This is a genomic window from Mammaliicoccus sp. O-M54 (assembly GCF_022386035.1).
Classification (GTDB): Bacteria; Bacillota; Bacilli; order Staphylococcales; family Staphylococcaceae; genus Mammaliicoccus; species Mammaliicoccus sciuri_A.
Genome location: NZ_JAJNJE010000001.1, coordinates 692,059 through 749,729 on the forward strand (window position 1 = coordinate 692,059; position 57,671 = coordinate 749,729).

A 57,671-nucleotide genomic window follows, 5' to 3' on the forward strand; every position below is an offset into this window, starting at 1 on the left:
AGAAGCGGGATTAGATATTGATAAAGTATTCAGTTCTATTGAACATGGTGCAGCGGGTAGTTGGTCATTATCCAATTTAGGACCAAGAATGGTTAAAGGAGATTATGCACCAGGATTTTATGTTAAACATTTCATTAAAGATATGAGAATTGCGATAGAAGAAAGTGAAAAAAGAGGCTTATATATGCCTGGATTATTAAAAGCAAAAGAAGTATATGAAGCATTAAGTGAAGCAGGTTTTGAAGATAATGGTACTCAATCTGTAATTCAATTATTAAAAGATCATATTAAAAAGGGGTAAAACAATGGATTTAAATGAATATCAAAATCTTGCATTAAGAACTATGTCTGATGTTAAAAGAGATCCAGATAAAAGCTTAATTAATGGCGCATTAGGTTTAACAGGAGAATCTGGTGAAGTTGCAGATATTGTTAAGAAATACGTATTTCATGGTCATGACCTAGATAAAGAAGCATTAAAGAAAGAACTAGGGGATGTACTTTGGTATATCGCATGTTGCGCTTCTGCTCTTGATGTAGATCTGGATGAAATTGGTCAGCTAAATATTGAAAAACTTAAAAATAGATATCCAAATGGATTTTCAAAAGAAGATTCACTAAATCGTAAAGAATAATCAACAATTATCTATTGGATAATAATGACAAAACTGTTAGAATGAAAAGGAGTGAAAACGCTTACGTAGGAGGTAGCTATATTGGAAGGAAACGAACAATATTTATCTATAGATGAACTAAAACAGTTAATGTCTGACTACCCATTTCAATATATTGTTTGTGGACAAAGTGCGATTGATTTATTTTTGAACGAATATACGCACACTAAAGAAATCATGAGCATAACAGTAAGCAGAGAAGAAGAGCTTGCTTTAGCAAACTACTTTTTAGAACGCCATTATCAAATAGTAGTTGAGACACCATTGAATGAACTAAAAGAAATTACTGTTGAAGAACTTAGAGATTATAAGAAATATTATATTTATAATAAGAAGAGCGAATGTAAAATTCTTAAAGTTTATATATATGAAACGAAAGATGAGAAATGGCAATTTAGTCATGATCACAATATAGAAGTGGAAGATTACAAAATATACTTTCATAGCTTAGAACATGATGTGAAGTATTTGCGACCAGAAATCCAAATGATGTACAAGTTATATCATGAGCTAAGACAAGATGATATTTATAAATATCAAAAATTAATACAACATTTAAGTTATTATCAATTCTTTATGCTTAGAAAAGTAATAGGTAAAGATAAACTCAATCAGATTATTTTATCAGATACATAAAAGAAGCCGACGATTTAATCGTTGGCTTCTTTTAGTTACTTATAGTTACTATGCGAGTTGTGTTGTTTTATTTGCGAAGTATTCGTCATAAATCGCTTGAACGGCTATATCAGAATATTGCTCATCAATACCAAACATCATAGAAATTTCAGATGATCCTTGGTTAATCATATTTAAGTTAACATTTCTCTTACTAAGTGCTGCAGTTGCTCCAGCTGCTGTTCCAACTGCTTTATTCATTCCTTCTCCGACAATCATTAAAATAGCTAAATCATAGTCAATTGTTAACTCGTCTACAGGAATATTTTCTCGAATTTTATTTAAAACTCTTTCTTCTTTTCCTTTAATTTGAGTCGATCTCATAATAATACTAATGCTATCAATACCAGATGGGATATGTTCGATTGAAATGTTTTCTTCTTCTAAGATACTAAGTACTTTACGTGTAAATCCAACTTCTCTATTCATTAAGTACTTTTTGACGTTGATAATTGTAAAACCTTTATCACAGCTTACGCCAGAAACGATATGAGATAAGTTAGAAATGTTACGTTCACTTACAATGTATGTTCCTTTATCAGTTGGTCTATTTGTATTCTTGATCACAACTGGAATACGATCTTTATAAAGTGGCTCTAGTGCCTCATCATGAAATACGCCAAATCCGGCATATGATAATTCACGCATTTCTCTATATGTGATTTCTGGAATTACTTCTGGTTGAGATACGACTGTTGGGTTTGCTCTAAAGATACCTGATACATCCGTAAAGTTCTCGTACAAGCTTGCTTTAATACCTCTTGCTAAAATAGCCCCTGTAATGTCAGATCCACCTCTAGGGAAAGTCACGATATCACCATTTTCGGAATAACCAAAGAATCCAGGAATGATTAATTTCTCATCATATTCACGTAATTTATAAATCTTCTCATACGACGATTCTAATATCATTGCGTTTCCTGGTTCATCTGTGACGATGATGCCTGCATCTTTAGGCGATAAGTAACGTGTAGGGAAACCTAACTGACTATTATATTGTGCGATAAGTTGCGCATTGAAATCTTCTCCACAACTTTTTAAACCATCTAGTAAGCGTTCAGGTTTATCGTGATACACGTTTATCAAATTTAATAAGTGGTTTTTAATTTCATCTAAAATAGAACGATCCATGTTCAATTCAGTCACAATTTCTTCATAACGACCAACGATTTGGCTGAGTTTGTTTGAATAATCTAATTGATTAATAACTTTTTCATATAAGCGTATGAGCAAATCCGTTGTTTTAATGTCTTCTTTAAATCTTTTTCCAGGTGCAGATACGACTACAATTTTTCTTTCATCATCAGCGTTAATGATGTTAACGACTTTTTTAATTTGCTCACTGTTAGCGACGGAACTTCCGCCAAATTTTGAAACTTTCATTTTATCAGTCCTTTTACTGGGGGTAATGTAATTGTAGCTCTTTACAAAGCGAGAAATAATGATAATATTACTATTAATTCTAATTATTCAAACTTTACAAAAAACTTTAATGAATTTATACTATAATAAACTTGAGTCTATTTCAAGTAGACATTTGTATTTTTAACAAGAACAATATATTTAAGGTGAGTGAGGAAATGAAAGTATTAAATGTAGCAGTATTAGGTCTTGGCACTGTTGGAACAGGTGTCGTAAAGATTGTTGAAGAAAATAAAAAGCAAATAGAAGACACGATTGGGAAATCTATACATATTAAACATATTCTTGTGAGTTCTATTAACAAGAAACGTGCAATTAATACTTCTAGCTATCATTTAACTGAAAATATTAACGAAATTTTAGAAGACGATGAATTGGATATCGTTGTTGAAGTAATGGGTGGTATCGAACCAACAGTAGAATGGTTGAAAGCATTTCTTTCTAAAGGTATACACGTCATTACTGCAAATAAAGATTTATTAGCCGTACATTTAAGAGATTTAGAAGATTTAGCTGAGAAAAATAAAGTTGCGCTTAAATATGAAGCGAGTGTAGCAGGTGGTATTCCGATTGTGAATGCGATTAATAATGGATTAAATGCCAATAATATTAATCAATTTATGGGTATCTTTAATGGCACATCTAACTTTATTCTTAGTCAAATGACGCGCGAAGGAAAATCATATGATGAAGCATTACAGCTTGCAACCGATTTAGGTTATGCAGAAGCGGATCCAACTGACGATGTTGAAGGAATTGACGCAGCTCGTAAAGTCGTAATTACGAGCTATTTATCATTTAATAGAGTCATTTCGTTAAATGATGTTGAAAGAGTAGGTATTTCTGATGTTGAAATAGAAGACATTAAAGTTGCAGAAAAATTAGGCTATAAAATTAAATTAATTGGTCAAGGTAAATATGAGAATGGCCGAGTTATATCAAGTGTTAAACCAACATTATTACCAAACAGTCATCAAATGGCGCATGTTGAAGATGAATATAATGCTATATATGTTATTGGTGATGCTGTTGGGGATACAATGTTTTACGGTAAAGGTGCAGGTAGTTTAGCTACTGGTAGTGCAGTTGTATCTGATTTATTAAACGTTTCATTACAATTTGAATCAGATTTACATACGTTACCGCCACACTTTGAACTTAAAACAGAACGTACGAAAGAAATCGTTGAAGATGAAGTGGTTAAATTCCCACTGAAAAATAGTCATTTTATCATTGTTGAAAGTGACAAAGATGAAGATGTCTTAAGAGATGACATTAAAGCGACAATCGAATTTCATAGAAGTGTTAAAGTAGAACAACGAACTGAAAATACGTATGGTATTGTCATCAGAGGTATTGATGAATTACCAGTTGAACAATTAAAAGAAAATGGCATTAATATTTTGAAATATTATCCAATTGAAGGAGATAAGTAATATGGGCAGATGGCAAGGATTAATTCATAATTATAAAGAATATTTACCAGTAAACGAAGGAACACCTCAACTGACATTAAATGAAGGTAATACACCATTAATTCATTTACCTTATTTATCAGATAAATTGAATATTAATTTATTTGCTAAATTTGAAGGTCTTAACCCTACAGGTTCTTTTAAAGATAGAGGTATGGTAATGGCAGTCGCAAAAGCGAAAGAAGAAGGTAAAAAGATTGTAATATGTGCTTCTACTGGTAATACATCAGCTTCAGCTGCCGCTTATGCTGCAAGAGCAGGCTTAAAAGCAATTGTTGTTATTCCTGAAGGTAAAATAGCACTTGGTAAATTAGCACAAGCAGTTATGTACGGTGCTGAAATTGTATCAATTAAAGGGAATTTTGATGAAGCATTAAATATCGTTAAAAAAGTAGCAGAAAAAGGTGAAATAGCACTTGTAAACTCTGTAAATCCTTATAGAATTGAAGGTCAGAAGACTGGTGCTTTTGAAATTGTTGAACAATTAGATGGTAAAGCGCCAGACTTATTTGCGATACCAGTAGGAAATGCTGGAAATATCACAGCATATTGGAAAGGTTTCAAAGAATATCATCAATTAAATCAATCAGGTTTACCTGTTATGTGTGGTTTCCAAGCTGAAGGTGCGTCTCCAATTGTACAAGGTAAAGTTGTCACAAATCCAGAGACAGTAGCGACTGCTATTAGAATCGGAAATCCAGCAAGTTGGAAATTAGCTGAGGCAGCACGTGATGAGTCAAATGGACTAATTGATAGTGTGACAGATGAAGAAATCCTTAAAGCGTACAAACTTATGACAAGTAAAGAGGGTGTCTTCAGTGAACCAGCTAGTAACGCTTCAATTGCAGGTTTGTTGAAATTGCATGAGCAAGGTAAATTAGAGCCAAATCAAACTGTTGTCGCAATTTTAACAGGTAATGGATTGAAAGATCCTGATACTGCAATCGATTTACTTGATTCGCCAATTACACCTTTAGAAAATGACGAACAAGCAATTATTGATTATATTGAGCGTGCATTACAATGAAGAAATTAAAGCTGAAAGTACCAGCCTCAACTGCTAACCTTGGGGTTGGTTTCGACTCAATCGGAATGGCTCTAGATAAATATTTAGAAGTAGAAGCACATCTTTCCGAAGATGGTAAATGGCATTTTGAGCATATTGGACCTCATCTTCAAGGTTTACCTGACAACGAGAACCATTATATTACTAAAATTGCACAAACTGCTACAAAGAAATTTTCTAAAGAAATGCCTGCATTAAATTTAAAAATGTATAGCGATATTCCACTTGCGAGAGGATTAGGTAGTTCAGCATCTGCGCTTGTAACAGGTTTATTTCTTGCTAATTATTTTGCAAATTTAAAGTTATCTAAATATGAACTACTACAACTTGCAACTGAAATTGAAGGGCATCCAGATAATGTTGCACCAACAATTTATGGTGGTTTAGTCTTAGGGGTATATGATCCAGAAGCTAAACATACGGATGTCTCATATATTGATATACCAAAAGTCGATGTAATTGCTACAATACCAGCGTATGAGTTATCAACAGAGAAAGCGCGTAAAGTATTACCAGAAACATTATCTTTAAAAGATGCCGTTAAATATAGTGCGATAAGCAATACAATGATTAGTGCGTTAATTCAACATAATTATGAATTAGCTGGAAAGATGATGATGAAAGATGGTTTTCATGAACCTTATCGTCAACATTTGATACCTGATTTTGAACATATTAAAGCATTAGCTTTAGAACATGGTGCGTATGCGACAGTCATTAGTGGTGCTGGTCCAACTGTATTAACGCTCGTCAAAAAAGAATTGAGTGGTAAGCTTGTGAGAGCCTTACAAGACGAATTCGAAGATTGCGAATCAGAATTGGTAACCATTAATCGATATGGTATTAGCCAAAAAATTATAAACTTATAATTAAAAATGAGATGCTTATATTCTATGTATGATAGAATATAAGCATTATTATATTTAAGGAGATAAACATGACATATAAATACATCGTAATGGATATGGATGATACACTTTTAACTTCAAAGAATGAAATAAGTGAAGTGACATATCGATACTTAATGGAAAAACAAAAAGAAGGCATGAAATTAATACTAGCTTCAGGGCGCCCAACTGCAGGTATGGTTAAACATGCAGAAGCACTTGATTTAAAAAGCTATGGAGGCTATATCGTAAGTTATAATGGTGCTTTTGTCATTAAGGCAGAAGATCAAAGTATCGTATTTAATCAAACAATTAGTCAAAAAGATGCACACGATATTATTGATTATTGTAGAAGTCATAATTTCTTTTATTTAACGTATTTAAATGATCAAATTATTCATGATACAACACATGATTATATGAACATTGAAAGTGAATTGACTGGTCTTCCAATGAAAAAAGTCAATGATATTAAAGAAGCTATTATTGATGACGTTCCAAAAATAATGGGTGTCGATTTCGAGGAAAACATTGCAAGTGCAAATCAAGAGCTGAATGGCAAATTCAATGACCAAGTGTCATCAACAATAAGTAAGCCGTACTTTTTAGAATTTATGAATAGAGAAGTATCTAAAGGGAAATCATTACAAAGGTTGTTTGATCAAATTGGAGCGGATTTCTCAGAAGTGATCGCTTTTGGTGATAGTTTAAATGATTCTGACATGTTAGAAAGAGCAGCAGTTGGTGTTGCAATGGGAAATGCTAACGATACGATTAAAGGTATTGCAGATGTCGTTACAGACGACCATGACCATGATGGTATCGTAACAGCACTAGAAAAAATATTAAAAGCATAAAAATAAAGCAGTTCAAACCTTAAAATTTAAGATTTGAGCTGCTTTTTATTATTCGTGACGATCTTCATTAAACGCAATTGAAGTCATTTCAATTACGAGAATTGATTTTGCCCCAAGTATTTTTAATTGTTGTACAATATCATCAATTTCAGTTTTATGTCTTAGTCTTTCAACAAATACGATGATTTGTTCGTATTGATCAATCTCTAAATTATATAAATAATGAGTGATTGTTCTTTCTAAAGGCGACATAAAACTAATCTTTTTATTAGAATGGCTTAATGTACTAGAATCGAAATTAAAGCGTGTTGTACCTTGTACACGTATTTCTTTACCAGGTAAATAACGAGCAATTTGAAGTGGAACGTACATGAATTCTCCTATACCAATGACGAATTTAGGTGAATCATCTAAAAAGTCATTCAATAATTCTCCCATACGTTGAAACAAGTCTTCAGAAACTTGTTGTTCTTTACCATTTAAAGTAAATCTTCCTGTTGAAATAAAGTATGGATTATCGTGAATCGTACCATCACGTAGCATGTTTTGAGCTTTTACAATGAAATGATCATTGATGACATTTCTTAAAGAGTAATATTGAACTTTCGTCTCATGTTTTTGATTATCTAGTAGTTCATTTTGAATTAAATCTTTCGTTTCATGCTCAATAGCTGTGATTTCTACATCAAATGACATGAGTGAAATGATGTTGATTTTAATATTTAAAGATTTTTCCAAACTTGAAAATGCCTCTTTAACACTTTGAGATCTTAAATCAATAGGTGTTAAAACTGTAAACGTTTCTCTTTCAGGACATTTATCATAAATCTTTTTAATGAGATTTAGTACAGAATTACCATTTAATAAATGATTATCAATAATTGCGACACGTTCATCATTATCAAAGAAGTCTTTATCTTTCGTATAGAAAAATAAGCGTTCTTGAGGGTCAACAATATCGCTATGGTCTAATAATGGTGGATGAGAAATAATCTTATCTCGTGTAGAAGCTAAGAACATGACATCATCATCAAATAAACTAAAAATCGATTGTCCTAAATTGACAGCACGTTCACTTAAACCTAGAAATCTCGTTGGTGGATAGTGACCAAGTTTATTTGATTCAACCATATTTAAAGCTTGAATCATTTTACTGCGATTTTTGCTATTAATAGCTTTAGCAATCGTTTGAATGCGTTCATCCGTTTCGCCTGTTAAAGACTCATGGTATAAGAATCCTAACAATAAACCAACGAGTAAAGGATGCTCTGGATATAACCCTCTAGAATATCCTAAACATGGAGATACAGGTATAAATGGAAATTCTGAATGTTCTTCTTGTGTAATTGCGAGCATTTCATCTATTTCAAAATCAAATCTATTTTCTTTAACTTTCACTTCAACTTGCTGTTCATTATCTAAAGGAAAAACTTTACTTACTTGGGACATGTGATTACTCCTTTATTTACTTGTGTGCGTCCATTCATGGCTGAATTTCTTTCTTTTAATATGCGCATAAATTTGGTCCGCTGCATAGTCTTGGTTCGTATAAACAGTAATATCAAAAAATGCTTGATTCTCTTCAAATGGTTCATTTAAATATAAATCTTTAAGATGATCAAATAATGATTGCATCTGTTCCCGAGTTAAACTTGTATATTCTCTAAGTGTTTTCTTAACGAGTTGAGCATGTGTGTCATAAATACTTTGAACAACAATGACAAAACGTTCATCTTGTTCCATAACATCATCAAATAAATTAGTTTGACCTGTCATATTTACACCTTCTTTATTCTAAAATTATCATTAATATTTATTATACTATATATATTGCAATATGAAAAAGTAGATTATAGTTAGCAAATTTTTATAAATGTTTTGAATGAGGTAGTAAGAGAATATGGTAATGATATTTTATGAAGGATTTATCGTTACAAAAGTAGTTGGAAGTGTAAATAAGAGGTGCCATAGTAACAAAAGTCGGTGGAAATGTAACTAAGGGGAGCAATAGTAACAAAAGTCGGAGGAATTGTAACTAAGGAAGCCGTTAGTAACAAAACTAGGCAAAAGTGTAAATAAGACAAGCGTATACAGAAAAACAAAATAAAAATAACGCCACTCAATCAACTTGAGTGGCGCTTTTAATAATTATTTCTTATATTGGTGTTTTGTTAAATCGATGTCTTCTAGTTTGATAATTTTAGATTTCGTTGAGAATTTATGAATAAAGTATACTACCAAACCTAATATAATCGGTAAGAATGATTCGATTAATACTGGGAAGTTCAATGTCATAATGCTATCAAATGATTGACCGATTAATAAGAATGCTATTACAGCGATTACGATGATTGGCCCTAATGGATATAAAGGTGCTTTATATTCAAGTGTATCTGTCGCTGATTTGCCTTGTTTCTTAATGGCCATTCTTAATCGAATATGACTGATTATACTCATAAGCCAAACTAAAGTAACAAGTGCGCCTAACATATTCAATAATCTATAATAACCATCAGCGTTAATCGTTGCATATACGATAGAAACGAATATTAATACGATTGTGACACATAATGAAACGAATGGCATATTGTTTCTATTTAAGTTATTGATAAACTTAGGTGCTTGCTTATGTTGAGCAAGTGAGTAAAGTAATCTACTTGTAGCATATAAGCCTGAGTTACCAGCTGAAATGAGTGCTGTTAAAATAACTGCATTAATAATTGAAGCAGCAAATGCTATACCAACTCTATCAAATACGATTGTAAACGGACTTTGTGTTACAGTGTTTGATTTATTTAATAACAATGGATCAGTATATGGAATAATTGCTGCAATCACAGCGATTGCTAAAATATAAAATAGTAAAATTCTCCAGAATACTTGTCTAATTGCTTTTGGCATGGATTCTTTAGGATTTTCTGATTCACCAGCTGTTACGGCTACTACTTCTGTACCACCGAAGCTAAATCCAGCAACAAGTAGTACGCCTAAGAAACCAGAAATACCATTTACGAATGGTGCTTCTTTATAAGTGAAGTTTGATAGTCCAAGTGGTTCGTTACCACCTAATATTCCAAATATCACAAGAACACCAACTATTAAGAAGATGATAATAGTTGCGACTTTAATAAAACTTAACCAATATTCAGCTTCACCAAATGCTTTAACAGTAAATGCATTGAGTAAGAATAGAATAACTAAGAAAATAATGCTCCATACAAACGGGTTAATATTTTGGAATATATCCCAGTATGTAATAATTTTTGCTGCAGTTAATATATCGACGCTTGTTACAAGAGCCCAAATCACCCAATAAAGCCAACCAACAGTAAACCCTGCTGATGGATCAATAAATCTACTTGAGTATGCACTAAATGACCCAGACACTGGATAAAAAGTTGCAAGTTCTCCTATAGCTGTCATTAAAAAGTAGAGCATAACACCAATAATAGAATAAGCTATAAGTGCACCACCAGGTCCTGCTTGAGTGATGACTGCACCACTGGCCATAAATAAACCAGTACCAATCGAACCACCAATGGCGATCATTGATATGTGTCTAGTCTTTAATCCTCGTTTCATTTCTTCCATATAATTCACCTTGCTTTCTAATAGTACAATTTATCTGTAAATAAAATATACATATTATTTTATTAGTATTTCAGTAAATAAGCAACAAAAACTTTTAACGCATAAATGCTTTAAAGTCATAAAGCAACAGTATATAAAAATAGAAGTCATTTCAAATGTATGAATTGACTTCTTTGTCGTATATTTTCTTAATAATAAGAAATTATTTAGTTTCGCGGTGTAAAGTGTGGCGACCTAATCTTGGACAGTATTTTTTCATTTCAATACGTTCAGGATTTGTACGTTTGTTTTTAGTTGTAATATAATTTCTGTCGCCACATTCAGTACATGCTAACGTGATATTGACACGCATGTTCATCAGCCTTTCTATTCAGTAATCGTTACGTTTTATAATTTTAGCACAATACAAATGAGTTTTCAATGCAAAAATATGTGTATTATATAATTGCGATATGATGTGTAAAAGCGTATATTGTTATAATTAAAACAAATAATAACGTAGGAGTTAAAATATGAAAAAAATATATATTATAGTTGGTGCTTTATTAACGATGGCACTCATCCTTTCAGGTTGTAACAACCAAACATCATCAAATGACAAAATCAAAATTTATGCAACAAACTTTCCTTATGAAAGCTTTGCTAAACAAATTGGTGGAAAATATGTAGATGCAAATTCTATTTACCCAAACGGTACGGATTTACATAATTATGAGCCAACACAAAAAGAAATGCTTAATATTGCTAAAAGTGATTTGTTTATATATTCTTCAAATGAATTAGATCCAGTAGCTAAAAAAATTAGTTCTACTATTAAAAGTGATGATCACAAATTAGAAGCAGTAGCTAATTTGAAAGAAAGTCATATTTTAGAACATCATCATGAACACGGTGAAGAAGAGCATGAACATGAACACGAAGATGAAGAAAGTGCTAATGATCCTCATATTTGGTTGGATCCAATTGTTAATAAAGAAGCGGCTAAGTCTATTAAAGATAAACTCGTTAAAAAGGATCCTGAGCATAAAGAATATTATCAAAAAAATTATCAAAACCTCATTAAAGATATAAACGAGATTGATGAAAGTTTTCAAAACGTTACGAAAGATACAAAAAGAGATACTGTATTTATTTCTCATGATTCTCTAGGGTATTTAGCTAACAGATATCACTTTAAACAAAAAGGTGTCACAGGCATGAATAATGAAGAACCAACTCAAAAAGAAATTCTAGAAATCATTAAAGATATTAACAACTCGAAATCACCATATATTTTATATGAGCAAAATGTTAGTTCAAAAATGACAGATATTATAAAGAAAGATACGAAAAGTAAACCACTAAAATTTCATAATTTAGAAGTATTAACTAAAGATGAAGCCAAACAAAAAAATATTTCATATCAGTCTTTAATGGAAGAAAATATCAAAACTCTTGATAAAGCTCTAAATAAATAACATTTATAGTATTATTTCGTTTACTTTTACTACTTAACCATGTATAGTAACTAATGGATTATTATTAATAGTTGTGAAAGAGGTTATTGATATGAAAATTTTTGATTATGAAGATGTACAGTTAATACCAAATAAATGTATAGTAGAAAGCCGTTCTGAATGTGATACTACTGTGAAATTTGGTCCAAAGACATTTAAATTACCAGTAGTACCTGCAAATATGCAAACAGTCATGAATGAAGAACTAGCTGAATGGTTTGCTAGTAATGATTATTTTTATATCATGCATCGTTTTGATGAAGAAGGACGTATTCCATTTATCAAAAAAATGCAAAGCCAAAACTTATTCGCCTCAATTTCTGTAGGTGTTAAAGACAATGAATATACTTTTATAGAACAACTTTCTAATGAAGGGCTTGTTCCTGAATATATAACAATAGATATTGCACACGGTCATTCTGAGCAAGTTATAAGAATGATTAAACATATTAAACAACATATCCCTGAATCATTTGTAATTGCAGGTAATGTTGGTACGCCTGAGGGTGTTCGTGAACTTGAAAATGCGGGTGCTGACGCAACAAAAGTTGGTATCGGACCAGGTAGAGTATGTATTACTAAAATTAAAACTGGATTTGGTACTGGTGGATGGCAATTAGCTGCAATTAATGCTTGTAGCAAAGCTGCTAGAAAACCAATGATCGCTGACGGTGGTATTAGAACGAACGGTGACATTGCTAAATCTATTAGATTCGGTGCAAGTATGGTAATGGTTGGTTCATTATTTGCTGCACATGAAGAATCTCCAGGTGAAACAGTTGAATTAGAAGGTAAACTATATAAAGAATATTTCGGTAGTGCATCTGAATTTCAAAAAGGTGAACGTAAAAATGTAGAGGGTAAAAAGATGTTTGTTGAACATAAAGGCTCTCTAAAAGATACGTTAATTGAAATCGAACAAGATTTACAAAGTTCTATTTCTTATGCAGGTGGAAAAGATCTACATTCTATTACAAAAGTAGACTATGTAATTGTTCGTAATTCAATATTTAATGGTGATAGTGATCGCGGCTAAAACAAGTGAGGTGACGACTTGAGAAAAGTATTCTTTTTATTTATGTTGCTATTATGCTTAACACTTATCAAGCCAGTCCCAGAATCAGATTTGTCTAGACAAATTGGGCAAAAAGTATTGAACGTTCAACAAGGATTACAACACGAAGAAACAGCTAAGAAAGTTGAACTGAAGACACCAGATGACCAAGAATTTGCGATTAATAATATTCAAATCAATCAAACAAAGAACGAAGTAGAAAAGAAACTTGGTAAACCTAAGCGTATAACTGCTAATGAATATAACGAGAAATGGCATGTGTATCATAACGACTATCATGAATTTGTGATGGTAAGTTATGATCATGACAAAGTAACTGGTTTATATACAAACCAAGACCTTATAACTTCTAAAAAAGGTATCACAAGTAAAATGAACAAAGATAAAGTTCGTTCTATACTTGGAGAACCTGAAAAAGCAATAGAAAAAGACAAAGTGAAACTCATACAAAATGATGAAGATTATGATGTTTTCAAATTTGATAACATCTATACAACCGTGTTTTATGATAAACATGAAAATAATCAAATTAAAGGTATCATGCAGATTGCATCATCAACTGAAGATAAACGAACGAATCAGTATCATGCAGCTTCTGATGAATACAAAAAAGCTTTAGAATTACAAAACTTTGATCTTGTAAATGCTGAACGCGTACAGTTTGGACTACCTACATTAGCTTATAATGAGCGTGTTAGTGAAACTGCAAGAAAGCATAGTCAAGACATGGTGAATAATGATTATTTTGATCATAATAACAAACAAGGTATGTCTCCATTTGATAGATTAGATCGAGATGGTTTTAATTATGTTACTGCTGGGGAAAACTTGGCTTATGGTCAAATCAGTAGTATATATGCACATCATGGTCTTATGAATTCACTTGGACATAGAAAAAACATTTTAAATAAAGATTATAAAGAATTAGGTGTAGGTGTCGATATTGGTGAAGAATTACAGCCATATTGGACGGAGAACTACATCACGCAACAATAGAAAAGAGATAAATGATATTATCTTATCAACGTTGATATAATTAAATCGAGAAAAGTCAATATTTCATATTTCCTTAAATGTTTAACACATGTTGTTTCTAGTAATTTTGATTGGTGAAATAACATATAAAGGGGTAGTTTTACATGGAAAATAAAGAAATAAAACGAAAAGATTTAGATGTCTTAGAACGTATTAAAGAATTATTAAATAAAAAAGATGTATCATAAATATATGACAAGTAAAGAAAGAACTCGATAAAGGGAATATGAAAAAAGGAGATGCAATCGCATCTCCTTTTTGTTATGTTACATTTCTCTAAACAAACCAACAACTTTACCTAATACTGTAACGTTATCTAAATAAATAGGTTCCATTGTACTGTTCTCTGGTTGAAGTCTATATCTCGTTTCTTCTTTGTAAAAACGTTTAACTGTAGCTTCATCATCTTCTGTCATTGCAACTATGATATCACCATTCTCAGCGATTGATTGACTACGTACGATTACTTTATCGCCGTCTAGTATACCAGCTTCGATCATGCTATCACCGACAACATCTAATATAAAGATATTGCTATTATGCGTTGATGTGAAATGTGCTGGTAATGGGAAGTATTCCTCTACATTCTCTACAGCTGTAATAGGTATACCTGCTGTAACTTTACCGATAACTGGAACGTGAATGGTGTTCTCTTGGTTAATGTTCTCTCCAACTGTTTCTGTAATTTCTATAGCTCGTGGTTTAGTTGGATCACGTTTAATGTAGCCCTTTTCTTCTAGTCTTGATAAATGACCATGTACTGTAGAGCTTGACGCTAAGCCGACTGCTAAACCAATTTCACGTACGCTAGGCGGATAGCCTTTCGTTTGTACTATATGTTTGATGAATTGATATATTTCAGATTGACGTTTAGTTAATTCTTTCATAGTCGCACGCTCCCAATTAATTATTTAAATTTATTATAGCACATACGTTTCCTTTGAACAAACATTTGTTCGTATTTTTATTGACTACGAACAGTTGTTCTGTTATTATGATAATACAAACAAACGTTCTAGGAGGAATTGAGTATGACAATTACAATTAAGAAGACAGTATTAGTGTATATAGCAGTATTCTTAATGACTCTATTAATTGGATATTTATATTTAGCTCAGTCTAATGATCTTTATAATACAGAACAAACGTACGAAATGACCGATCATCAAATTAAACAACAAAGCGATAAACAACATAACCATATATCTGATTCCAATACATTAGTAGGGTCAATAGATTGAATTTAAACACGAGTAAATCCATTTGGATTTACTCGTGTTTTTTGGTATCTTTTATGTATAAAGAAAGTGGGGATATTATGCTAGAAAAAGCAAAAATAGAAAGAATCAATGAATTAGCGAACAAAAAGAAATCTGAAGGTTTAACAGATAGTGAAGCTAAAGAACAATCAAAATTACGTGCTGAGTATTTACAAGCTTTTCGCGGTAATTTTAAAAATACAATCGAGAATACTAAAATCATAGATCCAGAAGGTAATGATGTAACTCCTGATAAGGTAAAAGAAATTCAAAAAAATAATAATATAAGAAAGTAAGTATAAATTAAGTAATAATAATTAATTTTTGAAAAAATATCATGTATAATGAAAAGGGATTACAAGAATAAAGGAGACTACATTTATGTTTAACGAAAAAGATCAACTTGCAGTAGATTCAATCCGTGCTTTAAGTATAGATGCTATTGAAGCAGCTAACTCAGGACATCCTGGTTTACCAATGGGTGCTGCGCCTATGGCATATGCATTATGGACTAAGCATTTAAATTTCAATCCTCAATCTAAGAACTATTTTAATAGAGACCGTTTTGTATTATCTGCTGGTCATGGTTCTGCATTACTATATAGTTTATTACACGTTTCAGGTAGTTTAGAACTTGAAGAAGTGAAGAACTTCAGACAATGGGATTCTAAAACACCTGGACATCCAGAATTTAGACATACTGATGGTGTAGAAGTTACAACAGGACCTTTAGGACAAGGTTTTGCAATGAGTGTTGGTATGGCAATGGCTGAAAAACACTTAGCAGGTAAATTTAATAAAGATAAATACGATGTAGTAGATCATTACACATATGTTTTAGCAAGTGATGGTGACTTAATGGAAGGTATTTCTCATGAAGCAGCTTCATTAGCAGGTCACTTAAACCTTGATAAATTAATCACTTTATATGATTCTAATGATATATCATTAGATGGTGAATTAAATAAAGCATTCTCTGAAAATGTTAAAGAAAGATTCATATCATATGGTTGGAGCTATATCTTAGTTGAAGACGGTAATGACTTAGAAGCTATTGATAAAGCGATTACTGAAGCGAAAACATTAGAAGGTCCAACATTAATCGAAGTTAAAACAGTTATCGGTTATGGTTCACCTAACAAAGCGGGTACTAATGGCGTGCATGGTGCACCATTAGGTGAAGAAGAACGTGAATTAGCATTAAAAGCATACGGTTTAGATCCTTCTAAACGCTTTAATGTACCGCAAGAAGTATATGATATCTTCAGTGAAACGATGCTTAAACGTGCAAATGAAGACGAAGCAGCTTGGGAAAAATTAGTTGAAGCTTACTCAAATGAATATCCTGAATTAGGACAAGCATTTAAACAAGCTATTTCTAATGAATTACCAGTTGATTACGATAAAGAATTACCAGTTTATGAAGCTGGAAATAGCAGTGCAACACGTGCGGATTCAGGTGAAGTGATTCAAGCATTAAGTAAATCAGTACCTGCATTCTTTGGTGGTTCAGCTGACTTAGCATCTTCAAACAAATCAAATGTTAAAGGTGAAGCTGACTTTAGTAGCGAAACTCCAGAAGGACGTAACGTTTGGTTTGGTGTTCGTGAATTCGGTATGGCTGCTGCAGTTAATGGTATGGCAGTTCACGGTGGTGTTAAACCATATGGTGCAACATTCTTCGTATTCAGTGACTACTTGAAACCAGCTGTAAGACTTTCAGCAATCATGGGTGTACCTTCAACATTTGTATTCACACATGATTCAATTGCTGTTGGTGAAGATGGTCCAACACATGAACCAGTTGAACAATTAGCTGGATTAAGAGCGATTCCTAACTTAAACGTTATTCGCCCTGCAGATGGAAACGAAACAAGAGTAGCATGGAAAGTAGCTTTAGAATCTGAAACAACACCAACAGCTTTAGTATTAACAAGACAAAACTTAACAGCATTAGATGTTGAAGAATCAGTATTAGAAGAAGGCGTTCGTAAAGGCGGATATGTTGTATATCGTTCTGAAATTGAACCTGAATACTTATTAATCGCATCTGGTTCTGAAGTTTCATTAGCTGTAGATGCAGCTAAAGATATAGAAGCACAAGGTAAAGGTGTACAAGTTGTATCATTACCTAACTGGCATGCATTTGATCAACAAGATGCTGAATATAAAGCATCAGTATTACCAGCATCAATCACAAAACGTGTAGCTATCGAAATGGCATCTTCTCTAGGTTGGCATAAATATGTTGGCCTTGAAGGTAAAGTCATTACAATTGATACATTCGGTGCAAGTGCGCCTGGCGACTTAGTAGTTGAAAAATACGGATTTACAAAAGAAAATGTATTAAACCAAGTATTAAGCTTCTAAAGAATGTTAAAAAAGCCTCATCCAAGAAACTTGGCTGAGGCTTTTTCATTTTAAACATTAAGTTTCATCTTGATAAAATGTAATGAATTTAGTAAACTTTTATAGGATACAGAAAGTGGGTGAAATAATGGCAACGTGGTTAGCAATATTATTAATCGTCGTGGCATTAATCGGTGGGCTTGCACTTGGATTCTTCCTTGCACGTAAATATATGATGGATTACTTGAAAAAGAATCCACCAATTAACGAAGAAATGTTACGTATGATGATGATGCAAATGGGTCAAAAACCATCTCAAAAGAAAATTAATCAAATGATGACAATGATGAATAAGAATATGGATCAAAAAATTAAATAATCTTATATTAATCATAAGTAAAAATAAAACGTATAACCGTGATATTTTTAAACGAGTCTCAGACGTATACAATAGTCTAAGGCTCGTTTCTTATTTTGTTTAAGTTTTCACTTATTGTTCAAATAAAGGTGTTTTAACTTAATTGTTATTTGATAAAATAGAATATGAGTGAGAGGGGGATCATTGTGGAAATCACAGTATTTGTAGCTTTTGGTGCAGGAATATTAAGTTTCGTATCTCCTTGCGTATTACCTATTTATCCAGCGTTTATTTCTTATATAACAGGCATGAGTTATGACGACATCAAAACTAAAGGACTTAGTCGTAATGCAATTTTACATACGATTATCTTTTTGCTTGGATTTAGTGTTATATATATGATACTTGGAATGGGTATAGGATATATTTCTGGTATGCTGATTAATTACCAAACGCTAATCAGGCAATTAGGTGCCATTATTATTATAGTATTTGGTCTCATTATATTAGGTGTATTCCAACCACAATTTTTAATGAAAGACCGTAAAATAAATTTCAAGACGAAACCCACAGGTTATATAGGTACTTTTCTTATAGGTATGGCATTTGCTGCAGGATGGACACCTTGTAATGGTCCGATTATTGCAGCGATTGGTACGTTGGCTGCTACTAATTCATCACAAGCATTACTTTATATGTTGTTATATGTATTAGGATTCAGCATTCCATTTTTCGTACTGACATTCTTTATAACTAAATTACAAATTATTAAAAAGTACAATGTTGCTATCATGAAGTTTGGTGGTATAATTATGATAATTATGGGAATATTACTGTTCTTTGATTTATTAACGGAGATCACGATATTCTTCCAATCATTAGGTTTAAATTAAATATTATTGATATTTCGTACTTATAAGGGGTTTTAGATATGTATTTCCTTTTTTCATTTGTAATAGCAGCTTTAATGGGATTGGCAGTTATTGTTGTTAGAATGAAAGCACAAAATTATCCAACGAATGCTAAAAAGATTGTATTACCGCCATTTTTTATGGCTACAGGTGCATTGATGTATGTTGTACCGTACTTTAGATTAAATGGCAGTGAAATTATAGAAGCAATTTTAGTTGGTTTGTTCTTTTCTCTATTTCTTATCTTTACTTCTAACTTTGAAGTTAAAGGAACAGAAATTTATATGAAACGTTCTAAATTATTTCCGGTTATTTTAATATCGTTATTAATCATTAGATCAGTCGGTAAATTTTTCTTAAGTGATTCAATCGATCCGGGTCAATTAGCAGGTATGTTTTTCTTACTTGCATTTAGTATGATTGTACCTTGGAGAATTGCTATGTATGTTAAATATAAAAAATTAAAAGACCGTATGCCAATTGTAAATTAAAAAAACAACGCACATCTCAATTATTGAGTGTGCGTTGTTTTTGCATTTGAAATTTCTTCTCTATGATCAAAGATAGAAAATTTATTCTTCTCATCATCAGCTAATTCGAACAATTTTAAATATGGTGTATAATCTATATTAAGTTCGGTTAGCTTTTTCTTCATGAATTTGTGATCTCTTTTTGGTGTTGCTACGATATATCCTCTCATGATATGGTCAAGTTCGATTGTTGTGGCATGTTCTTCTAATGCAATTTTAGAAACACGTCCACCTATCTTTTCTTTCGCAACATCCCTAAATAATTCTGGAACAGGTGAAACGAGTTCGTTTAATAAACTTCGCGCTTCATCATTCCATAATGGTAAAGCTTTATTAATGTAGTAGTCTTGCCAATCAAGTTCACTCATACCATTATCTTTAGGCATACGTTTTAAGAATTTACGAAACATAAAGAATCCACCGATTGCAAGTAACGAAATAAATACGATGCACCATAAAATAATAAAAAATATAAATGCGTTACTCAATGAAATCACTCCTTAGATTTAGTATAAATGAAGCGTTTCAACCTGTCTAATAAATATTATAAAAGGAGCTATAAAATGAAAATTTTACATACTGCTGATTGGCACATTGGTAAAACCATCAATGGTCAATCCTTAATAGAAGATCAAAAGTTTATACTTTCAAAATTATTCGATGCAATTAAAGAACATCAACCAGATATTGTTGTGATTAGCGGTGATTTATATGACTTACACTACCCTAATAAAGAGGCAATGGTTGTACTTGAAGATGCCCTTTCAACAATCAATTTAGAACTTAACACGCCAGTAATAGCCATAAGTGGTAATCATGATGGTAAAGAACGTTTAAACTACGGAGAAAGATGGTTTGAAAAAACTGGTTTAAAAATTATAACAGGTTACGATCAGTTGTTTGAACCTATTAAAGTCAATGATGTCAATATATACGTGATGCCTTACTTTACACCTGCTGATATTAGACATGTATTTGAAGTAAAAGATATTCATACACATCAAGAAGCGACTGAATTTATTGTTAATAAAATGAAAGAAGTTATAAACGAAGATGAAACGAATATTTTAATAGGTCATTTATTCGTTGCTGGTGGTGAATCGACAGACTCTGAAAGACCTTTATCTATTGGGACTATAGAAACAGTCAGTGCGCAAACCTTTGATATATTCGACGCTGTATTATTAGGGCATTTACATCACCCGTTTGCAATACAGTCCGATTACATATTTTACTCTGGAACGCCAATGCAATATTCATTTTCAGAGGCAAACCAAGCTAAAGGATATAGACTATTTGATTTTGGTCATAAATCATTTAAACAGTCATTTATACCAATAGAACCTAGAAGAGCATTTCAAGTGATACAAGCAAGCTATGAAGATGTCATACATGAAAAATTAGACATCAAGCATAGAGATGATTATTTTCACTTTAAATTATCTGATATGGACCATGTGACAGATCCGCTCATGAAGATAAGAAGTATATATCCGAACACACTTCAAATATCTAGGCAAGATTATGAAGTTGCAAATGATGAAATAGATGTAGATGTTCATACTTTGACGGATCTAGAGATTATTGAATCTTTTTACGATCATGTAACGGGTGAACCGTTAGAAGGTATAAAAAAAGAGAAAATTATCGCATTGCTAGAAAATGATTTAAATAAGGGGGCACAAGAATAAGATGAGACCTTTATTATTAAAGATGCAATATTTTGGACCATTTATAAATGAGCAAGTGGATTTTACACATTTATCTAAATCACAATTGTTTTTAATATGTGGTAAGACAGGGTCAGGAAAGACGATGATCTTTGATGCGATGGTTTATGCTTTGTTTGGTAAGACATCGACAGAATCGCGTGAAGAAGTTGATTTACGAAGCCATTTTGCTGATCCTAAGTTACCAACAAAAGTAGAATTTGAATTCGAAATTAAAAATGAGCAATATAGCGTCGTTAGAACTGTGAAATACATTAAAGAAGGTAATAAAAACCCAACGAATGCGACAGTTGAAGTTTATAAAAAAGTAAATGATAAGTGGTCATTAGAAACGAAAAGTATTAATACCAGTAATGATTATTTAAAAGCATTATTACATATGAATGTTAAACAGTTTAGACAAATATTGATTCTTCCACAAGGTGAATTCAAACAGTTTCTCGTATCGAACAGCACAGATAAAAGAAGTATATTAAGAACACTATTCGATAGTAATCGTTTTGAGAAGTTACAAGAACAATTAGAACTAGAAATGAAGAAAGAAATTGCACTAATCGAAAGTCACTATCAAAAAATCACACAGTATATAAATGATATGCATGATTTTGATGATGAAACGTTACAAGAACATAAACAAGTTGAAGGCTATCGTTATAAAGTGATTCAAGAGGCATTATCGTCATATGAAGCGGTAGGACAAGAAAAGTTAAAAGAACTAACAGATTTGAAATCTAAACAACAGCAACAAGTTAGTGAACTTGAAAGTGCCTTTGAAAGAGAGAAGACATTAAAAGAAAACTTTGAAACGTTAAAAGTTAAAGAAGCAGAATTAAATCAGTTGAAAAGTGAAGAAAAAGAAATCAATGATTTAAAGAAACAAGTCAAATACTTAAAAAGTGTACAGTCTTTAACTTATCAATATCATCAACTTAAAGATAAGGAAATCAACCATACAAACGAATTACAAAATGAAGAAGTACTTCAAAAACAAATAAGTGACAATGCGCAAAAATTAGAAGCAATTGTACAACAAATAAATGATCTGCATAAAGAACATGAACAAATTGAAGAATATAGAGCATTTGTTCAAAATACGAAGCATATAAAAGTAAATATTGAAAAATATATAGAAGCAGAACAAGACATAGTAAAACAACGAGAAAAACAAGAAACTTTAAAAAGGGCAATTGAACAAAATAAGCAAGAAACAGATGAACTTCATACTAAGCTTGGAGAAATAACATATGACGAACAAGATGAGCAAACACAATTAAAAGAACAAGAAACAATGAAGTTAACATTACAAGGTCTAGAAACAACACAAAAGCTGTATGCAGATAAACAAGCATTAGAAGAGAAAATACAAGCATATAATCGTCAATTAGTAGAATATGAAAATGAAAAAACATCACTCGAACAACATAAAGATGCCGAAAAGTCATTTGATATTTTGAATGTTGAAGATGAAATATTAAAAATTCAAAAGCATGTTCATAAAGGTGAAGATTGTCCTATATGTGGATCAATCATAGAAACAATTAATGGAGATGTTGATTTTGAAAGCTTAAAACAAGAAAAAGCGAAACAATTAGAAGTTGAAAACCAGTTGCAAGAAGTGAATCAACACATTACGACTTATCAAGAAAGAATTAATTTAACGAATGAACAATTGAACAAGCTAAGTGATGTTAAGGATGTGCAAAAGGATATAGCATCACTGAATGAAAGACTTGAACAAATAGTGAGTACTTTAAAAACATATCAAGAGAATCGTCAGCATATTCAACATCTAAAAAAAGAAATAAGTGCAGCAGAAAAGCAGATGACAGAACACACATTACAATTAAATGATTTAAATCATAAAGTATCGACATATGAGAATGATTTAGCGTACTTTAAAAAAGAGACGGGATACAATGAAGTATCATCATTTGTTGAACGAGTGAATACGCTAGAACACACATTATCTAAGTTTGATCAAAGTATGAAACAATTGAACGAACAACAAGAACAATATCAAAAAGATAAGCAAACATTACAAATGCAACATGCTACAGTAAAAGAACGTTTATCAATGATTGAAGAACAAATTAAATCTACAAAAGATTATTTAAACACTGAAATGAACAAACATGACATTTCATCATATGTTCAGTTAGATGAATTGTTGTTACAAGTAGAGGATATTGATCGATTAGAAGAAAGTGCTCAGCAATATGATAAAAAATATATAGAAGTTGAAGCGGTCGTTAAAGAACTTAGTAAAAAAGTGAAAGATCAAGAAATGCCTGATATCGCTAATAGAGAAGAACAATTAGTAAGTGCTAAAGATTCTCTAAACAATTTAGTTAAACAATTGAATCAACTGCAATTAAAGGTTGAACAAAATGATCAAAAATCTAAAGCAATTCTTAATGTGATTGATAAGATTAATCAAGACCTTAAAGAACAAGAAGAAATGATTGATTTATCGAGAACGATGAATGGGAAGAATAGCCAGAAATTATCATTGGAGAACTATGTGCTGATTTATTATTTAAACCATATATTAGATAATGCAAATAGACATTTTCTTAAAATGACGAATAATCGTTATCAACTCGTGCGTAGAAAAGAGAAATCACAAGGATTAAGTGGTTTGGAAATTGAAGTGTTTGATAGATTTTCAAATAGAACGAGACATATTACGTCATTATCAGGAGGAGAAACATTCCAAGCGTCGTTGTCATTAGCGATAGGATTGTCGAATGTTGTGCAGCAAGAAGCGGGTGCTATTCATTTAGAATCGATGTTTATCGATGAAGGATTTGGTACGTTAGATGCTGAAACTTTAGAAACTGCGCTCGATACACTCGTTAATATACAAATGTCCGGTCGTTTAGTAGGTATTATTTCTCACGTATCTGAATTAAAGACAAGAATTCCTACCATTTTAAATGTAAACAAGAATGGATTTTTAAGTACAACAGCATTCTCAAATAATTGAATGACACATCAAAGACATAATTAGATTAAATTGTGTATTTAAGTTGTGATTTTTATTTGATATATTTTAACTAACAGAGTTATGGGAGTGTTAGGATGAAAAAGGGAATATTTCTAATATTGGTTGCAAGTATGATGATGATAATGAGTGCATGTAGTAATAATGCGATTGAACCGGACAGTCAATTTGGCAATAAAATGCAGTCATTCAATGTAACTGATCAAGATGGTCATAAATTTTCACAAAAAGATATGAAAGGGAAAGTGTATATAGCTGATTTTATCTTTACGAATTGTGAAACAGTTTGTCCACCAATGACATATAATATGAGTACTGTTATTGATCAACTTGAAAAAGATGGCGTTAAAAATTATGGGGTATTAAGTTTTAGTGTAGATCCAGAAAATGATACACCGAAAAAACTTAAAGATTACGTTAAACAATATAATGTACCAGATAACAAATGGACGTTATTAACAAATTATGATTTTAAATTTATTAAACAATACGCACAAGATAACTTTAAATCAATCGTGGCGCCACCACCAAAAGGTAGTACACAAGTTACACATGGTACAAGTTTCTATTTAATAGATCAGAATGGAAAAATCATTAAATCATATAGCGGACAGGATGCTGGGGATAAAAAATTCCCTAAATCAGAAATTGTAGCTGATGTTAAAACATTAGTAGAAGAAGGTCCAGTTGAAGATTAATAAAGATATCAAAAAAACCATCGATTATTGAACAATCAATAATCGATGGTTTTTTAAATATGTAAAACTTACTTTTCGCGTAAAGCGTCGCGGATTTCTGTAAGTAATACAGTTTGTTCGTCAACTTCTTCTTCTTCTTCGCCTTTTTTCATAACAGTATTTGCAATTTTGATGAATACAAATAGTGCGAATGCGACGATTAAGAAGTCAATGATAGATTGGATGAATAGACCGTACTTGATACCCATTAATGACCATTTTTCAGCGAAGTCTACTTCTCCAAAAATTAATCCAATAAGTGGCATTATGACGTTCTCAACTAAAGATGTAACAATTTTGTTAAAGGCAGCACCAATAACAACGGCGATTGCTAAATCTAAAACGTTACCTTGCAAAGCAAAGTCTTTAAATTCTTTTAATAATGACATATTAAACACCTCCTTATCGAATTTTATCATACATGAATATGGCATAAAAAGAAATAGTCAATTTGATTTTAGGTGTAATATTTGTTAAAGTGTTGAATGTTGCTGTTTTCATATATCACTTATTTGAAAATATCACGAATAAAATAAGTTAAAACGGGAATACATATTTTAAAGTTTGTTATTTTGAAAGGAGAATTATAATGGCCAATATTCCAACGTATCCAAATGGAAGAAAAGTTTCAAATGTTTTTACAATTAGTGCCATAGTTGTTGCAATCATTGTTGCACTTGGTGTTATTTTTCCAACTCAGTTTGGTGAGATAACTGGTAATATCAGTGCATGGATTTCAAAATACTTTGGTTGGTATTACATGATTATTACAATTGGTATGGTATTTTTCTGTGTTTTCATTATATTTAGCCCAATTGGAAAGTTAAAATTAGGTAGACCACATGATAAACCAGAATTTAATACAATTTCTTGGTTTGCAATGTTATTCAGTGCTGGTATGGGTATCGGACTTGTATTCTACGGTGCAGCTGAACCAATGTCTCACTTTGTTTCACCACCGAATGCTGATCCAGAGACGAAAGCAGCGATGACTGAATCAATGCGTTCTACATTCTTACATTGGGGTTTCCATGCTTGGGCAATTTACGGAGTAGTTGCTTTAGCATTAGCATATTCTCAATTTAGAAAAGGTGAACCTGGTTTATTATCTAAAACATTAAGACCAATTTTAGGTGATAGAGTTGATGGTCCTATAGGTATCATTATTGATGTGTTATCAGTATTCGCAACTGTTGTAGGGGTTGCCGTATCATTAGGTATGGGTGCTTTACAGATCAATGGTGGATTAGAATATTTATTTGGAATCCCAAATAATATCGTTATACAAGGTATCATCATCGTTATTGTAACGATTTTATTCTTAATGAGTGCATGGAGTGGACTAAGTAAAGGTATCCAATATTTAAGTAACTTAAATATTGTTTTAGCTTCACTATTACTTATTGTCACTTTAATTATCGGTCCAACAATTTTAATTGCAAATATGTTTACATCATCAACAGGTGCGCTATTCGATTCATTCTTATTCAATAGTTTTGATGTAGCACCATTAAATCCTCAAAAGAGTGAATGGTTAAATTCATGGACACTTTATTATTGGGGTTGGTGGATGAGTTGGAGTCCATTCGTAGGTATATTCATTGCCCGCGTTTCTAGAGGACGTTCAATTCGTGAGTTTATTTTAGGTGTTATGCTTGTACCAACAATCATTAGCTTTATTTGGTTCAGCGTATTTGGCGTAACAGGTATTGAAGTAGGTAAGAAGACACCAGAAGTCTTCAAAATGACTACTGAAACTCAATTATTTGGTGTATTTAATGAATTACCAATGGGTGCGATTCTATCAATTATTGCATTAGCATTAATATGTACATTCTTTATAACTTCTGCAGACTCTGCTACATTCGTTCTAGGTATGCAGACAACTTATGGATCATTAGAACCATCAGGTAGAGTGAAGATTGTATGGGGTGTTGCACAATCACTTATTGCATTCGTGCTATTATTATCTGGTGGAGATACTGGATTAAATGCATTACAATCAGCAGCAATCATTTCAGCATTCCCGTTTAGTTTCATTATCATTATGATGATTGTCGCTTTCTATAAAGATGCAAACCAAGAAAGAAAATATCTTGGATTATCGATTACACCGAATAAGCATCGTATGAAAGAATATGTAGAAAAATCTAAACGAGAATATGAACAAGAATTAAAAGAACAACGTCGTTTAGCAAGAGAAATGGAAGATTAATAAGTTAAAGACTGAGACAAATTGATGTCTCAGTCTTTTTTTAAAATTATAGTTGATAATCATTATCAATTAATAACTAAAAATTATGTATATTTGAAAATACATAAGAAAAACTTATAGTATCCTATTATAAACTTGAATGGTAAATATATTCATTTTTAAGCGCAATGTATTGTTTTACTAAAGTATTGATTATACAATTGTATATGAAGCATTAACTTGCACAATTTTAAAGGGGGAACTAATAATGAGCTCAAGTTTAAAAGAACAATCTAAAAAATCTTTTGAATTGAACGGCAAAACATACACGTTTTATAGCTTAAAAACATTAGACGAATTAGGTTTATCTAATGTTGATAAACTACCTTATTCTATTCGTGTATTATTAGAATCAGTATTAAGACAATTTGACGGACGTGTCATAAAAGAAGAACATATTATGAATTTAGCAAAATGGGGTAAATCTAACGATGCTAATGCAGAAGTACCATTTAAACCATCACGTGTTATTCTACAAGACTTCACAGGTGTACCTGCAGTTGTAGACTTAGCTTCTTTACGTAAAGCGATGGATGATGTTGGTGGAGATGTTTCTAAAATCAACCCTGAAGTACCTGTTGATTTAGTTATTGACCACTCTGTACAAGTAGATAGCTATGCATTACCAAATTCATTAGAAATGAATATGAAATTAGAATTTGAACGTAATATCGAGCGTTACCAATTCTTAAACTGGGCAACAAAATCATTTGATAACTATCGTGCTGTACCACCAGCTACTGGTATTGTTCACCAAGTTAACTTGGAATACTTAGCAAGTGTTGTACACATTAGAGAGGAAGAAAATGAACTTGTAACTTACCCAGATACTTTAGTAGGTACTGACTCACATACAACAATGATCAACGGTATTGGTGTATTAGGTTGGGGTGTAGGTGGTATTGAAGCCGAAGCAGGTATGCTTGGTCAACCTTCATACTTCCCAGTTCCTGAAGTTATCGGTGTTAAATTAACAAACGAATTACCACAAGGTACAACAGCAACTGACTTAGCTTTACGTGTAACTGAAGAGTTACGTAAAAAAGGTGTTGTAGGTAAATTTGTTGAATTCTTTGGTCCTGGTGTAGAAAAATTACCATTAGCAGACAGAGCAACAATTGCTAATATGGCGCCTGAATATGGTGCTACATGTGGTTTCTTCCCAGTAGATGATGAATCATTAAGTTACTTACGTTTAACTGGACGTTCTGAAGAACAAGTTAATGTTGTAGAGAAATACTTAAAAGAAAACAACATGTTCTTCAATGCTGAAAATGTAGAACCAACATACACAGATGTTGTTAATCTAGATTTATCAACAGTTGAAGCATCATTATCTGGTCCTAAACGTCCACAAGATTTAATCAAATTAAGCGACATGAAAAAATCATTTGTTGAATCAGTGACTGCACCAGCAGGTAACCAAGGTCATGGTTTCGATAAATCAGAATTTGATAAATCTGTAGATATTGAATTACAAGATGGTACGAAGACTTCAATGAAGACTGGTGACATCGCAATTGCAGCCATTACTTCATGTACAAACACTTCTAACCCATATGTAATGTTAGGTGCAGGTTTAGTTGCGAAAAAAGCAATCGAAAAAGGCTTAAAAGTACCAGATTACGTTAAGACTTCATTAGCACCTGGTTCAAAAGTTGTTACAGGCTATTTACGTGACGCTGGATTACAAGAGTATTTAGATGATCTTGGATTCAACTTAGTTGGTTATGGTTGTACAACTTGTATCGGTAACTCAGGTCCATTATTACCTGAAATTGAAAAAGCGATTGCTGACGAAGATTTACTTGTTACTTCAGTATTATCTGGTAACCGTAACTTCGAAGGTCGTATTCATCCATTAGTTAAAGCGAACTACTTAGCATCACCACAATTAGTTGTTGCTTATGCATTAGCTGGTACTGTTGATATCGACTTACAAAATGATCCAATCGGTAAAGGATCTAATGGTGAAGATGTATTCTTAAAAGACATCTGGCCATCAATTGAAGAAGTTAGAGACACTGTATTATCAGTTGTTACACCTGAATTATTCAGAGAAGAATACAAAACAGTATTTGAATCTAATGAAGTTTGGAATCAAATTGAAACGACAGATCAACCATTATATGACTTTGATCCTAATTCAACATATATCCAAAACCCTACATTCTTCCAAGGTTTATCTAAAGAACCACAAGATATTCAACCTTTAAGTGATTTAAGAGTAATGGGTAAATTTGGTGACTCAGTTACAACTGACCATATTTCTCCTGCAGGTGCAATCGGTAAAGATACACCAGCTGGTAAATACTTGCAAGACCATGATGTAGCAATTAGAGACTTTAACTCATACGGTTCTCGTCGTGGTAACCATGAAGTTATGATGAGAGGTACTTTTGCGAACATTCGTATTAAGAACCAATTAGCACCTGGAACTGAAGGTGGATTCACAACTTACTGGCCAACAGAAGAAGTAATGCCTATCTTTGATGCTTCAATGAAATATCAAGAAAATGGTATTGGTTTATGTGTACTTGCTGGTAATGACTACGGAATGGGTTCTTCTCGTGACTGGGCAGCTAAAGGTACAAATCTTTTAGGTGTTAAAACAGTTATTGCTCAAAGTTACGAACGTATTCACCGTTCTAACCTAGTTATGATGGGTGTATTACCTTTACAATTCAAAAAAGGTGAATCAGCAGATAGCTTAGGTTTAACTGGTAGAGAAGCCATTTCAGTAGATATTCATGAAGGTGTTAAACCACGTGATATTCTTAAAGTAACTGCTACTAGCGAAGATGGTAAAGTTACAGAATTTGAAGCTTTAGCTAGATTCGACTCAGAAGTAGAAATTGACTACTACAGACACGGTGGTATTCTACAAATGGTATTAAGAAACAAATTAGCACAATAATATAAAGCTAATTCATATACGAGCAGTAGATATTCTTTGTAAATTGAATGTCTACTGCTTTTTATATGAAAATTAAATATATGTATTTAAAAGAATATAATCACAGGCGTAATTATATTTATGTTATGATTAGGTTAAGGAATTTAGAAAGAGGGATTGAATCATGATTTATAGTGAAACACCAATAGATGTTAGATATGCAGAGACGGATAAAATGGGCGTTGTTTATCACGCAAATTATGCGATTTGGTTCGAAGTAGCGAGAACAGATTACATTTATAAAGCGGGATTTAGTTACGCAGATATGGAGAATGCGGGGATTATATCTCCTGTAGTTGATTTGAATATTACTTATAAAAAGTCTATAACATACCCTGAAAAAGTTATCATTAAAACGTGGATTTCTCATTATTCACCTATAAGATCAATTTATTCTTATGAGATATTAAATGAACAACGAGAAGTCGTATCAACAGGATCAACAACGCATGTATGCTTGAAAAAAGGTTCAAACAGACCAATTAGATTAGATAAGAGTTTCCCTGAATGGCATAAAGCATATTTAAAAATTCATGAAGAAACTGAACAAGGTGTAGATCGTAAACTATAATAAATAAGCAGATGTGTTTCGCTAAATACACGAAATACATCTGCTTTTATAGTTTATCTTGAAGCTTTGACTTCATATTTAATTTCTCCATTATCATTTAAATCAATTACTAAGTCATTATCATCAAAGTACCATAAATCTTTTTCATCAATAAAAAATGGAATATCGTTTTTCTCGTCTTTAAAACCAACTTCAGAAGAACTTAATTCTTCTACAGTAAATGCGGGTGAGAAGCCTTGTTTTAACTGAAATTCACCGCCATAACGAACGAAAAATCGTAAGGCTTGATCATCATTGAATTCTAATTCGTCTTTAAACCATTCGATAGCTTTTTCAGTAATTTCTAGATTCATAGTGCATTCTCCTTTACATCCATTTGATTTTTGGTTCTTGTCCTTTGAATATTCTTACGATATTTGATTGGTGTCTGACGAGCAGTATAACCAATATTGCAATAGATACGATTAAGAAAGGTATATCACCAATGATAATTGCACCTATAAAACAACTTATACCCGCTACAATACTAGATAATGATACATATTTAGTTAAATATAGAATTACAAAGAATATAATAGCTAGTATAATTAATAGTATCGGATGTACACCTAGAACAGCACCTGCACTTGTTGCAACGGCTTTTCCACCTTTGAATTTCAAAAATATTGGAAATACATGTCCGACTACTGCACAAATACCTACAAATATGCTAGGAATATCTACATTAAACCATATTGGGAAGAAAACTACAATAAATCCTTTGAAGATATCTAAAAACATCACGATAAATCCAGCTTTTTTTCCTAATACTCTAAATGTATTTGTAGCACCTAGGTTGCCACTTCCAAATTGTCGAATATCTTTTTTATAAAATAACTTACCTAACACAAGGCCACTTGGGAAACATCCAACTAAGTAGCTAAGTATAATAACAACAAATGTCATTATTGAAACACTCCTTTGATAGCAGGTACTAATAGTTTACCATAACTGTATATCGGTTACTATTTAAAAATATGATATTGTCTGTACAATGTAAAGGGAAATTGTACCACAATTAGGGATAGGGCTTGCATTTTCTAGGGATTTATAACAAAATAACTATTGTAAAGTAAAAGAAACGAACGTACGTTTGTAGGAGGAGAAATATTGAATAAACAAGCAAAAGTTCAATATGGTGAAGATTCAATACAAGTACTCGAAGGTTTAGAAGCAGTAAGAAAAAGACCTGGTATGTACATTGGTTCAACAGATGTCCGCGGACTTCACCATTTAGTATATGAAATAGTAGATAACTCTGTTGATGAAATTTTAAATGGCTTCGGTACGGAAATCGAAGTAACAATTCATAAAGATAATAGTATTTCTGTTCATGATAACGGTAGGGGGATGCCTACAGGACTACATAAGACTGGTAAACCGACACCTGAAGTAATATTTACTGTCCTTCATGCCGGCGGTAAATTCGGTCAAGGTGGCTATAAAACATCTGGAGGACTACACGGTGTAGGTGCTTCAGTTGTTAATGCTTTGAGTGAATGGTTAGAAGTAACGATTTATAGAGAAGGTCATATTTATAAACAAAAGTTCAAAAACGGTGGCGTACCTGTTACAACATTAGAGAAAAAGGGGAAAACACGTAAAACGGGTACAACGGTTCATTTCAAACCAGATTCAAAAATATTTAAAGCTTCAACACATTTTAACTTTGAAACGTTATGTGAAAGACTTCAAGAATCAGCATTTTTACTGAAAGCACTAAAAATAAAAGTAACGGATTTAAGGGGAGAAGAACCTAGAGAAGTATTTTATCATTATGAAGATGGTATTAAAGAATTTGTTAATTATTTAAATGAAGGCAAAGACGTGTTGCATGACGTTGCTATGTTTAGTGGCGAATCAAATGGAATTGAAGTAGATATTAGTTTTCAATTTAATGACCAATATTCTGAAACGATTCTAAGTTTCGTAAATAACGTCCGTACTAAAGACGGAGGTACACATGAAACAGCCTTAAAGACAGCATTTACTCGTGTATTCAATGAATATGCACGAAAAATCGGTGAACTTAAACAAAAAGATAAAAACCTTGATGGTAGTGACATTCGTGAAGGTTTGACAGCTATAATTTCTGTAAGAATTCCAGAAGATTTATTACAGTTTGAAGGACAAACTAAGTCTAAATTAGGTACAACAGAAGCACGTGCAGCTGTTGATTCCGTTATGTCAGATCAACTGCCTTTCTACTTAGAAGAGAAAGGTCAATTATCAAAGGCATTACTTAAAAAAGCGATTAAAGCATCTCAAGCACGTGAAGCAGCAAGAAAAGCGCGTGAAGAAGCTAGAAATGGTAAGAAAAACAAACGTAAAGAAACTTTATTATCTGGTAAATTAACGCCAGCACAAAGTAAAAATACAGAGAAAAACGAACTTTATTTAGTCGAAGGGGATTCTGCCGGAGGATCAGCTAAATTAGGGCGTGATCGTAAATTCCAAGCAATTTTACCGTTAAGAGGTAAAGTTATTAATACAGAAAAAGCTAAACTTGAAGATATCTTTAAAAATGAAGAAATCAATACGATTATTCATACAATAGGTGCAGGTGTTGGTGCAGACTTTAATATTGAAGATAGTAATTACAACAAAGTGATTATTATGACAGATGCCGATACAGATGGTGCACATATTCAAGTATTACTATTAACTTTCTTCTTCAAATATATGAGACCGCTATTAGAAGCAGGTAGAGTATATATTGCGTTACCACCTTTATATAAATTAGAAAAAGGTAAAGGTAAATCAAAACAAGTTGAATATGCATGGACGGATGAAGATTTAGAAGTATTAATGAAGAAAATTGGTAAAGGGTTCACACTTCAACGTTATAAAGGTTTAGGTGAAATGAATGCCGATCAACTATGGGAAACAACAATGGATCCTGAAACAAGAACGTTAATTCGAGTAAGTATTGATGATGAAGTACGTTCACAACGAAGAGTGACTACATTGATGGGTGACAAAGTTGAACCACGTAGAGAATGGATTGAAAGACACGTTCAATTTGGTATGCAAGAAGATCAAAGTATACTTGAAAGTGATGACATTCAAGTACTTGATGATGAAGTAGAATCATTAGAGGAGGAAGTTAAATAATGGTTGAACAAATTCAAAACCTTCCTTTAGAAGATGTAATTGGAGATAGATTTGGTAGATATAGTAAATATATCATCCAAGACCGTGCACTGCCTGATGTACGAGATGGATTAAAACCTGTACAACGTAGAATATTATTTGCGATGTATAAAGACGGGAATACGTATGATAGAAACTTTAGAAAAAGTGCTAAAACGGTTGGTAACGTAATCGGTAATTATCATCCACATGGTGATTCTTCTGTATACGATGCAATGGTTCGTATGAGTCAAGATTGGAAATTGAGACACGTACTAATAGAAATGCATGGTAATAATGGTAGTATTGATAATGACCCTCCTGCAGCGATGCGTTATACTGAGGCTAAATTAAGTAAATTAGCTGAAGTGTTATTACAAGATATTGATAAAGAAACAGTTGAACATGTACAAAACTTTGATGATACAGCGATGGAGCCTATGGTATTACCAGCTAGGTATCCTAACTTATTAGTCAACGGATCTACAGGTATTTCTGCTGGTTATGCAACTGATATTCCACCGCATAATCTAGGAGAAGTCATTGATTCGACATTAAAGCTTATCGATAAGCCAAGTACATCTGTAGATGAATTAATTGAACATATAAAAGGACCAGATTTCCCAACAGGCGGTATTATTCAAGGGTTAGATGGTATTAAGAAAGCCTATAAAACAGGTAAAGGTAAAATCGTTGTTAGAAGTAAAGTAGAAATAGAAAAAATTAGAGGCGGAAGAGAACAAATCGTCGTAACTGAAGTACCATTTGAAGTTAACAAAGGTACGCTAGTTAAGAAAATTGATGAACTTAGAGCTGATAAGAAAATTGAAGGTATTGTAGAAGTTCGTGATGAAACAGATAGAGAAGGTTTACGAATTGCGATTGAACTTAAGAAAGATATTAATAGTGAAGGTGTTCTGAATTACCTTTATAAGAATACAGACTTACAAGTGCTTTATCATTTTAATATGGTAGCAATAAATAATAGAAGACCTGAATTATTAGGCCTTAAATCAATTCTTGAAAGTTATATTGAACATCAAAAAGAAGTCGTAACAAGACGTTCTCAATATGAATTATCTCAAGCACAAAAACGTATGCACATCGTTGAAGGTTTAATTAAAGCATTGTCTATTTTAGACGAAGTTATTGAAACAATTAGAGCTTCTAAAAACAAACGTGATGCGAAAGAAAATTTAATTGCGAAATTTGAATTTACTGAAGAACAAGCTGAAGCAATCGTAATGTTACAGCTTTATAGATTAACAAATACAGATATTGTTTCATTAGAAAATGAATTTGATGAACTTAAACAAACTATCGAACGCTTAAAAGATATTTTACAAAATGAAAAATCATTATTTAAAGTGATTAAAAATGAGCTTAGAGCAGTTCGAAAAGAATTTGCAGATGAACGTTTAACTGAAATCGAAGAAAAAATTGAAGAAATAAAAATTGAAAAAGAAATTTTAGTTCCAAGTGAAGAAACTATCGTTTCTGTTACGCATGATGGATACATTAAACGTACTTCTAATAGAAGTTATATCGCAAGTGGTGTTGAAGAAGTAGGACTTAAAGACGGTGACTACTTATTAATGCACGAAAAAATGAATACGCAAGATACTTTAATTGTATTCACAAATAAAGGTAATTACTTATTTATACCTGTACATGAAATTGTGGACTTAAAGTGGAAAGATCTTGGTAAACATATTTCACAAATGATTCCAATTGATGATGACGAACGTGTCATTTCTGTAAATAAAGAAACTGATTTCAAGCCATCATCTAATTATATTATCGCGACGAAAAACGGCATGATCAAAAAGTCTACAAATGATAAATTTAAAGCGAGCAGAATTACAAAACCACTCGTTGCCATTAAACTTAAAGGTGACGATGAAGTTGTGTCCGTACTGAAAATAGTAAATGATGAACTTATAACAGTGATTACTGAAAAAGGTATGAGCTTAACTTACGATACGGATGAATTATCCGACATTGGTTTGAAAGCGGCTGGCGTTAAATCTATCAACTTAAAAGATAATGATAGAGTTGTAATGACAGATAAATTACCAAATGATCAATCTGTCTTTATTGTGACGGATCGTGGTTCAGTTAAAAGAATGAAAGCAGAACAATTTGTACCTGCTAAAAGATCTCAACGCGGCTTAATGATTTTGAAAGAACTAAAATCAAAAGCGCATAGAATTGTATTTGCTAGAACCGTTTCAGAAGATGAAACATGCGTTATCATTTCAGAAAAAGATCAAGTCAAAGTGAATACTAAAGACTTTAACTTTAGTGAACGATACACAAATGGTCGATTTGTTGTTGACGAGAATGACTTTGGTCAAGTTATCGATGCATATTTTGAAGAAAAAGCTATAGATTAAAAAAATATAGTCATAATGAATGGCACATGGTAAAATCATGATAGCAATTTATTATGACTATATTATTAGAATTGAGGGATTTCTTTGAAAGATTTTGATAGTTATATCCCAGATTGGTTTCATAATTTTGTCCAATGGGGTAATGATTTAATTTGGACTCAAAACTTAATTTTCCTATTACTACTAGCTGGTGTATTCTTTACAATAAGTTCTAGAGTAGTACAACTTAGATGGCTACCAGAAATGTTTAGAGTCATTTTCGAAAAACCTGAAACGTTAGAAGATGGAAGAAAAGGTATATCTTCTTTCCAAGCATTTGCTATAAGTGCTGCTTCTCGTGTTGGTACTGGTAATATCGCAGGTGTTGCAACAGCGATTGTACTAGGTGGCCCAGGTGCAGTATTTTGGATGTGGGTTATTGCATTCATTGGTGCAGCAAGTGCATTCTTTGAAGCAACATTAGCACAAGTGTATAAAGTTAAAGATAAAGAAGGTGGGTTCCGTGGTGGACCAGCTTATTACATAGAACGTGGTTTAGGTCAGAAATGGCTTGGTGTTGTGTTTGCAATACTTATAACAGTAACGTTTGCATTTGTATTTAACACAGTTCAATCTAATACGATTGCAGCTTCTTTAAATGAACAATATGAATTTTCAAATGTGATAACTGGAGTTATCTTGGCTATTATTACAGCATTAGTTATTTTTGGTGGTGTAAGAAGTATCGCAACAGTATCTTCATTTATCGTGCCAATTATGGCAGTTGGATATATTGGTTTAGTTGGTTATATCTTATTTATGAATGCTGATCAAATTTGGCCAATGATTCAAAATATCGTAAGAAGTGCATTTGGTTTACATCCTGCATTTGGTGGGGCAATGGGATTTGCAATTATGCAAGGTATTAAACGTGGCTTATTCTCTAACGAAGCTGGTATGGGTTCTGCAGCAAACGCAGCAGCAACAGCAGCCGTAAGTCACCCAGTTAAACAAGGTTTAATCCAAGCGTTAGGTGTATTCTTTGATACTATGATTATCTGTTCAGCAACAGCAATCATGTTATTACTTTATACTGATTTACAATTTGGAGCAGATGCGCCTCAAGGTGTGGCTGTAACGCAACAAGCACTTACAACACATGTAGGTGAATTCGGTGGTATATTCTTAACATTAGCTGTATTTATGTTCGCATTCTCTTCAATTATTGGTAACTATTACTACGGTCAATCAAATATTGAATACTTAACAAAAAATAAAATCGTAATGTTTATCTTTAGAGCATTAGTAGTAGCTATGGTCTTTGTAGGATCAGTTGTACAAGTACAAACAGTATGGGATACAGCAGACTTATTTATGGGATTAATGGCAATCATCAATATCGTAGCACTATTCGGACTTGCAACAGTTGTATTTGAAGTTGCTAAAGATTATCGTGCACAAAGAAAGCGTAAGTTAAACCCAGTATTTAAAATTGAAAACTTAAAAGTTAACTATAATAATATCGAAGCATGGGGCGATAACCCTTATGCAACATTAAACAAAAAAGAAACAACAGAACAATCATCTGAAGCAAATACAAAGTATGAAGAACCTAAACAAGATACTTTTGACATTATTAAAGATGATGATAAAGACGAAGATAAATAATATAAAAAAAACGCCGTGGGCACTAGCCCATGGCGTTTTCAATTTATTTAAATAAGTTTGCAATTGAATTGAAGATATCTTTGATGGCAGCTACGATTTTATCCCAGAAACCTTCGTCTTGAAGTTTGTCTTTAATATCATTACCTAAGTCTTCTGCTTTTTTCTTTGCATCTTTAAATTCATCTGATTTAACTAAATCATTAACATAATCTTTTGAGTTATTAATAAAGTCTTTTGCATTTTCACCGCTAAAGACACCGTCTTTTTGTGCTTTATCAATAACATTAACAATCATATTAATTTGGTTATCATTAATAACATTTGTTAAACCATTGTCTTCAATCTTCTGATTGACGATATTTGTGATTTCATTGATTGTTACATTACCAGATTTTTCAGCTACAGCTTGTTTAGATTCTGCAATTGTTTTGTTTAATTGTGATTGAGAAAAACCTTCTTGACCTTTATTTTCTTCAGTAATTTGGTTAATTGTAGATAATTCTTCTTGAGCGACTTGTGTTCTGCTTGAATCTACTTCTTCACCTTGTTCTTCAAATGCTTTGTATACACCAGCTAAGGCACTTTCGCCAGTTACATCTTCACTTGATGCAATTGTAACATCTGCATCTTGAATACCTGCTGTCATTAAAGCATTTTTATATGTGTCTTTAGTTACTTTTGTAATTTGACCTTGGTCTTGATTGATCGTTAAGTTAAGACCACTGCCTTTAGAAGTCTTTGTAATACGGATACTTGATTTTAAGACATCATTTGATGATTGCATATTTAAGTATTTATTTAAGTCATCAGCCGTAACGTAAGTTGTCTTGTCACTGTTTTTAGTGCCTAATAAGTTAGAAGTTGTATCTTTAGCACTTGAATTGTTTTGTAATGCTGCACCATAAACAGTAACGGCATTATCCCAAGCCTCTTCAGTTACCGCATGGGCTTGATGTTTCGGATATAAAATTGTAGATAATAATAAAACAGCAAGAACACTTATTATATATAGTTTCGTCTTTTTCATATGTTTGCACATCCTCGTATTTATTGATATAAAATATATCTATCATTATATTATCATCAAATGTATAATATGTAATAGGTCTTCAGAATGAGGTTTTAGATATGGGAAAATACATTATCGAAAAAGCATTAAACAATAATGTGTTAGTTGCTAATTATTATGATAAAGAAGTTATATTAGTTGGTAAGGGGATTGGTTTCGGAAAAAAACAAGGTGAAGAAATTAATACAGATTTAATCGAAAAGGTATATTTATTAGAATCTGAAAATGATAAAAATAAATATAAGCAATTATTAGATGGTACTAATGATGAAGTGTTTAATATCGTATTAGAAGTTGTAAATGGTATCGATAAACAGTTAGGTGGAAGTGTTAGTGAAAAGACACTAATATCTTTAACAGACCATATGTTATTTGCAATCAAGCGTATTAAAGAAGGTATACATGTTCATAATCCTTTTTTAAAAGAGACTGAACTGCTTTATCCGAGAGAATATCAAATAGCAGAAAAAGCTGTTAAAGCATTAAATGAAAAATTAAACTTACAGTTTATTGAATCAGAAGCTGGATTTATTGCATTACATATCCACTCTGCTGAAGTAAACCATTCAATTCATGATATACACAATATAAAAGCGATTATTCAAAAAGCAATCATTATAATAGAAGAAGGCCTAGAAGTTGATATTAACAAAAATAGTATTAATTATAGTCGTTTTGTTCGGCACCTTCACTTTGCGATTCAAAGAGTATTGGCAGATGAACGAATTCCAGATGCAACTAATATCGAAACACTATTGAAAGCGCAATATCCATTGTGCTATAATATTTCTGTAAAGATAGTGAAGATGATGCAAACACAGTTGAAGAAGCCGGTATATCAATCTGAATTGGCATATTTAACGATGCATATTCAACACTTTAATAATAACTTATAAATTGCGTGTTACTGATACGATCAGGCATGAGCAAATAGACTTTACCGTAATGGTAAGTTTCTTTGCTCATGCCTTTTTTCATGCCGTGATTTATAAAGTTAAACAATTAGGAGGGTATTAATTATGTTTAAAAAGTTCTTTGGACAATTGCAACGTATTGGTAAAGCATTAATGTTACCAGTTGCGATTTTACCAGCAGCGGGTATTTTACTTGCGTTTGGTAATGCAATGCAAAACGATCAATTCGTTGAAATTGCACCTTGGTTAAAATCTGATGTTATTGTCATGATAGCTTCAGTAATGGAATCATCTGGTCAAATTATCTTTGATAATTTACCGTTGCTATTCGCACTCGGGACTGCATTAGGTTTAGCTGGAGGAGATGGTGTTGCAGCATTAGCAGCATTAGTTGGTTACCTTATTATGAATACAACAATGGGTGTTGTTAAAGGTATTTCAATTGATGATATTTATAGCTACGCTGAAGGCGCTAAAACTTTAGGACAAACTGCTAAAGATCCAGCAAACGCATTAGTTCTTGGTATTCCAACACTTCAAACAGGGGTATTTGGTGGTATTATAATGGGTGCTCTTGCAGCATGGTGTTACAACAAATATTATAATATCAACTTACCACCATTCTTAGGATTCTTTGCTGGTAAAAGATTTGTACCAATTATCACATCTGTAGTGGCAATTATTGCAGGTATTATTCTTTCATTTGCATGGCCACCAATTCAAGATGGCTTAAATAACTTATCTACATTCTTATTAGATAAGAACTTAGCTTTAACGACATTTATATTTGGTATTATTGAACGTGCTTTAATTCCATTTGGATTGCATCACATTTTCTACTCACCATTCTGGTTCGAATTTGGTAACTATGTAAATTCTGCTGGTGAATTAGTTCGTGGTGACCAAAGAATATTCATGGCACAAGTTAAAGACGGTGTACCATTTACAGCTGGTGCATTCACAACTGGTAAATATCCATTTATGATGTTTGGTTTACCAGCTGCAGCATATGCAATCTATCGTCAAGCTCGTCCAGAGCGTAAAAAAGTTGTCGGTGGTTTAATGTTATCTGCAGGTTTAACATCATTCCTAACAGGTATTACTGAACCATTAGAATTCTCATTCTTATTCGTAGCACCAATATTATACGGTATTCATGTTATTTTAGCAGGTACATCATTCTTAGTGATGCATCTTCTACATATCCAAATCGGTATGACATTCTCTGGTGGATTTATCGATTACGTTTTATACGGATTATTAAATTGGGATCGTACTAATGCACTACTTGTTATTCCAGTAGGTATTATTTATGCGTTAGTTTATTACTTCTTATTCACATTTGCTATTAAGAAATTTAACTTAAAAACACCTGGTCGTGAAGATAAAGAATTTGAAACACGCAACAGTTCAGTAGCTGAACTTCCATTCGATGTATTAGATGCAATGGGTGGTAAAGAAAACATCAAACATTTAGATGCATGTATTACGCGTTTACGTGTTGAAGTATTAAATAAATCTGAAGTAAACAAAGATGAACTGAAAAGTTTAGGTGCATCAGGTGTACTTGAAGTTGGTAACAATATTCAAGCTATTTTCGGACCTAAATCAGATCAAATTAAACACGATATGGCACGTATCATTTCAGGAGAAATTACGAAACCTGATGAAACAACTGTTACTGAAGAAGGCGATCAAGAAAGTGCTGCTATTTTAGCTGAAGGTGGCGCAACAATTTATGCTCCTATTAAAGGTGAAGTTGTTAATATCTCTGAAGTACCAGATAAAGTATTCTCTGAAAAAATGATGGGTGATGGCGTTGCAATTATTCCTGAAACTGGTGAAGTAGTTGCACCATTTGATGGTAAATTGAAAATGACATTCCCAACAAAACATGCAATCGGTTTAGAATCTAATAACGGTGTTGAATTATTAATCCACTTCGGTTTAGAAACAGTTAAATTAGAAGGTAAAGGATTTGAAATTTTAGCGGAAGCTGATACAGATATCGTTAAAGGTCAACCATTAATGAAAGTAGATTTAGACTACATTAAAGAAAATGCTGATAGTACTGTTACACCAATCGTTGTTACAAATCTTGGTGATGCTTCATTAGAAGTATTAACAACAGGTTCAGTTGAACAAGGCGATAAAATTTTAGTCGTTAAATAAGACTTTTATGTTTTAGAAGATACATCTTCATGGTGTATCTTCTTTTTATATATTAAAAAATAATTATAATATTATTATGTAAACTATAAATGTAAATTTTTGTTTTTAAAGTGAAATGATTAGGGTATAATAGATTATAAATCTTTAAGAGGAGGGCTTATTTTGGAAAAAGAAAAGCATTCCAATAATTCTTTGAATAAAACAACACGTTTTATGCAGTTTTTCGGTGGACGTGATATTTATTTCATTTTAGGATTATTGATTTTGATAGGGTTAACAATATTTATTTTCCAACATGTTTCATTTATTTTTGAACCTATCGTTACGATTACTACAACTTTAATTGGCCCAATTATTGTTGCGTTTGTTGCATTCTATTTGTTTAATCCTTTAATTAATTTTATGGAAAGGTTTAACATCTCTAGATTATGGGGGATTATCATATTATTATGTGTAATTATCGCAGCATTTACACTAATTGTGACGTTATTAATACCTGTTGTGCAACATCAAGTTGAGAGTTTATCTAAAAATTTACCTACATATTTCGATGAATTTAGTGATAAATTAAAAGAGCTTTCTCAAAATTCATTTGTAGCGGATTACTATACACAAGCTCAAAATTGGTTCCAACAAAACTTTAGTGATATTCCTAAGAAAATATCTAATTCAGTAGGGGATTTCAGTAATAAGTTCCAATCATTTGTATCTACAATTACACATGTTGTTGTGATCATTATTACATTCCCATTTGTATTATTCTTCTTACTTAAAGATGGTGCAAAGTTTAGAAATTACTTTATTAGATTAATGCCACCAAAATTCAGAAAAGATACACACGATTTAATTGATAAAATGAACGTTCAAGTTGGTTCTTATATTCAAGGTCAAATGATTGTTGCTTTCTGTATTGGTGTATTACTATTTATTGGTTATTCAATCATTGGATTAGACTATGCACTAACTTTAGCAAGTATTGCTGCTGTGACAAGTGTTGTACCATATTTAGGACCAATAATTGCGATTTCACCAGCAATTATTTTAGCGGCAATTGATTCACCAATTATGTTATTGAAACTTGCAATCGTTTGGGCTGCAGTTCAATTTTTAGAAGGACATTTTATTTCGCCAAATATTATGGGGAAAACAATGCAAATTCATCCTTTAACAATTATCTTTGTATTGTTATGTGCAGGTAATTTAGCAGGTATACTTGGTGTTATTTTAGGTATTCCAGCATACGCTATTATTAAAGTAGCTGTGACACATCTCTTCACATTATTTAAACGTCGTTATAATAAATATTATCAAGATGACTCAGGTCCATACGAGTTTAAAGATGAAGAAGTTGTATACGAAAAAGAATAAACTATAAATATAGACTGCCTTTAACTTTTGAAGCTTAATGGCAGTCTTTTATTAAACATTTTAATTTATATATTTATATGGTATTATTTGGGAGTATTACAAAATTAAAGAAGGTTGGAATATGAGACTATTAAATCGAAAGAAAATTTTGCCAGTATTAAAGGCTTTATTTATATGTATCGTATTATGCATCGTTGTATTTGTATTGCATAATGAATTAGGGAAAATCGACTTTAAAAAGACAATCGTTCTTTTTAGAGAAATGAATACTTTTTATTTTGTAGGCATCATTATATTAGGTGTACTTTCCGTTTCTGTTTTATCATTATATGACATGATGTTAAAGCAATCTTTAAAGATCAGTTTGCCGATACACAAAGTACTATCTATTAGTTATATTATCAATACATTTAACAGTATTTTAGGCTTTGGTGGCTTAATAGGTGCTGGTTTAAGAATTTACTCTTATAGAAATGACGTTGAAGATAAGAAAGATTTAGTTAAAAGTGTTTCATTATTATTGTTATCCATGTTAAGTGGTTTAAGTTTATTATGTGCACTTATTGTATTTCGTGTTTTTAATGCGGATGCATTACTAGCTGATATTTCATGGGCTAAAATTGTCATTTATATTGGCAGTTTGTTTCTTCCATTATTTATAGTTGTGTCGTATTTAAAACCTTCTATAAGTCGAGATAGATTGCTTGGATTTAAATTTACAATTGTATCTGCACTCGAATGGATCGCCGCGAGCTACTTGTTATTTGTCATTTTAAAAGCATTACATATTCACGTAGACTTCGCACACTTAGTCGGTATATTTGTCGTTGCAGCCTTATCAGGGTTAATTAGTATGATACCTGGGGGCTTTGGTGCGTTTGATTTAGTGATTTTATTAGGTATTAAGTCACTTGGCGTACCTGAAGAAAAAGTACTATTAGCGTTGTTACTTTATAGAGTTGCTTATTACTTCTTCCCATTTATAATCGCACTTGGTTTATCTACATTTGAATTTGGTAGTATCGCTAAAAAATATATCGAAGAAAGTAAATTCTATACACCAGCTGTTGATACAACATCGTTTATCAAGTCTGTGCAAAGTGACTTTATGAACAAAGTACCAACATTAGCACTAGGGCTATTATCTGGTATTACAGGATTTGTTCTTTATTTTAATCACATATTAATCTTATATGATGCTATTTACTCACATCATTATACTTTTTATTCAATCTTATTAGCATTACATACAGCTTCTACACTTATGTTACTGATTTGCGCGAAAGGCGTTATGTCTGGTACGATGCGTTCTATACTCATGAGCATTATTTCTGTCATCGTAATGTTAGTCGTATCCATATTAACGAATAGCACGATCATTGCATTTTTATGGTTAGCGATACTTTTAATATTATTATTTATCGGTTACAAAAATGCACTTGTTGTCAAAAAGATTGTGACACCTATGAAAATAGTTTTAAGTGGTGTATTAATATTAACAATGTTTATCTTCAATAGAATTGTCACTAAAAATTATTTAAATTTATATCCACATGAAGTTACTAAATTTGATAAATATGCTGTATTTACAATGTTCTTAATTGCACTCGCGATATTATGTTTAATCGGTATGTGCATAACCTATATTCTTTCAAAAAGATTCCAAAAAAGTTTATATACAAATGCTACATATGAAACGATACAGAACATTATCGATCAAAACCAAGGTTCATATGTGAGTCACTTAGCATTTACAGGAGATAAATCATTTTATGTTAATAAAGATGAAGATGTCTTTATTATGTATCGACATAAGATGAATGCAGTTATCGTGTTAGGTGATCCAGTCGGTAATTCGGATAAATATCATGAAGTATTAAAAGAATTTTATGATCAAATGCATTTTTTAGGCCATGATATTATTTTCTATCAAGTACAAAGTAAATTACTATCTTTATATCATGATTATGGAAATGTCTTTTTCAAATTAGGAGAAGAAGCGCTCATAGATCTAGAAACATTTAGTTTATCTGGTAAGAAAAAGCGTGGTATGCGTGCAACACATAATAAAATGGCATCAGAAGGCTATCAATTTGAAATTATAGAAGCACCGTATACACAAGATGACATCGATATGTTGAAATCTATTAGTGACGGCTGGTTAGGTGATAAGAGAGAAATGAGCTTCTCAGTTGGATCATTTGATGAAGATTATTTAAATAAAGCACCAATCGCAGTTATAAGAAATGATAATAAAGAAATAGTAGGTTTCTGTTCATTAATGTATACGAACTATAATGAATCCATATCTGTAGATCTAATTAGATGGAACAAAGAAGTAGAACTACCAATGATGGATGCTTTATATATCCATATGTTGTTATGGGCACAAGAACAAGGCTATAAACAATTTAATATGGGAATGGCTACATTATCCAATGTAGGACATAATCAATATGCATATTTAAGAGAAAAATTTGCAGCAAAAGTATTTGAAAATATGAATGGATTATATAGTTTTCAAGGATTACGAAATTATAAACAAAAATTTTATCCAGAATGGGAACCAAGATATTTAGTATATCGAAAATATAGTTCGCTATTATGGAATTTAATAAGAGTATCATTAACAATTAATCATAAATAAAAACAGAGTCTGGGAGGTAATTCCTAACTCAAATTAATAACACCTCATTCTACTGATTTATTCAGTATAAAATGAGGTGTTATTTTTTATAATCTACGATTTTGTTCGTGCATGCTTGCCTAGGGTATGGTTCGAGCCTGTAGTCTCTCACACATACTATTCCCTCAGGCGTCAGCACAGCACAAAATCGTTACAAATTTCCAATTTCATACAAAAAATAAAGCACTCTCATATAATTTAATTAATCATGACAAAAACCAAATCAACGAGGTGCCTTATGTATAAAGTTTATAACATGTCTCAAATAACTCTACCATTAAATATTGAAGTATTGATTCCAGAAAATGATATTGTACATTATGTTTTTTAGTTAAATCTTACTTTTATTCATTAATAGAAAATACTAAATGCGGAGTATAGGATTAATAATGACATAACAGTATTAAATATATAATGATATTTATTGAGATATCTTTTTAAATAGTGTCCTAATACGCCCCATACAATAAGGCAACCCCACCCAATAATAATTGTTAATACCATATATACAAATGGTTTGTTATTGGAATTAGGGATAATAAAAACACCTAGTAACGTGATATAAAATAATAATGTTTTCATATTTAAAATTTGTAATAAAAATCCTGCTTTAAAAGTAGAATATACATCACCAGTTTCATCGTTTTTACTAGCAGTAAACGTTTTATAGGATAGATACAATAAATATACAAATCCAAATATTTTCAGTGTTTGTTCAACTGCTTCAATATATTCTTCAAATAAGTATAAACAAATAGAAGCTAAAATAGCTAAAAATAAAAAACCTGCTAATATACCAAATATAAATTTTTTTGCACCTAATAAACCATGTTTTTTTGTAGAATTCATAATAAAAATATTACTTGGACCTGGCGTAATAGATGTTACAAAAACATAAATTAAAAACGCAGACATGTTCTTCACCTCTATATAAATTTTAATGTCTTTTTGGTTATAAGTGAAATTAATGTTATTATTAATACATTAATAAAATTAATAGGTGATTGAATGAATATAAAGCAGTTAAAAATTTTAAAGACACTTATAGAAACGAAGAGTTATACAAGAACAGCAGAAATACTAAACTATACGCAATCAAATGTATCTCAACAAATTAATCAGTTGGAAGCAGAATTGAAAAATGAATTATTTATATACTCAAATAAAAAATTGATTGAAAGTGAGTTTCTTTTAAAAATATTACCTTTAGTTAATGACTATATTTCGACACACGATCAAATTATTAAATTATCGAACGAGGACATGACTCATAAATTAAAAATAGCAGCACCCGAATCACTAGTTACAACAGGATTAAGTGAAGTTATAAAAATATTTTTAGAAAAATTTCCAAATACAGAATTTGATTTGCTTAATAATACTTGTAGTAAAAATCAAGCATTACTTATGAATGGTGAAGTAGATATAGCTTTTGTGATCAATACTGGAATCCAAAATAATACCATAAAAAAACATAAATTAAGTGATGATGAAATTGTTATTGTGGCACATCATTCTGCTCCAGATACATTAGATGAGTTGTTAAGTAGTAAACGGTATAATCATTTTGTAATAAACGAAAAAGACAGTACTTATCGCACGATGTTTGAAGATTTTTTAAGTAGTAACTTAAAGGAAGTTTCTAAAACAACAGAATTATGGAGTATAGATGCAATTAAGACATTTTTAATAGATGATATGGGATTTAGTGTATTGCCATATAGAACTGTAGAGAAAGAAATAAATTCAAATAAGTTAAAAATCATAGAGGGAAATGATCAATTTCCTACTTTTTATTCATTCGCTTTAACAAAGAAGAAAAATTGGGATAACAATCTCATTGATTTATTTATTCAAGAAGCAAAAATATATATGGGAAGAAATATGAAAAAGGAGGAAAAATAATGAAAATAGAAGGAATCGATCATATTGTTTTGACTGTTTCTAATATTGAAAAGACATTGGATTTTTATAGCAACATATTAGGAATGGAAATTATTGAATTTGGGGAAAATAGAAAAGCTTTAAAGTTTGGGAATCAAAAAATTAACTTGCATAGCGAACATAATATCATTAAACCTAGCGCTCATAACCCAATGGCAGGTTCAGCTGATATATGTTTAATAACTAAAACTAGTATTGAAGAAGTTGTATCTCATTTAAATAATCATAACGTTAACATTGAGTTAGGGCCAATCGATAAAGTTGGTGCCCTTGGTGAAATCAATTCTGTTTATTTAAGAGATCCTGATAATAATTTAATCGAAATTTCAAACTATAAAAACTAAAAATACATATTTATAGAATACAAAAAACTTTCATAACCAATCCATAAAAAAGGGGTTATGAAAGTTTTATTTTTTATTTAATTAACACGTGTTTCTTTAATGCGTTTATACCATAAGTATAAGACGTACAGTACTGCTATTGCGATAATCACGATAAACACTTTAGAATACATACCTACATATACGAGAATTTGATGCCAGTGATTACCAAGCATTTTACCGAGCATAATTAGAAATATATTCCACATACCTGTACCGATTGCTGTTAAAAGTATAAATACGGGTAAGTTCATTTTAGTTATACCAGCAGGTAATGAAATGAGCGTTCTGACGATTGGGATAAAGCGTCCTAAAAAGATAGCCCAATGTCCATATTTATCTAACCATTGAATGGTCTTATCTAAGTCTTGTGTTTTGATACCTATATATTTGCCTCGTTTATGTATAAATTTATATAAACGTTCTTCTCCTATAAATGCACCAATACTGTATAATACAAGTGCTCCGAGTACGGCTCCTAAAATTGTAAGTAAACATACAATTATGATATTCAACTCTGACTGTGATGTCATGAAGCCTGCAAATGTTAATATGATTTCAGAAGGGAAGGGGTGTATAACATATTCTAAAAATACGAGTATGAAGACACCGATATATCCATAATGCGTCATAAAATCAGTAATCCATTGTTCCATAATGTTCTCCTTTTATATCTTAAATACTGATAGATGTTATATAAAAATAACAGTATAGCATAATTGTATACGATACTGTTATGCTATACTTGTTTATTTTAAACTTTGTCTAATTGTTTGTTCTTCTTGATATCTTTCAGGATTCTTCTTATAGAAATCTTGATGATAATCTTCAGCTTTATAAAAAGGCTTATATGGTAATAGTTTTGTAACGACTGATTTTCCCTCTGGTAATTCTTTATTGAGTTGTTCGATATATTGTTCAGCAAGTTTCTTCTGATCATCATTTGTATAGAAAATAGCTGTTTCGTATTGCGTACCTCTGTCTTGGAATTGTCCATGAGCATCAGTAGGGTCAATAATTGCAAAATATATTTCTAGCAGTCTATTATATGAGAATAAAGCTACATCATATTGGATTTCGACAACTTCATAATGTCCGGTATCACCCTTTTTTACTTCTTCGTATGTAGGATTTTCAGTTGTTCCACCCATATAACCTGAAGTCACTTTATCTATTCCTTCATATTGGTCAAATGGCTTAACCATACACCAAAAGCATCCTCCTGCAAAATACGCTTTATTCATATTCATGATATTTTTACCATCCTTTATTCAGTCTCAAGTCTTATTTTTAAGTTAGCTTTGCAATTTTTCTTGATTTTTAGTATATAAATTGGTTAACTTAATGTATGAGTCTCATTATAATATAATTAGACTCAATTTTGAAGATAAAAGGTTGGTAACAATGACTTCGCATAATCAATCAGAAACTGAAGATAATCGTCAAACGAATATACCTACAAGAAGAAAAAAGCGTAGAATTAAAAAAAGACCTTTTATTTTCTTAGGTATCATCTTACTTTTAATTGGACTTGGATTTTACATTAATGCTTCGTACAAATCTGGTTTGAAAGTTTCATCAGATAATGGTAAAAAGCAGCAATTACATAAATTCAATAGTACAACGCGGAATGATGGTAAAGTAAATGTGCTCGTATTAGGTGAGGACCGCAAAGTAGATAATTCACAACCTAGAACAGACTCAATTATGATTGTTCAATACGATTACTTGAAAAAAGATCTCAAAATTGTATCTGTCATGAGAGATATTTATTCAGAAATCCCAGGTGGCTATCGTAATTATAAGATTAATACTGCATATTCATTAGGCGGACCTGAATTATTACGTAAGACATTGAAGAAGAACCTTGATATTGATCCGGAATACTATGCAATTATCGATTTTGATGGATTTGAAGAAATGGTCGATGAAATTGCACCTAAAGGCGTTCCAATCGATGTTGAAAAAGATATGTCTGCAAAAATTGGTGTTACTTTAAAACAAGGGCAACATAATTTAAACGGGAAAGAATTATTAGGTTATGCGCGCTTTAGACACGATGAAGAAGGTGACTTTGGTCGTGTTAGAAGACAACAACAAGTTATGACTGCACTAAAATCAGAATTGATGAGTGTAGATTCAGTTGTTAAAGCACCTAAATTAGCTGGTATTGCTAGAGGTTATGTTAATACCAATTTAGATGATCAAACTATTTACAAAACGGGAGCTAGCTTCTTAGCTAGAGGCGATAAAGATATTAAGACGTTAACAGTCCCTGTTAAAGGTTCTTATACAAATGAGAATGACATTGAAAATGGGGCAGTATTAAAAATCGACAAAGAAAAAAATAAAGAAGCAATTAAGAAATTTCTTAACGATTAATCATTAAGGAAACTAAAAAAGCAATAAATGGTCAAAGTGACCATTTATTGCTTTTTATATTGATAGAGTTCTTATGAATCAGATTTACGAGTACCAGCAACACCGTAGTGTTCAGGTTTCATTTCTTCAATAATCACATGAATATTTTCTTTTGGTGCTTTTGCATTTTGATGAACAGCTTCTGTAACATCTTTTACAAGACCTTTCAATTGTTCATCAGATCTACCTTCAATTAATTTAATATTTACGATTGGCATTATAAACGCTCCTTATTATATTGAATATTTGCTGAAGGACCACTATCTCCATTCCAGTCTGTTTGACCGTCATCTTCTATGAATTCAATGTTCACATCTTCAACATGAGATAAGTCTAACAATTTTAATATAATCCGTTTTCTGATATCTGACAACTCTTTAAGTGTATAATTGTGATTAACTTCTAATAAACATTCTATATGAAGTGCTTCTCCTTCTTTAATAACAGCGAGTCTTTTAATATCACTAATTGCTTTATCATCTAATATGACACGTGAAGCATGTATTTCAGATTCATGATCTGCAATACCAAGAACGCCTTGTGCATTTTCAATGAAGATAATACCCACAACTACAAACATCATCACACCAATGATGACTGAAGCAATACCTTCTAACATACCCAATCCTGTTAATCTTGCGATAATTATTGAAAGAACGGCAATAATACCACCGCCAGTAGCAACAGTATCTTCCATGAATACTAATTTTGTTGCAGGTTTTGCTTTACCAATCAGTAAATAACTTTTAGTAAATGGTGTCAATAATCCTTTACTGCTTTCACCAGCTTCTTCCAAAATTTCTTTACCAGCTTTTCTTAAAACACTACCTTCTAAAATAATACCGATAGCTAGAACAGCGATATTAATCCAGAAGAATAATATTGGTCCGCCAGTTTCATTGGGATGGACAATATGGTGAAAACCTTCTTTAACTGTCTCGTAAGATAAAATACCTACAATAATAACTGCTATTAAACAGACGAGGTTAATTAATCTTCCGTATCCAAGAGGAAACTTCTCATTAGGACTTCTTTTAGAAAATGCTGATCCTAAAAATACGAAAAGTTGGTTTGCTGCATCACCGAAAGAGTGCATCATTTCAGCAAACATCGCAATGTTTCCTGTAAAGATAAAAGCGAATAACTTTAAACAACCTAGAATAAAGTTAACAATTGCAGCAGAAAGCGAAGACTTGCTTCCTTTTTTAAGTAAATTAATGAAAGCTTTCATAAAAAACTCCTTTAAAATATTTTTGTTTTGATTATACCACTATAATACCCAAATTTTTTATAATATAAGTATTTTTATGTAAATATCATAATAATATTATGTAAACTATAAATGTTAATAGAATTTTTTTAAACCATCATTTAGGGAATGTGTTATACTATTTATATAGATATATTAATTAAGTTATACTAATTCTCGACTATTTTAATGTAACTTAATAATAAAATTAACTTATTACACATTGTGCACTTGTTGTCACTTTTTAAATGAAAGTATAAGGTTTATAATAGTAGTAATACATAGATTAATTCATACAAATTATTCATTTGTATATTTTTTATGGACATATATTTAGTCGAAATGGTTAATATTGAAAGGGGCTCTGTAGTTAATTATGAATGCTTTACATAAGAAAACAGATGTAATATTAATTGGTGGAGGCATTATGAGTGCTACTTTAGGTACAATGCTTAAAGAATTATCACCAAACTTAGAAATTAAATTATTTGAAAAATTATCAAAACCTGCTGAAGAAAGTTCTAACGAATGGAATAACGCGGGAACTGGTCATTCAGCATTATGTGAATTGAATTATACTAAAGAAGAGGCGGATGGTTCAGTTAATATTGATAAAGCAATTCAAATAAATGAACAATTTCAATTATCAAAGCAATTTTGGACATATTTAGTAAACAAAGGTAGTTTAACAGATCCACAATCATTTATTCGTCCTGTACCACATATGAGTTTTGTGTATGGAGACAAAAATGTACAATTTTTGAAAAATAGATGTGATGCATTATCAAAAAATCCATTATTCAATGGTATGACGTTTACAGATAATTTTGAAACGTTAAAGCATTGGATGCCACTTATGATGGAAGGGCGTTCTCAAGATGAAAGAATTGCCGCAACTAAAATTGAATCTGGTACAGATGTAAACTTTGGGAATTTAACACGCTCACTATTAAGTGACTTAAAAGACCAAGGCGTAGAGTTAAATTATAATCATTCTGTTCAGAATATTCGAAGAAATGAAGATAATTCATGGCAATTAAAAATCTATAATGCCGAAACTAAAAAGGTTGAATATCACAATACTCAATTTGTGTTTATCGGTGCTGGTGGCGGTAGCTTACCACTTTTACAAAAAACAGGCATAAAAGAAGCTTCTAATATTGGAGGTTTTCCAGTTAGTGGTTTATTTATGGTATGTAATAATGAAGAAATTATTGCTAAACACGATGCTAAAGTATACGGTAAAGCAAAAGTTGGCGCGCCACCAATGTCAGTACCACATTTAGATACTAGATACATTGAAGGTAAGCGTTCATTATTATTTGGACCATTTGCTGGTTTCTCACCTAAATTCTTAAAAACTGGTTCAAACTTAGATTTATTTGGTTCAGTGAAACCGAATAATATCTTTACGATGTTATCAGCTGGTTTAAAAGAAATGGGATTAACGAAATATTTAGTAGAACAAGTCTTATTGTCAGATGAAAAGCGTCTAGAAGAACTAAAAGAATTTATACCGACTGCTAAGTTAGAAGATTGGGATATTGTAATTGCTGGTCAACGTGTACAAGTCATTAAAGATACAAAAGAAGGCGGAAAGGGTACATTACAATTTGGTACTGAACTTGTAACAAGTGAAGATGGCTCTATTTCTGCATTATTAGGTGCCTCTCCAGGTGCTTCTACTGCTGTACATGTTATGTTGCAGTTACTTGAAAAATGTTTCCCTAATGAATTTGTAAACTGGGAAGATAAAATTAAACAAATGATTCCTTCATTTAGAACAAATTTATCTGATAATCCAGATTTATTTAATGAAATTAATACATCTACTTCGAAAGCTTTAGGATTATATAAGTAAGTTTATGTTGAAAATTGACGTTTGTTAAAAAATATAAATTATAATTAAAAAAATCCTCTTTAATCACTTTAAATTTTAGTTTAATCGAGTTAAACTATCTTTAATGAAGATTAAGGGGGATTTGTATTATGTTTGAAAAGTTACTTACCTCTATAGGTGTCGGTAATCTAACAATCGATACGCGTTTAGAAAAAATGACTTTTAATGAAGAAGAGCCCATAAAAGGTAAAGTAATATTTAAAGGCGGTTCATGTGATTTAGAAGTTAAATATATTGAATTGTCACTTATTGAACGCGTCAATAATCAAAATGAGGATAGTGATTTTTCGGAATTTGATTATGAATTGCATAAGCATAAAGTTAATCAATCCTTCTTGATTAAGAAGAAAGACCATCAAGAATACGAATTTGAATTTAAATTAGAACAAATTGAATTCAAAGGCGAGCCAGAAGAAATATTTTTAAAGACACATGTTCATATTGATCAGTCAATTGGCGCTGACGACGAAGAAAAATTAAGTATAGTACGATAACTTATAATGAAGTCCTATAAAGTAGACCTATAAGAGGTTAATCTTTGTAGGACTTTTTTATTTAGACAAATAAATCTCTTGAAATAGAACATGTGTTCGTATATAATGATAATACAAACAAATGTTCTGGGAGGTGATGTGATGTACAATTACAGTGATTTCCAAGAGAGATATATTTTATGTTTAAGTCATCATAATTTTTTTGCAAATGTGTCATGTGTTTCTAAAGGTATTAACCCCAATGAATATAAATTAGCTGTTATTTCAGATACGAAAAGGCAAGGCGCTATCGTTATTTCTGCTACTGAGCCGTTACAAGAATTAGGAATCAAGACTGGTTCAAGACTATTTGAAATACCACATAGAAATGATATCTTTATTATCAATCCAAATATGAAACAATATATAAACTATGCAAATGCTATTTATAAAGTATTACTTAAATATGTACATGCAGATGATATCCAACAACATCGTGTAGATGAAATTTTTATCGATGTGACAGATTATTATAAACAATATTGTGATAATCCAATTGAATTTGCTGCAAGGATCCGAACTGAAATTGAACAAGAAACACAATTGAATTGTCATATAGGTATTGGACCGAATATGTTGCTGAGCAAGTTGGCTTTAGATAGCGAGTCTTACCAACATGATCAATCAATTAGAGTATTAAATTATAGCGATATAAGAGATAAAGTGTGGCCGATACATCCATTGCATAAAGTGTGGGGGATAAATGATCGGTTAGAAAAGGAATTAAATGAGCTTGGTTTATATACTGTTGGAGATTTAGCACGCTATCCAGTTAATAAATTAACACAATTATATGGAACGATGGGTAAGGAATTGAATTTAATCAGCAATGGAATAGATACTAATACTGTACGAGAAGCGCATAGTATTTATAATCCGAACATTAAATGTGAAGTCGCGCTTGAGAAACAATACCAATATTATGAGATGAAAGAAATCATTCTTCAACAAGTGGAACGTTTAACAAAGCAATTAAGATCTAGAAATTTATTAGTTAAGACAATTGCTTTTTCACTGAAAAGTAATGTCAATACAATCTCTAAAACTTATACTTTAAAAGATGGCACGAATATTACGATGGATATATTTAGAGTAATCTGGAGTTTTACAGAACAGTTAAGTGATAAACATGAGAAGTATTCAGCATTAAATATTTCACTTTCACAACTCGTGCCAGAACGAGCTCGTGAACTGAATTTATTTATAGATACATTTGAACGTGAACGTGATGAAGCATTAGCATTGCTTTCTAATGAAATGAGTGTAAATCACTCAAATAGAAGACAAGAAGAAAGTATTCATAATCTAGTCGATCATAGATGAAATACAGAAAATAATCACTATGTGTTAAAAATGTAAACTTTATTAACATTTGACAAACTCTTTGCACATTTATATACTTATTTTGATTAACAATCAAATATGGGGAGTGGTGCATGGTGATTAAACAAGTTACACCTTATCTTTACTTTAACGGAACTTGCGAAGAAGCGTTAGCGTTTTATAGTGAAGCATTAGATGGAAGCGTAAGAGAATCACAAACTTATGGTGACGCAGGTGTAGATGCCTCCGAAGATCCTAATAGAATTATACATGCACAATTAGAAGTTAATGGTCATTTATTTATGTTTTCTGATATACCAAATGACGATGATTCACTTCATAAGAATCACAATATATATGTTGTTTTAGAATTTGAAACAGAAGAACAAATTAATGAAGTTTATAATATCTTTAAAGAAGGTGGACAAGTTCAAATGGAACTTGGACAAACTTTCTGGGGTCAGACATATGCAAAAGTAATAGATAAATTTGGTATAGGTTGGGATTTAACTTATACTCATCAATAAAATAAAGTATAAAGAAAAACCATAAACAATTTTTGAGTAAAGTTTATGGTTTTTTAATCTAGTCATTTAATGAATGAACAATTTCTCCCCACGATCTTTTTCTGTGAGATTGCATAGCTAATCGTGCTGCATGCTTATCTTTAGCTTCTATGCATGCAATAATCGCTTTATGCTCAACGATAGATTGATATGGAACAGGACGATCATTTATTGTGAATAATCTAGCTCTAAATAATTGGTCTGCATGAATATTAATAACGCTACTTAAGCGTGTATTATTTGCAAAACTAATTAAATCTGCATGGAATTGATCATCTAATATCGACCATTCGTATAAATTATTTTGTTCAAGTTGTTCTTGTTGTAATTCTATTAAATGCTTTAAATGTGCTATATTTTCTTCTGTCACTTTAGTTGTCGCTAATTCTACTGCCAAACCATCTAATGTTTCAGTAATTTCATAGATTTCCTTCAAATCATGCTTTTTTATCGGATTGATATGAAAGCCACGCCTCGGAATTAAGGTCAGTAATCCTTCAGTTTGTAGTCTCACTAACGCCTCTCTAACAGGTGTGCGACTCATTTCTAAAGCTTCAGCAATTTCTCTTTCTAAAATTGTTTGACCTGGCTCAAGTATTAAATTTTTAATCGCAATACGTAATATATGATAAGCACGAATAGGTAATCGCTGTTCATCTAACTGTTTAGCGATGTCTAGAAGTTTTCCTTTTAAAGAATCATACTCAATTTGATGCTCTTCTGACATGTCGTATCCTCCTCATTCAAATAATAAAAAATACACGTCTTTCTTAAAATGAGTTTCTCTCATTATAACAGAAAGACGTGCGGTTATATAAAATGATTACGAATAAAATTATTGCTTCACATTTGAATGTAAGTTCTCAATAATTGAATCTGCCATTTCTTTAGTTGTTGTATTACCACCAATGTCTATTGTAAGTGCGCCAGAACCAGTCGCTTTCTTAATAGCTTCATTGACTTGATTTGCTTCTTCTTTTAATCCTAAATGATCTAACATTAATGCTGCACTACCAA

General features: G+C 31.6%; 54 protein-coding genes (2 of these 54 only partly in view). 36 read left to right on the forward strand and 18 right to left on the reverse strand.

The features are described 5' to 3' along the window. From LQ673_RS03475 to LQ673_RS03485, 3 genes are all read left to right on the forward strand, one after another. Window positions 1-301 carry the final stretch of an NAD(P)-dependent oxidoreductase gene (locus tag LQ673_RS03475; protein ID WP_191835527.1) on the forward strand. The gene continues 584 nt to the left of window position 1, outside the view, so 301 of the gene's 885 nt are visible here — the last part of the coding sequence; its start codon lies beyond the left edge, outside the window; the stop codon is at window positions 299-301. 4 nt (window positions 302-305) lie between these two features. Next, entirely contained in the window at window positions 306-635 is a 330-nt protein-coding gene (locus tag LQ673_RS03480; protein ID WP_037587904.1) for a nucleoside triphosphate pyrophosphohydrolase family protein, read from the forward strand. Between the two features lie 81 nt (window positions 636-716). Then, on the forward strand, window positions 717-1,310 hold the full coding sequence (locus LQ673_RS03485) for a hypothetical protein (RefSeq protein ID WP_051575391.1): 594 nt from the start codon (window positions 717-719) through the stop codon (window positions 1,308-1,310). Window positions 1,311-1,358: 48 nt separating this feature from the next. On the opposite strand, the gene LQ673_RS03490 is transcribed toward LQ673_RS03485, so the two are convergent. Continuing rightward, complete coding sequence (locus LQ673_RS03490; RefSeq protein WP_126477419.1) at window positions 1,359-2,732, reverse strand: aspartate kinase; 1,374 nt, start codon at window positions 2,730-2,732, stop codon at window positions 1,359-1,361. 197 nt (window positions 2,733-2,929) lie between these two features. On the opposite strand from LQ673_RS03490, the gene LQ673_RS03495 reads away from it, so the two are divergent. From LQ673_RS03495 to LQ673_RS03510, 4 genes are all read left to right on the forward strand, one after another. Then, on the forward strand, window positions 2,930-4,207 hold the full coding sequence (locus tag LQ673_RS03495) for a homoserine dehydrogenase (protein WP_191835529.1): 1,278 nt from the start codon (window positions 2,930-2,932) through the stop codon (window positions 4,205-4,207). A 1-nt stretch (window position 4,208) separates the two neighbouring features. Next, window positions 4,209-5,273 carry a threonine synthase gene (gene thrC / locus LQ673_RS03500; protein ID WP_025905878.1) on the forward strand — a complete coding sequence of 355 codons (1,065 nt, stop codon included), beginning with the start codon at window positions 4,209-4,211 and terminating at the stop codon, window positions 5,271-5,273. Continuing rightward, entirely contained in the window at window positions 5,270-6,181 is a 912-nt protein-coding gene (gene thrB / locus LQ673_RS03505; RefSeq protein ID WP_191835530.1) for a homoserine kinase, read from the forward strand. The genes thrC and thrB overlap by 4 nt, the downstream gene beginning before the upstream one ends. Before the next feature lie 68 nt (window positions 6,182-6,249). After that, window positions 6,250-7,056, forward strand: coding sequence for an HAD family hydrolase (locus LQ673_RS03510; protein WP_126477416.1), 807 nt, complete (start codon window positions 6,250-6,252; stop codon window positions 7,054-7,056). 48 nt (window positions 7,057-7,104) lie between these two features. On the opposite strand, the gene LQ673_RS03515 is transcribed toward LQ673_RS03510, so the two are convergent. The 4 genes from LQ673_RS03515 to rpmG form a co-directional block, all read right to left on the reverse strand. Further along, on the reverse strand, window positions 7,105-8,505 hold the full coding sequence (locus tag LQ673_RS03515; RefSeq protein WP_191835531.1) for a phosphoribosyltransferase domain-containing protein: 1,401 nt from the start codon (window positions 8,503-8,505) through the stop codon (window positions 7,105-7,107). 12 nt (window positions 8,506-8,517) lie between these two features. Beyond that, window positions 8,518-8,832: a hypothetical protein gene (locus LQ673_RS03520; protein WP_025905885.1), complete on the reverse strand. Its 315-nt coding sequence runs from the start codon at window positions 8,830-8,832 to the stop codon at window positions 8,518-8,520. 372 nt (window positions 8,833-9,204) lie between these two features. Continuing rightward, entirely contained in the window at window positions 9,205-10,647 is a 1,443-nt protein-coding gene (locus LQ673_RS03525; RefSeq protein ID WP_191835532.1) for an amino acid permease, read from the reverse strand. Between the two features lie 202 nt (window positions 10,648-10,849). Continuing rightward, window positions 10,850-10,999 carry a 50S ribosomal protein L33 gene (rpmG, locus tag LQ673_RS03530; protein ID WP_049318964.1) on the reverse strand — a complete coding sequence of 50 codons (150 nt, stop codon included), beginning with the start codon at window positions 10,997-10,999 and terminating at the stop codon, window positions 10,850-10,852. Between the two features lie 160 nt (window positions 11,000-11,159). On the opposite strand from rpmG, the gene LQ673_RS03535 reads away from it, so the two are divergent. The 3 genes from LQ673_RS03535 to LQ673_RS03545 all read left to right on the forward strand — a co-directional run bounded on the left by LQ673_RS03535 (window position 11,160) and on the right by LQ673_RS03545 (window position 14,214). Beyond that, window positions 11,160-12,104, forward strand: a complete 945-nt coding sequence (locus LQ673_RS03535) for a metal ABC transporter solute-binding protein, Zn/Mn family (RefSeq protein ID WP_191835533.1) — start codon at window positions 11,160-11,162, stop codon at window positions 12,102-12,104. A gap of 91 nt (window positions 12,105-12,195) precedes the next feature. Next, on the forward strand, window positions 12,196-13,179 hold the full coding sequence (gene guaC, locus LQ673_RS03540; RefSeq protein ID WP_025905892.1) for a GMP reductase: 984 nt from the start codon (window positions 12,196-12,198) through the stop codon (window positions 13,177-13,179). Between the two features lie 18 nt (window positions 13,180-13,197). Continuing rightward, entirely contained in the window at window positions 13,198-14,214 is a 1,017-nt protein-coding gene (locus tag LQ673_RS03545; RefSeq protein WP_126477044.1) for a CAP domain-containing protein, read from the forward strand. A gap of 305 nt (window positions 14,215-14,519) precedes the next feature. Here LQ673_RS03545 and lexA read toward each other — a convergent pair whose 3' ends face one another. Beyond that, the gene (gene lexA / locus LQ673_RS03550) at window positions 14,520-15,140 is read right to left on the reverse strand and encodes a transcriptional repressor LexA (RefSeq protein ID WP_025905896.1); all 621 of its coding nucleotides are present in this window, start codon (window positions 15,138-15,140) and stop codon (window positions 14,520-14,522) included. Between the two features lie 144 nt (window positions 15,141-15,284). On the opposite strand from lexA, the gene sosA reads away from it, so the two are divergent. The 6 genes from sosA (at window position 15,285) to LQ673_RS03580 (ending at window position 19,621) form a co-directional block, all read left to right on the forward strand. Next, window positions 15,285-15,494, forward strand: a complete 210-nt coding sequence (sosA, locus tag LQ673_RS03555; RefSeq protein ID WP_025905898.1) for a DNA damage-induced cell division inhibitor SosA — start codon at window positions 15,285-15,287, stop codon at window positions 15,492-15,494. 77 nt (window positions 15,495-15,571) lie between these two features. Beyond that, complete coding sequence (locus LQ673_RS03560) at window positions 15,572-15,808, forward strand: DUF896 domain-containing protein (RefSeq protein ID WP_126477042.1); 237 nt, start codon at window positions 15,572-15,574, stop codon at window positions 15,806-15,808. Between the two features lie 85 nt (window positions 15,809-15,893). Continuing rightward, entirely contained in the window at window positions 15,894-17,882 is a 1,989-nt protein-coding gene (gene tkt, locus LQ673_RS03565; RefSeq protein ID WP_191835534.1) for a transketolase, read from the forward strand. A gap of 127 nt (window positions 17,883-18,009) precedes the next feature. Then, window positions 18,010-18,240 carry a YneF family protein gene (locus tag LQ673_RS03570; protein WP_025905903.1) on the forward strand — a complete coding sequence of 77 codons (231 nt, stop codon included), beginning with the start codon at window positions 18,010-18,012 and terminating at the stop codon, window positions 18,238-18,240. Between the two features lie 185 nt (window positions 18,241-18,425). After that, window positions 18,426-19,112, forward strand: coding sequence for a cytochrome c biogenesis CcdA family protein (locus LQ673_RS03575; protein WP_078104443.1), 687 nt, complete (start codon window positions 18,426-18,428; stop codon window positions 19,110-19,112). A 38-nt stretch (window positions 19,113-19,150) separates the two neighbouring features. After that, the gene (locus LQ673_RS03580; RefSeq protein WP_037587925.1) at window positions 19,151-19,621 is read left to right on the forward strand and encodes a CcdC family protein; all 471 of its coding nucleotides are present in this window, start codon (window positions 19,151-19,153) and stop codon (window positions 19,619-19,621) included. Window positions 19,622-19,641: 20 nt separating this feature from the next. Here LQ673_RS03580 and LQ673_RS03585 read toward each other — a convergent pair whose 3' ends face one another. Beyond that, complete coding sequence (locus LQ673_RS03585) at window positions 19,642-20,148, reverse strand: DUF2621 family protein (RefSeq protein ID WP_025905909.1); 507 nt, start codon at window positions 20,146-20,148, stop codon at window positions 19,642-19,644. Window positions 20,149-20,223: 75 nt separating this feature from the next. Here LQ673_RS03585 and sbcD point away from each other — a divergent pair, with 75 nt between their 5' ends. The 3 genes from sbcD (at window position 20,224) to LQ673_RS03600 (ending at window position 25,092) form a co-directional block, all read left to right on the forward strand. After that, the gene (gene sbcD, locus LQ673_RS03590) at window positions 20,224-21,351 is read left to right on the forward strand and encodes an exonuclease subunit SbcD (protein ID WP_191835535.1); all 1,128 of its coding nucleotides are present in this window, start codon (window positions 20,224-20,226) and stop codon (window positions 21,349-21,351) included. Between the two features lies 1 nt (window position 21,352). Beyond that, window positions 21,353-24,376 (forward strand): exonuclease subunit SbcC, encoded by a 3,024-nt coding sequence (gene sbcC / locus LQ673_RS03595; RefSeq protein ID WP_191835536.1) that lies wholly within the window; start codon window positions 21,353-21,355, stop codon window positions 24,374-24,376. A 95-nt stretch (window positions 24,377-24,471) separates the two neighbouring features. Further along, window positions 24,472-25,092, forward strand: coding sequence for an SCO family protein (locus LQ673_RS03600; protein ID WP_191835537.1), 621 nt, complete (start codon window positions 24,472-24,474; stop codon window positions 25,090-25,092). 68 nt (window positions 25,093-25,160) lie between these two features. Here the strand turns inward: LQ673_RS03600 and mscL are convergent, their stop codons facing one another. Then, complete coding sequence (gene mscL / locus LQ673_RS03605; protein ID WP_025905918.1) at window positions 25,161-25,520, reverse strand: large conductance mechanosensitive channel protein MscL; 360 nt, start codon at window positions 25,518-25,520, stop codon at window positions 25,161-25,163. A 200-nt stretch (window positions 25,521-25,720) separates the two neighbouring features. Between mscL and LQ673_RS03610 the strand changes: the two genes are divergently transcribed. From LQ673_RS03610 to menI, 3 genes are all read left to right on the forward strand, one after another. Next, on the forward strand, window positions 25,721-27,346 hold the full coding sequence (locus LQ673_RS03610; protein ID WP_037587932.1) for a glycine betaine uptake BCCT transporter: 1,626 nt from the start codon (window positions 25,721-25,723) through the stop codon (window positions 27,344-27,346). A 247-nt stretch (window positions 27,347-27,593) separates the two neighbouring features. Then, window positions 27,594-30,302 carry an aconitate hydratase AcnA gene (gene acnA / locus LQ673_RS03615; RefSeq protein ID WP_126477033.1) on the forward strand — a complete coding sequence of 903 codons (2,709 nt, stop codon included), beginning with the start codon at window positions 27,594-27,596 and terminating at the stop codon, window positions 30,300-30,302. A 163-nt stretch (window positions 30,303-30,465) separates the two neighbouring features. Beyond that, a complete protein-coding gene (gene menI, locus LQ673_RS03620) occupies window positions 30,466-30,912 on the forward strand; it encodes a 1,4-dihydroxy-2-naphthoyl-CoA hydrolase MenI (protein WP_025905924.1) in 447 nt (148 codons plus the stop codon). Between the two features lie 53 nt (window positions 30,913-30,965). Here the strand turns inward: menI and LQ673_RS03625 are convergent, their stop codons facing one another. Continuing rightward, entirely contained in the window at window positions 30,966-31,265 is a 300-nt protein-coding gene (locus LQ673_RS03625) for a HesB/YadR/YfhF family protein (protein WP_025905926.1), read from the reverse strand. A gap of 13 nt (window positions 31,266-31,278) precedes the next feature. Continuing rightward, window positions 31,279-31,860, reverse strand: coding sequence for a glycerol-3-phosphate 1-O-acyltransferase PlsY (gene plsY / locus LQ673_RS03630; RefSeq protein WP_025905927.1), 582 nt, complete (start codon window positions 31,858-31,860; stop codon window positions 31,279-31,281). Window positions 31,861-32,061: 201 nt separating this feature from the next. On the opposite strand from plsY, the gene parE reads away from it, so the two are divergent. The 3 genes from parE (at window position 32,062) to alsT (ending at window position 38,126) form a co-directional block, all read left to right on the forward strand. Continuing rightward, window positions 32,062-34,065 carry a DNA topoisomerase IV subunit B gene (gene parE / locus LQ673_RS03635; protein WP_037587937.1) on the forward strand — a complete coding sequence of 668 codons (2,004 nt, stop codon included), beginning with the start codon at window positions 32,062-32,064 and terminating at the stop codon, window positions 34,063-34,065. Then, window positions 34,065-36,479, forward strand: coding sequence for a DNA topoisomerase IV subunit A (gene parC / locus LQ673_RS03640; protein WP_239704621.1), 2,415 nt, complete (start codon window positions 34,065-34,067; stop codon window positions 36,477-36,479). Before parE ends, parC begins: the two co-directional genes overlap by 1 nt. Before the next feature lie 84 nt (window positions 36,480-36,563). Beyond that, entirely contained in the window at window positions 36,564-38,126 is a 1,563-nt protein-coding gene (gene alsT / locus LQ673_RS03645) for a glutamine transporter AlsT (RefSeq protein WP_191835540.1), read from the forward strand. Window positions 38,127-38,169: 43 nt separating this feature from the next. On the opposite strand, the gene LQ673_RS03650 is transcribed toward alsT, so the two are convergent. Next, window positions 38,170-39,153, reverse strand: coding sequence for a DUF1002 domain-containing protein (locus LQ673_RS03650; protein WP_191835541.1), 984 nt, complete (start codon window positions 39,151-39,153; stop codon window positions 38,170-38,172). Between the two features lie 101 nt (window positions 39,154-39,254). Between LQ673_RS03650 and glcT the strand changes: the two genes are divergently transcribed. The 4 genes from glcT to mprF all read left to right on the forward strand — a co-directional run bounded on the left by glcT (window position 39,255) and on the right by mprF (window position 46,296). Then, a complete protein-coding gene (glcT, locus tag LQ673_RS03655) occupies window positions 39,255-40,091 on the forward strand; it encodes a glucose PTS transporter transcription antiterminator GlcT (protein ID WP_037587943.1) in 837 nt (278 codons plus the stop codon). A gap of 123 nt (window positions 40,092-40,214) precedes the next feature. Continuing rightward, window positions 40,215-42,281: a glucose-specific PTS transporter subunit IIBC gene (gene ptsG / locus LQ673_RS03660; RefSeq protein WP_239704619.1), complete on the forward strand. Its 2,067-nt coding sequence runs from the start codon at window positions 40,215-40,217 to the stop codon at window positions 42,279-42,281. Between the two features lie 213 nt (window positions 42,282-42,494). Beyond that, window positions 42,495-43,649 (forward strand): AI-2E family transporter, encoded by a 1,155-nt coding sequence (locus tag LQ673_RS03665; protein WP_078099920.1) that lies wholly within the window; start codon window positions 42,495-42,497, stop codon window positions 43,647-43,649. A 121-nt stretch (window positions 43,650-43,770) separates the two neighbouring features. Next, the gene (gene mprF, locus LQ673_RS03670; protein WP_191835543.1) at window positions 43,771-46,296 is read left to right on the forward strand and encodes a bifunctional lysylphosphatidylglycerol flippase/synthetase MprF; all 2,526 of its coding nucleotides are present in this window, start codon (window positions 43,771-43,773) and stop codon (window positions 46,294-46,296) included. Between the two features lie 390 nt (window positions 46,297-46,686). Here mprF and LQ673_RS03675 read toward each other — a convergent pair whose 3' ends face one another. Further along, window positions 46,687-47,250 carry a LysE family translocator gene (locus LQ673_RS03675; RefSeq protein WP_191835544.1) on the reverse strand — a complete coding sequence of 188 codons (564 nt, stop codon included), beginning with the start codon at window positions 47,248-47,250 and terminating at the stop codon, window positions 46,687-46,689. 93 nt (window positions 47,251-47,343) lie between these two features. Between LQ673_RS03675 and LQ673_RS03680 the strand changes: the two genes are divergently transcribed. Together LQ673_RS03680 and LQ673_RS03685 are read left to right on the forward strand one after the other, a co-directional pair. Then, window positions 47,344-48,240 carry a LysR family transcriptional regulator gene (locus LQ673_RS03680; RefSeq protein ID WP_191835545.1) on the forward strand — a complete coding sequence of 299 codons (897 nt, stop codon included), beginning with the start codon at window positions 47,344-47,346 and terminating at the stop codon, window positions 48,238-48,240. Next, window positions 48,240-48,623 (forward strand): VOC family protein, encoded by a 384-nt coding sequence (locus tag LQ673_RS03685; RefSeq protein WP_107577652.1) that lies wholly within the window; start codon window positions 48,240-48,242, stop codon window positions 48,621-48,623. Before LQ673_RS03680 ends, LQ673_RS03685 begins: the two co-directional genes overlap by 1 nt. 77 nt (window positions 48,624-48,700) lie before the next feature. Here the strand turns inward: LQ673_RS03685 and LQ673_RS03690 are convergent, their stop codons facing one another. Further along, window positions 48,701-49,318, reverse strand: a complete 618-nt coding sequence (locus tag LQ673_RS03690) for a DedA family protein (RefSeq protein ID WP_037587958.1) — start codon at window positions 49,316-49,318, stop codon at window positions 48,701-48,703. A gap of 93 nt (window positions 49,319-49,411) precedes the next feature. Next, window positions 49,412-49,912, reverse strand: coding sequence for a peptide-methionine (S)-S-oxide reductase MsrA (msrA, locus tag LQ673_RS03695; RefSeq protein ID WP_037587960.1), 501 nt, complete (start codon window positions 49,910-49,912; stop codon window positions 49,412-49,414). A gap of 154 nt (window positions 49,913-50,066) precedes the next feature. On the opposite strand from msrA, the gene LQ673_RS03700 reads away from it, so the two are divergent. Beyond that, window positions 50,067-51,044: an LCP family protein gene (locus LQ673_RS03700; protein ID WP_126476733.1), complete on the forward strand. Its 978-nt coding sequence runs from the start codon at window positions 50,067-50,069 to the stop codon at window positions 51,042-51,044. A gap of 71 nt (window positions 51,045-51,115) precedes the next feature. On the opposite strand, the gene LQ673_RS03705 is transcribed toward LQ673_RS03700, so the two are convergent. Continuing rightward, on the reverse strand, window positions 51,116-51,301 hold the full coding sequence (locus LQ673_RS03705) for a 2-hydroxymuconate tautomerase (RefSeq protein ID WP_037560206.1): 186 nt from the start codon (window positions 51,299-51,301) through the stop codon (window positions 51,116-51,118). Next, entirely contained in the window at window positions 51,301-52,314 is a 1,014-nt protein-coding gene (locus LQ673_RS03710) for a cation diffusion facilitator family transporter (RefSeq protein ID WP_159316269.1), read from the reverse strand. Before LQ673_RS03710 ends, LQ673_RS03705 begins: the two co-directional genes overlap by 1 nt. A 394-nt stretch (window positions 52,315-52,708) precedes the next feature. On the opposite strand from LQ673_RS03710, the gene mqo reads away from it, so the two are divergent. From mqo to LQ673_RS03730, 4 genes are all read left to right on the forward strand, one after another. Further along, window positions 52,709-54,193, forward strand: a complete 1,485-nt coding sequence (gene mqo, locus LQ673_RS03715; protein ID WP_037587966.1) for a malate dehydrogenase (quinone) — start codon at window positions 52,709-52,711, stop codon at window positions 54,191-54,193. A gap of 128 nt (window positions 54,194-54,321) precedes the next feature. Beyond that, window positions 54,322-54,726 (forward strand): sporulation protein, encoded by a 405-nt coding sequence (locus LQ673_RS03720; RefSeq protein WP_025905962.1) that lies wholly within the window; start codon window positions 54,322-54,324, stop codon window positions 54,724-54,726. Window positions 54,727-54,867: 141 nt separating this feature from the next. Next, a complete protein-coding gene (locus LQ673_RS03725) occupies window positions 54,868-56,088 on the forward strand; it encodes a Y-family DNA polymerase (RefSeq protein WP_191835546.1) in 1,221 nt (406 codons plus the stop codon). 113 nt (window positions 56,089-56,201) lie between these two features. Then, entirely contained in the window at window positions 56,202-56,615 is a 414-nt protein-coding gene (locus LQ673_RS03730) for a VOC family protein (RefSeq protein ID WP_191092286.1), read from the forward strand. A 58-nt stretch (window positions 56,616-56,673) separates the two neighbouring features. Here the strand turns inward: LQ673_RS03730 and LQ673_RS03735 are convergent, their stop codons facing one another. Both LQ673_RS03735 and LQ673_RS03740 read right to left on the reverse strand, forming a co-directional pair. Beyond that, complete coding sequence (locus LQ673_RS03735) at window positions 56,674-57,381, reverse strand: GntR family transcriptional regulator (RefSeq protein ID WP_191835547.1); 708 nt, start codon at window positions 57,379-57,381, stop codon at window positions 56,674-56,676. A 108-nt stretch (window positions 57,382-57,489) separates the two neighbouring features. After that, window positions 57,490-57,671: the end of a tartrate dehydrogenase gene (locus LQ673_RS03740; protein ID WP_037587972.1), read on the reverse strand. 913 nt of this gene lie beyond the right edge of the window; only the last 182 of its 1,095 coding nucleotides appear in the window; the start codon falls outside the window, past its right edge; it ends in the stop codon at window positions 57,490-57,492.

Bases quoted from the DNA above. Each gene is read 5' to 3' on its own strand.
- LQ673_RS03480 (WP_037587904.1), top strand. From the start codon at position 306: ATGGATTTAAATGAATATCAAAATCTTGCATTAAGAACTATGTCTGAT.
- LQ673_RS03490 (WP_126477419.1), bottom strand. From the start codon at position 2,732: ATGAAAGTTTCAAAATTTGGCGGAAGTTCCGTCGCTAACAGTGAGCAA.
- LQ673_RS03495 (WP_191835529.1), top strand. From the start codon at position 2,930: ATGAAAGTATTAAATGTAGCAGTATTAGGTCTTGGCACTGTTGGAACA.
- thrC (WP_025905878.1), top strand. From the start codon at position 4,209: ATGGGCAGATGGCAAGGATTAATTCATAATTATAAAGAATATTTACCA.
- thrB (WP_191835530.1), top strand. From the start codon at position 5,270: ATGAAGAAATTAAAGCTGAAAGTACCAGCCTCAACTGCTAACCTTGGG.
- LQ673_RS03510 (WP_126477416.1), top strand. From the start codon at position 6,250: ATGACATATAAATACATCGTAATGGATATGGATGATACACTTTTAACT.
- LQ673_RS03515 (WP_191835531.1), bottom strand. From the start codon at position 8,505: ATGTCCCAAGTAAGTAAAGTTTTTCCTTTAGATAATGAACAGCAAGTT.
- LQ673_RS03520 (WP_025905885.1), bottom strand. From the start codon at position 8,832: ATGACAGGTCAAACTAATTTATTTGATGATGTTATGGAACAAGATGAA.
- LQ673_RS03525 (WP_191835532.1), bottom strand. From the start codon at position 10,647: ATGGAAGAAATGAAACGAGGATTAAAGACTAGACACATATCAATGATC.
- rpmG (WP_049318964.1), bottom strand. From the start codon at position 10,999: ATGCGTGTCAATATCACGTTAGCATGTACTGAATGTGGCGACAGAAAT.
- LQ673_RS03535 (WP_191835533.1), top strand. From the start codon at position 11,160: ATGAAAAAAATATATATTATAGTTGGTGCTTTATTAACGATGGCACTC.
- guaC (WP_025905892.1), top strand. From the start codon at position 12,196: ATGAAAATTTTTGATTATGAAGATGTACAGTTAATACCAAATAAATGT.
- lexA (WP_025905896.1), bottom strand. From the start codon at position 15,140: ATGAAAGAATTAACTAAACGTCAATCTGAAATATATCAATTCATCAAA.
- sosA (WP_025905898.1), top strand. From the start codon at position 15,285: ATGACAATTACAATTAAGAAGACAGTATTAGTGTATATAGCAGTATTC.
- LQ673_RS03560 (WP_126477042.1), top strand. From the start codon at position 15,572: ATGCTAGAAAAAGCAAAAATAGAAAGAATCAATGAATTAGCGAACAAA.
- tkt (WP_191835534.1), top strand. From the start codon at position 15,894: ATGTTTAACGAAAAAGATCAACTTGCAGTAGATTCAATCCGTGCTTTA.
- LQ673_RS03570 (WP_025905903.1), top strand. From the start codon at position 18,010: ATGGCAACGTGGTTAGCAATATTATTAATCGTCGTGGCATTAATCGGT.
- LQ673_RS03580 (WP_037587925.1), top strand. From the start codon at position 19,151: ATGTATTTCCTTTTTTCATTTGTAATAGCAGCTTTAATGGGATTGGCA.
- sbcD (WP_191835535.1), top strand. From the start codon at position 20,224: ATGAAAATTTTACATACTGCTGATTGGCACATTGGTAAAACCATCAAT.
- sbcC (WP_191835536.1), top strand. From the start codon at position 21,353: ATGAGACCTTTATTATTAAAGATGCAATATTTTGGACCATTTATAAAT.
- LQ673_RS03600 (WP_191835537.1), top strand. From the start codon at position 24,472: ATGAAAAAGGGAATATTTCTAATATTGGTTGCAAGTATGATGATGATA.
- mscL (WP_025905918.1), bottom strand. From the start codon at position 25,520: ATGTCATTATTAAAAGAATTTAAAGACTTTGCTTTGCAAGGTAACGTT.
- LQ673_RS03610 (WP_037587932.1), top strand. From the start codon at position 25,721: ATGGCCAATATTCCAACGTATCCAAATGGAAGAAAAGTTTCAAATGTT.
- acnA (WP_126477033.1), top strand. From the start codon at position 27,594: ATGAGCTCAAGTTTAAAAGAACAATCTAAAAAATCTTTTGAATTGAAC.
- menI (WP_025905924.1), top strand. From the start codon at position 30,466: ATGATTTATAGTGAAACACCAATAGATGTTAGATATGCAGAGACGGAT.
- LQ673_RS03625 (WP_025905926.1), bottom strand. From the start codon at position 31,265: ATGAATCTAGAAATTACTGAAAAAGCTATCGAATGGTTTAAAGACGAA.
- parC (WP_239704621.1), top strand. From the start codon at position 34,065: ATGGTTGAACAAATTCAAAACCTTCCTTTAGAAGATGTAATTGGAGAT.
- LQ673_RS03650 (WP_191835541.1), bottom strand. From the start codon at position 39,153: ATGAAAAAGACGAAACTATATATAATAAGTGTTCTTGCTGTTTTATTA.
- glcT (WP_037587943.1), top strand. From the start codon at position 39,255: ATGGGAAAATACATTATCGAAAAAGCATTAAACAATAATGTGTTAGTT.
- ptsG (WP_239704619.1), top strand. From the start codon at position 40,215: ATGTTTAAAAAGTTCTTTGGACAATTGCAACGTATTGGTAAAGCATTA.
- LQ673_RS03665 (WP_078099920.1), top strand. From the start codon at position 42,495: ATGCAGTTTTTCGGTGGACGTGATATTTATTTCATTTTAGGATTATTG.
- mprF (WP_191835543.1), top strand. From the start codon at position 43,771: ATGAGACTATTAAATCGAAAGAAAATTTTGCCAGTATTAAAGGCTTTA.
- LQ673_RS03675 (WP_191835544.1), bottom strand. From the start codon at position 47,250: ATGTCTGCGTTTTTAATTTATGTTTTTGTAACATCTATTACGCCAGGT.
- LQ673_RS03680 (WP_191835545.1), top strand. From the start codon at position 47,344: ATGAATATAAAGCAGTTAAAAATTTTAAAGACACTTATAGAAACGAAG.
- LQ673_RS03685 (WP_107577652.1), top strand. From the start codon at position 48,240: ATGAAAATAGAAGGAATCGATCATATTGTTTTGACTGTTTCTAATATT.
- LQ673_RS03690 (WP_037587958.1), bottom strand. From the start codon at position 49,318: ATGGAACAATGGATTACTGATTTTATGACGCATTATGGATATATCGGT.
- msrA (WP_037587960.1), bottom strand. From the start codon at position 49,912: ATGAATATGAATAAAGCGTATTTTGCAGGAGGATGCTTTTGGTGTATG.
- LQ673_RS03700 (WP_126476733.1), top strand. From the start codon at position 50,067: ATGACTTCGCATAATCAATCAGAAACTGAAGATAATCGTCAAACGAAT.
- LQ673_RS03705 (WP_037560206.1), bottom strand. From the start codon at position 51,301: ATGCCAATCGTAAATATTAAATTAATTGAAGGTAGATCTGATGAACAA.
- LQ673_RS03710 (WP_159316269.1), bottom strand. From the start codon at position 52,314: ATGAAAGCTTTCATTAATTTACTTAAAAAAGGAAGCAAGTCTTCGCTT.
- mqo (WP_037587966.1), top strand. From the start codon at position 52,709: ATGAATGCTTTACATAAGAAAACAGATGTAATATTAATTGGTGGAGGC.
- LQ673_RS03720 (WP_025905962.1), top strand. From the start codon at position 54,322: ATGTTTGAAAAGTTACTTACCTCTATAGGTGTCGGTAATCTAACAATC.
- LQ673_RS03725 (WP_191835546.1), top strand. From the start codon at position 54,868: ATGTACAATTACAGTGATTTCCAAGAGAGATATATTTTATGTTTAAGT.
- LQ673_RS03730 (WP_191092286.1), top strand. From the start codon at position 56,202: ATGGTGATTAAACAAGTTACACCTTATCTTTACTTTAACGGAACTTGC.
- LQ673_RS03735 (WP_191835547.1), bottom strand. From the start codon at position 57,381: ATGTCAGAAGAGCATCAAATTGAGTATGATTCTTTAAAAGGAAAACTT.